Raw genomic sequence first — 56,336 nt, 5'->3', positions numbered from 1 at the left:
GTTCGGTGCACCTCGATGATGGCGAAGCTGCCTTTGAAGTGAGTTCTGACCCGTCCCGGCCATTTCTGGTGCACACAGCCGGAACCACGGTGCGCGTGGTCGGCACGCATTTCGTGGTCCGGCGGCACGGCGATGGGGTGCTGGTTACCGTGGCCGAAGGTGAAGTCGCCATCGAACGTGGCGCAGACTCTCTCCAAGCCAACGCCCTGATGGCGGTACAGATCGGCTCGGGCAGCGTACCCAGCGTCCGCCATCTGGACGAAGCAGCCCTGTCGCGCCAGCTGTCCTGGCAGACAGGCAGATTACTGTTCGATGGAGAGACACTGGCGGAGGCCATCACCGAGATGAACCGGTATTCGCCGGTACGTATCGAACTGGCCGCAACCGGCCTTGCCAGCGAACGCTTCGTGGGTGCCTTCCGAGCCGGCGATACACGCACATTTGCGGAAACAGTGGCCACCGCCTACGAGTTGCGGGTTGTTGAAAACAATGGCGTTCTCAGGCTCACACGTCGCTGACCTGGCCCGCCAGCAGGCAGGCCGTTTCCACCAGTCGATGGTGAAGTTCAAGCCGTGGCCGCAACACCTCACTGGAGCTTCGCTTCTGGCAGCCGTGATGGCAGGTGCAGCCAGCGCCGCCCAACCCGCCCCGTTTGACATACGCGAAGCGTATGCACCCGCAGCCGTTCTACAGTTCGCCGAACAATCCGGCCTTCAGGTGTTCGCGCCGTCCACCCTGCTCAGGGGCGTACGCGTAAGCGCCGTCGAGGGCGTTTACGATCCCGTGGACGCACTCGCCGTCATGCTGGAGGGCACGGGGCTGGAAGCTGTGCCCGCAACGGGCGGTGCTATCGTTATCCGGCAGGTAGCACGACCCGGCGAACCCCCTCCACCGGCCGCCGGCGAGACCGGGGAGCTGCCACCTCCGGCGCGAGAGCCGCCACCTGCCGCGCCGCCTCCACCGGACCGGATCGTCATCACCGGGTCACGTCTCCTGCGTCATGGAAGCGCTATCGTTCAACCGTCCTACACGACGAGCCGCGCAGAACTCGGCGAGCAAGGCGCGTTCAACGCTGCAGACGCCCTCGAAAGCCTTCCAGGATTCGGCGTGTCGGGTTCCAGCGCGGTGGGCGTGCAATCAACTTTCGGCGTCGGCCAGCGTTTTGTGAATTTCTTCGGCCTGGGGTCTCAGCGTACCCTGACCCTGGTCAATGGCCGGCGCTTCGTGTCTTCCGGCACAGCGTCTAGCGTCGGCGCCGCCTCCCCCGGCCAGCAGGTGGATTTCAACCTGCTGCCTCTTGCCCTGATCGAGCGTATCGAGACCGTCGCGATAGGAGGAGCGCCCGCCTATGGGGCCGATGCGGTCGCAGGCACCGTCAACATTATCCTGCGCGATGATTTTGAAGGCACGGCTCTTGAGGCCCGGCACAGCCAGTCTGGTCATGGCGGCCTGTCCCGCCAGGCGGTACGCGGCCTCTGGGGCCGCGCTCTCGCGCAAGGACGCAGCCATATCATCGCAAGCTTCGAGTACGACACCAATTCAGGCATGCTGGAAAGCGGGCACCGCCGCTTCTCTCGCCGTCCGTTTCTCGTGCGCAGCGGCGATGGATCAGGCTGGACCATCTTCGAAGACATGGTGCTATCGGGCATAACCGACGGAGGTCTGCCACTGCCGCCAGGCGATACGCCGGCCGGTTGGCGTACGGCGGCTTTTCCAGACGGCTTCTACATATTCGACAATGCCGGAGACCCGGTACAATTCCTCCCGGACGGCACGCTCGGCCGTTACCAGCTGGGCAGTGGAGGCGGAACCGAGCCGGCATTTGTCGATGGCGGAGACGGGCTGCGTATTCCCGATTACATGACGCTCGTGGCACCGGGCCAGCGGATGCTCGCCAGCGTGCTCGCCCGTCACGAGCTGACATCGTCCGTCACCGGGTTCGTGGAGCTGGCCGCCGCGCGGTCAGAGGGTGAGGAGCCCCGCGAGCTGCTGGCCATCAATTCGGTATTGCTGCCCGAGCAGGGTGGTCCGCTGCGCATGCATATCGACAATCCGTTCCTGCATCCGCAAGCGCGCGAAATCATTGTGGCCAACGGGCTTACCGAATTCTACCTGTCGCGCAATCTCAGCGATCTGCTTGACCATATGCCGGGCGAGACCCGTATCACGCTGGGACGGGCGGTTGCCGGGCTTGAAGGCCGTTCAAGCTGGCGCGGGCATCCGGTGCGCTGGGAGGTTTCGGCCAATTTCGGACGCACCAGCAATGTCTCACGCATTCCCGTCATTAATGAGGACAATTTCCACGCAGCGATCCAGGCGGTGGCTGATCCGGTGTCCGGCGACATTGTCTGCGCGCCTCCTGCCCCGGCCGGTTGCGTACCGCTGGACCTGTTCGGAGAGGGGCGTGCCAGTGCGGAGGCCCTGCTCTTCGTCACGGGAGCGGGTTATGCAAACAGCGTCAACGAGCAGGCCGCGCTGGCAGGCAGTGTCTCGGGCGAGCTGGGTGGACCGGCAGCTGGTCCGCTGGGCTACAGTTTCGGCGTGGAGCACCGGCGTGAACGCGCTGCGTTCAATCCCGATACGCTACTGGCCGAGGGGAGCGCCAGATTGCCAGCCTACAGCCCGATCCGCGGAAGCTTCTCGACCAGTGAAGCTTTTGGCGAACTGCTGATCCCGCTGGTGAGCAGCGACCAGAACCTGCCCTTGTTGGCGGAGGCTTCCCTGGAAGGCGCTGTCCGGCTGATGAACAGCTCAATCGCCGGAAACGATGTGGCCTGGACCTTCGGCGGTCAGCTGCGCCCCCGTCTGGGCGCAAGCGCAACGCCGATATCACTGCGCGCCGTTGTTACCCGCTCGGTCAGGGCACCCAGCATTACCGAACTCTTCCTGCCGGAATCTCCCATGCGCGGAACGGCGATAGACCCATGTGACCGGAGCAATTTCGCGGTCGGCCCCAATCCCGATGTCCGGACGGCCAATTGCCAGCAGGCACTGGAACAGCTTGGCGCACCGCCGCCTGAAAACTTCAGTTCGGATATCATGTCGTTCGGCGTGACGGGCCGGATCGCGGGCAATCCCGGCCTGCGCAATGAGCGCGCCGACAGCTGGTCAGCCGGGATGGCATGGGAAGGAGAGCAGGTTCGCGTCAGCGCCGACTGGGTCAATATCCGCCTGGCTGACGGCATTGCCAGCCTGTCGGCCAGCCAGCTCATGGCCGCCTGCTATGACAGCCCGCATTTCCCCGACGAACCGGCATGTACAAGCTTCACACGGGCCAGCGGCGCCAATGCCGGGCAGATAACCGATTACCAGACCGGCTATTTCAACGTGTCCAGACTTGATTACTCCGCCCTTGTTATCGGTGCCCGCATGCAGTTTGACGCGCCAGACGTGACCGGTGCGCAGACCCTTTCCGTCAATCTCGATGCACTTCAGGTCGGCAGCTACCGTATTCAAAGCACCAGCTTTTCTGCTCCCTCAGACCTCACTGGCACCGTCGGCGCCCCGCATACGAAGCTCTCTGCGGGTGTGCTGGTGGAATGGCCGCGCGCGCAGGCCGAGATCAGAACACAATGGGTCAGCGCAGGACGCATCAACAACGCCGCGGAAAATCGCGATCTCCCCGGAAACGATATCGCCAGCTATGTCACCGTACATGGTTCCCTGAACGTCCATCTGACCAGTTCGGTCCGGGTACAGCTCAATATCGATAATATGCTCGACGCTCCACCGCCCTACGCAACGCTGCTGGCTGCCACACCTTCATCACGGCGCGCCTATGATGTGGTCGGCCGACGCTTCTCACTCGGTTTGACGGCAACTTTCTGAGCCAGAGACGAGATGGACCGGTTCGTATGGCACCGTCAGCACGGATCGAGGTGAACCGCCCTGCCCCTGCGGAGCGCGGCGGGCTTCCTCCGAAAGGGCGGCCCAATCGGCTACGCGTCACGCCCGAAGCCAGATTGGTTCTGGTCCCTAGATTCCGTCGCCGCTGAAGGCCTTTTCCACCACGAAGCTGCCGGGGCGAGCGTTGGAGCCTTCGGTGAAGCCCAGCTCCTGGAAAATGGTTTTCAGCTCTTCGAGCATGGCCAGCGATCCGCAGATCATTACCCGGTCATGTTCGGGATCAAAGCGCGCCTGCTGGATGGATTTGAAGAACAGGCCGGACTGGATGAGATCGGTAATCCGCCCGGTCTGCGGGCCATCCTCGCGGGTCACGGACGAGAAATAGACCAGCTTTTCCGGTGCGCTCTCGCCTACCAACGGATCATCCTTCAACCCCTCCACCAGCTCTTGCGAATAGGCAAGCTCGGCTGCCGTGCGGCAGGTATGGGTGAGGATCACCTGATCATAGCGCGCATAGACATCGGGCTCGCGCACAATGCTGGCAAAGGGCGCTACGCCGGTTCCAGTGGAGAGCAGGAAGAGGCGCTTGCCGGGCAGTAGCGCGTCGAGCACCAGCGTGCCGGTCGGTTTTCTGCCCACCAGCACCCGGTCACCGGGCCGGATATGCTTCAGGCGCGAGGTCAGCGCCCCGTCCTCCACCTTGATGGAATAAAACTCCAGCGCATCATCCCAGCTCGGACCAGCGAGCGAATAGGCGCGCAAGGTCGGCTTGCCTTCACCTGCCAGCCCGATCATCACGAACTCGCCGGTGCGAAAGCGAAAGCTCTGCGGGCGCGCGGTACGGAAGGAGAACAGCGTATCGGTGTAGTGGCGCACCTCCAGCACTTCGCAATCGAAGAAGGCACCGGCCTCGATAACGGGCGCAAGGGTTTCAGCCGCGGCGGGAAGAGCGGTCATGGCAGGTCCTCGTTTTCGATCAGATGGCGTTGCGCGCGCTATCGCCCCTGTCCGTCCAGGGCGGGACGGGCAGGCTGCGCGCAGCGAGATAGTCGGGATTGAACAGCCGGCCCGCATAGCGCGCACCGGAATCGCAAAGCAGGGTGATAATCGTCTTGCCCGGCCCCAGCGTGCGGGCCAGGCGGATTGCCCCGGCAATGTTCACGCCCGCCGAACCGCCCAGCGACAGCCCCTCATTTTCTACCAGATCAAAAAGGATGGGCAGAAATTCGGTGTCCTCGATGCGGTAGGCGTGGTCAGGCTTGAAGCCCTGCAACTGGCCGGTAATGCGCCCCACACCGATGCCTTCGGTGATCGACGATCCCTCACCTTTAAGCTCGCCATGGGTGAAATGATTGTAGAGCGCGCTGCCCGACGGATCGGCAAGGCCAATAGCGATGTTAGGCTTTTTCGCGCGCAGCGTGCGGGCAATCCCGGAGAGGGAGCCGCCTGTGCCAACCGCGCAGATGAAGCCGTCAATCGCGCCGCCGGTCTGGTTCCAGATTTCCTCGCCCGTGGTCGCTGCATGGAAGGCGGCATTGGCGGGATTATCGAACTGGTTCGCCCAGAACGCGCCTTGCGGTGTCGCGGAAAGTTCTTCGGCCAGCCGGCGGGAGACGTGGACGAAATGGTGCTCGCTGGAGAACGGTGCCGGGTCGACCTCGATGATCTGCGCGCCCGCCGCGATGAGGGCATCCTTCTTCGCCTGACTCTGCGTGCGCGGCATGACGATCAATATCTTGTAGCCGAGCGCGCGGCCCACAATGGCCAGCCCGATGCCCGTATTGCCCGCCGTGCCTTCTACAATGGTGCCGCCGGGTTTGAGCGCGCCGGATTTTTCAGCCGCGCGCACCAGCCCCAGCGCGGTGCGGTCCTTCACCGAACCGCCCGGATTGAGGAACTCGGCCTTGCCCAGTATCTCGCAGCCCGTGGCGCGTGAGGCTGCCTCAAGCCGGATCAGCGGCGTATTGCCGATAAGGTCGATGATATGGCCTGTCATGCGCGTCCCGCTTATCCGATAAGGCGCACGGCCCGCTTGCGCGCCGCGTCCGCCCGCGCTGTGCGGACCGGATCGAAGATACCACACTCGCTGCGATCCGAGCCGGGCCAGCGCCCGTCACGTGCATGTGCGCCTGATGAGGGCGCGGTGCAAGGCCAGCAGCCCACAGAGGTGTAGCCCTGTGTGGCTAACGGATGGGCGGGCAGTTTCATCTCGCGGTAGAGAGCTGCAATGCCGGCCGGGTCCAGCCCGGCAACCGGATTGATCTTCACCCGCTCGCCATCAAACTCGAAGGGCTGCAGGGCTTGCCTCCCGCCGCCATGGGCACGCTTGCGTCCGGTAATGACCGCGTCGAACCCTTCCAGCCCGGCATTGAGCGGGCGCACCTTCCTCAGATCGCAGCAGGCTTCGCCATCGCGTTCAAACAGCTTGCCATCATTGTCCTGCGCGCGCGCCTCCGACGGATCAGGCGTGAGGATGCGCACATCCTGAAGGCCCAGATGCGCCACCAGCTGGTCGCGATAGCTGAGCGTCTGAGGAAAATGGCGCTGTGTGTCGAGGAAGACCACCGGCACCGTGCGGTCCACCTGGGCCAGCAGGGCCAGCCCCAGCGCCGCCTCGATCCCGAAGGATGAGAGCATGGCGATCCGCCCCTCAAACACCTCCAGCGCTACCGCGATAATGGTTTCCGGCGCGGCATCGCCATATTGCTGGTTCAGCGCCTCAACTTGCGCCTTGCGGGCGGCAAGCGCGCGGGCGCGATAGGCGGGCAGCCGGTCATTGGCACCCTTGGCAAGGCCCGGCTGATAGGCATGGGTGAAGCTGGCCCTGGCCCAGCGCGGCGAGCCGTCATCCGGCGCGATCACGTCAAACCCGGTGCGGGTGAGATAGTCCTTCTGATCGGGCAGGATATCGCCAGTTGCGCGCAGCTCGCCGGTAAATCCGCTCTCGCGGATCAGCGCGGCCAGCGAATAGCCGCGCCCGTCCCTGAAGGCGGGAAAGCGGATATCGATGGCCTGTGCGCTGCGCGCTGCCTCCAGCGCCGCATCCGGCGTGGTGGCGGTATCGATCTCCACGCGGGCCAGCCGGGGCGTTGTTGCGGTATCATTGCCCATAGACGGCCTCCTTGAAGGGTTCAAACCCGATACGGGCCAGTGTGTGCGTAAAGGTTTCGCCATCCGCGCGTTCGCGGCGGAAGACACCGACGCAAGCAGCGACCGCCTCCACGGCCTCATCCGGCGCCAGGCCGGGGCCGAGTATCTTGCCGATGGCCGCGCCATTATCGGCCACGCCGCCCAGCGTCAGCTGGTAGACCTCATCGCCCTTCTTATCGACGCCCAACAAGCCGATATTGGCGATGTGGTGATGGCCGCAGGCGTTGATGCAGCCGGAAATCTTGATGGTGAGGTCTTGCGTATCCTCATCCAGACCCCGGTCGATCAGGGCGGCTGACAGGGCCTGCGCCACCGGAATGGAGCGCGCATTGGCCAGGCTGCAATAGTCCAGCCCCGGGCAGGTCACGATATCGCTGGCAAGCCCTGCATTGGCGGTGGAAAGCCCGGCTTCGCGCAGGCCCTCATAGATGGCAGGCAGATGCGCCGCGACGGCGTGCGGGATGACGAGATTCTGCTCCTTGGTGACGCGGATTTCGCCGTCCGCGTAGCGCTCGGCGAGGCTGGCCACCGCATCCATCTGGTCTGCGGTCGCATCGCCCGGCGCGCCCGCGCGGGGTTTGAGCGAAATCACTACGATGGCCCGGCCCGCCACTTTGTGCGGCTTCACATTGACGGCCCGCCAGCGCGTAAAGCCCGGCGCATCGCTCACCCCTTCGAGGCGGTCCACCGGGGAAGGCTCGGGGAAGAAGCTGGTAATGCGCGCAGCTTCCTCGGCGGGCACGGCCAGGTCACGCCCGCGCAGCTGGCGGTACATCGCCTCCACCTCATCGGTGAAAGCCTCCGCGCCCATGGTCTCCACGAGGATCTTGATGCGCGCCTTGTAGATATTGTCGCGCTGACCGGCGAGATTGTAGACGCGCATGATGGCGGTCAGATAAGCCAGCAGCTCGCCCTTGGGCAGGAAGTCACGCAGCTTCACCGCCACGCGCGGCGTGCGGCCCTGACCGCCGCCGGCATGCACCTCGAACCCGGTCTCGCCCGCCTCGTTCTTCACCAGTTTCAGGCCGATATCGTGCACGCCAATGGCGGCGCGGTCGGCGTCAGAGCCAGTCACGGCGATCTTGAACTTGCGCGGCAGGAAGGTGAATTCGGGGTGGAAGGTGGACCATTGCCGGATCAGCTCGCACCAGGGGCGCGGGTCTTCCACCTCATCCTGCGCCGCACCGGCAAACGGGTCGGTGGTGGTGTTGCGGATGCAATTGCCCGATGTCTGGATGGCGTGCATCTCCACATCGGCAAGCTGCTCTAATATCTCAGGAATATCGACCAGCGCAGGCCAGTTATACTGGATGTTCTGGCGCGTGGTGAAATGGCCATAACCCTTGTCATAGTGGCGCGCGATATGGGCCAGAACCCGCATCTGGCGCGCATCCAGCGTGCCATAGGGGATGGCCACGCGCAGCATGTAGGCGTGCAGTTGCAGATAGACCCCGTTCATCAGCCGCAAGGGCTTGAACTGGTCTTCGGTGAGCGCACCGGAGAGACGCGCGCTGACCTGCTCGCGGAACTCCTCCACGCGCTCTGAAACGATCGACCGGTCAATCTCATCGTAGCGATACATCGGCCTAGCGCTCCCCGGCGTAAAGCAGGCTGGTGCCGGTGGTGGGGCCTTTCAGCCGGATCGCCTCGCGCACATGCTTGCGCCCGCCCGGCTGCTCACCGTCCAGCTCGATGAGGTAAGGGGCGACCACGGTGAGGATATCGCGCAGCGCCGCGTTCAGCGCCGGTTCGGCGGCCGTGTCATCGCCAAAGCGTTCCGCCTCGATCAGGGAAGGTGTCCAGATGCCGTCCGCGCGGCGATAGACGACATGGCCATCGGTCAGGCGGTTTGCTGTGATCGCCCTCATGCCGCCGCCTCCAGCTCTGCCTGACGGGCAAGGCCAGATATCATTTCCGGCGCACGCGCCACCACCTCGCCAATAACGATCACGGCCGGACCCTTGATCTCGTGCGCGTCAATCAGGGCGGGCAGACCGGCCAGCGTGCCGGACACGCGGCGCTCTCCGGGCAGCGAGCCGTTCTCGATGACAGCCACGGGGGTGTCAGCGCCGCGCCCCGCCTCGATCAGCTTCGCGCTTAAAACGGGAGCAGTGGCCACGCCCATATAGACAACGAGGGTATGGCGTGCGCTGGCGAGGCTGCGATAATCCAGCTCCGGCCCGTCCGCCTTGGGCTGACCGGTGACGAAGGTGACAGCCTGTGCCGCCTCGCGGTGGGTGAGGGGGATTTGAGCCGATGCCGCGCAGGCGAGCGCGGCTGAAATGCCCGGCACCACCTCGACCTCGATACCCGCAGCGCGCACCGCTTCGGCTTCCTCGCCGCCACGGCCAAAGATGAAGCTGTCCCCGCCCTTCAGGCGCACGACGCGCAGACCCTTGCGGGCCTCCTCGATGAGGATGTCGCCAATACGCTCCTGCGGTACGGAGTGATGGCCCCGGCGCTTGCCCACATCGATGCGGCGCGCATCCCGGCGCGCGCGTTGCAATATCGCTTCAGGCACAAGCCGGTCATGCACGATCACATCGGCGTCGCGCAGCACGCGTACGGCTTTGAGCGTCAGGAGTTCAGGATCGCCTGGGCCCGCGCCAACAAGAAACACCCGGCCCGGCTCGGCCTTGCCATCACGGAAACGGTCGAGCGTACGGATCAGGGCGCGCGACGTGCCGGGGCCATCGCCTGCATCGGCGCGTGCTGCCGCTTCACCGCGCAGGGCGCTTTCCCAGAAGCGGCGGCGGTCATCCACCGTTGGCAACGCCTCACGCACCGTATCACGCAAGGCGTTGGCACTGCGGGCGAGAATACCCACACCGGGCGCGACCAGCCCTTCCAGAGCCGAACGGATATCACGCACCAGAACGGGCGCGGCCCCGCCGGTGGAGAGCGCGATCGTTACCGGCCCCCGGTCCACGATGGCGGGCGTGTAGAAATCGCACAACGGCAGATTGTCGACCACATTGACCAGAGCGCCCGCCCGGCGCGCGCGCGCGGCAAGACGGGCCGCGCGGGCCTCATCGTCCAGCGCAATGAACACGAACCGCGCGCCAGAAAAAGCGCCCGGCGGCACGAACCTGCCCGGGAGGATGCGGGCTCCGGTTTCTCCATCAATAGCCGGGGGGGGATTGATGGTCTTGACCGCCGGGCGCCAGACCAGCTCGCTAGGCGCGCTGGCAAACAGGCGTAATTTGGCACGGGCCGCCTCGCCATCACCGATGACGATGACGCGGGCACCCTTCAGGGGAATGGCTGGCAGGAACTGGTCCATAAGGCGTGGTCCTTCAGATCTGAGCGACCAACCTAATGCGCTATGGATTATTTTCTCAAATGAGTTATTCTGCCATTATTAGATAGATTTTCTTTGCAATGGATCGTCATGGCCGCCCTGCCCCCTCTCAATGCGCTGCGCGCTTTCGAGGCCGCTGCCCGGCGCGGCAGCTTTGCCGCTGCTGCCGGTGAGCTCAATGTCACCCCGGCCGCCATTGGCCAGCAGGTGCGCCAGCTAGAAGCGCTGATCGGCTCTGCCCTGTTCGAGCGCGAGGGACGCACCTTGCGCCTGACCGAGCGGGGCGGCGCGGCGCTGGACCGGCTGAGCCGGGCATTCGAGCTGATGGGCGAGGCGAGCGCCGCCATGCGCGAGAGCAAGCGGGCCGCGCGGATCATTCTGGCCGCCCCGCCCGATCTGTCGAGCTTGTGGCTGGCCCCGCGTCTGGGCGCACGCGCCTTTGCCTGCGGCCTGGAGCTCATCACCAATGATCCGCTGGCAGCTCTGGATATGGGCGCTGATCTGGCCATTGTGCGCAGCGCGGGCGCACCGGCCGGGCGGGACGCGCAATTATTGCTGCGCGAGACGCTCAGCCCGCTCGCTGCACCGGCGCTGGCGCGCCAGATACGCACGCCCGGCGATCTTGAAACCCTGCCCCTCATTGCCGACACCAGCGCGCCGCTCGGCTGGACAGACTGGCTGGCACGCCGGGGCGCTTACGGCATCGTGCCCGAACCCGGCTTCATCGCAGACAGGGCAGGCCCGGCACTGGCGCTGGCCGCGTCTGGTGCGGGTATTGTGCTGGGCCGCAAGCTGCTGGCAGCCAATGCGGTAAGTGATGGCCGTCTGGTCAGCGTCTTTGCCGATGGCGACATGCCCGGCGGAGAAAGCTACTGGCTTGCCTTTGCGCGCGGGCGCAGGCGGTCAGAGGCGGCCAGCGTGCTCGCCGCGTGGATTCGCGCCGAAATGGCCAGCTTCACCGACGCAGCCGACGAACTGTAGCGGCACCGCTTTGCTGCTCGCGCACAGTCGCCCCATTGCGCCGGGCGCTGGCATCGTTAAACCGCCCCCATGCTTACGATCTCAAACCTCGATTACCGTATCGGCGCGCGCTCCTTGTTCGAGAATGCGTCCGCGCAGATTTCCGGCGGCTGGAAGGTCGGTCTGGTCGGCCGCAATGGCACCGGCAAGTCCACCCTGCTCAAACTGATCCGCGAAGAGATCGAGCACCCCTCACCGGACACCTCCATCCGCCTGAACAAGGGCGCGCGGCTGGGCTGGGTGGCGCAGGAAGTGCAGCCCTCCGACGAGACGATCCTGGAGGTGGTGCTGGCCACCGACACAGAGCGCCATGCCCTGATGCAGGAGGCCGAGACCGCGCAGGATCCGGACCGGATCAGCGAAATCCATATGCGCCTGGCCGATATCGACGCGTGGTCGGCAGAGTCCCGCGCCGCCGAGGTGCTGATGGGGCTGGGCTTCACCGATGCCGATCTCTACCGGGCGACGCGCGAGTTTTCCGGCGGCTGGCGCATGCGCGCGGCCATCGCAGGCGTGCTGTTCTCCGAGCCGGACCTTCTCCTGCTGGACGAGCCGACCAACTATCTGGACCTCGAAGGCGCGGCCTGGCTGGAGACCTATCTGAAGAAATATCCCCATACCGTGCTGCTCGTCTCGCACGACCGGGAAATGCTCAATCGCTGCGTCACCCACACCATGGCGCTGGAACACAAGCAGCTTTCCATCTCGCCGGGCGGGTACGATGCCTGGCTGAAACTGCGTGCCGCCAGAACCGCCCTGCTGGAAAGCCAGCGCGCCAAGCAGGAGGCCGACCGCGCCCATCTGCAATCCTTCATCGACCGCTTCGGCGCCAAGGCGTCCAAGGCCAGTCAGGCGCAGTCGCGCGTGAAAATGCTACAGAGAATGCAGGAGATCACGGTGCCGCTCGAGGAGCGCACGGTCCCCTTCTCCTTTCCCACCTCCACCGACAAGCTTGCCGCGCCCCTGCTGCAGCTGCGCGGGGCATCGGTCGGCTATGGCGAGGATGCGGTGATCCTCTCTGGCGTTGATCTGCGCCTCGACCCGGATGACCGTATCGCCATCGTCGGTGCCAACGGTCAGGGCAAGACGACGCTCGTCAAATCCATCGCCCAGCGCCTGCCGCTGATCGCAGGCGACCGGACCGTGCCGCGCGCCTTGCGCATCGGCTATTTCTCGCAAGACCAGATGGACGAGCTACGCACTGGCGAAACCGTTCTGGACCATGTGCGCGACGCGCTGCCCGAAGGCACGCCGCCGGCCAGACAGCGCGCCGTGGCCGCCGCAATGGGCTTCGCCCACGAGAAGGTCGGCACCAATATCGAGAAGCTGTCAGGCGGCGAGAAAGTGCGTCTTCTCCTCGGCCTCATGGCGATGGAGAAGCCGCATATCCTGATCCTGGACGAGCCGACCTCCCACCTGGATATCGACAGCCGTGAAGCGCTGATCTACGCGCTCAATGACTATAATGGCGCGGTGATCCTCATCACCCACGATGTCTATCTGGCCGAAGGCACCGCCGATCAGCTCTGGCTGGTCAAGAATGGCCGGGCGACGCGCTATGACGGCGATCTCAATAACTATCGCAAGCTGGTCCTGCAGGCCGATCGGGCCAACGCGGCGTAACTGCTCAGCCTTGCGCGGCGGCATGGGCGCTCGCCCACGCCCACTGGAAATTATACCCGCCAAGCCAGCCGGTGACATCGACGCACTCGCCGATGAAATAGAGGCCCGGCACGATCCGGCTCTCCATCGTTTTCGAGGACAGCTCATCGGTATTGATGCCGCCAGCGGTCACTTCCGCCGTACGCCAGCCTTCGGTACCGGCGGGCCGGACGGTCCAGCGCGACAGGCTTTCCACCAGCGCCTCTATGGCCGCGTGGGACATGTCGGCCATGCGCGGCATGTCCGGAATATCGCCGCGCTCGCTAAGCAGCGCCACCAGCCGGTTGGGCAGCAGGGTTTCCATCGCGCTGGCGAGTGACCGCTTGGGATGCTCCGCCTTGAAGGCGGTCAGTGCAGGGACGGCGTTCAGCCCCGCCAGCAGGTCAATCACCACCGGCTCGCCTGGCTGCCAGTAGGACGAAATCTGCAGAATGGCCGGGCCAGACAGCCCCCGGTGCGTGAACAGCATGGCTTCGTCAAACGCGGCCCGGTCATTGGATGCGCGCACCGGGCAGGCCACGCCGGAAATGGAGGCAAAATCCTCCTTGTCGCGTCCCTCAAACACGAAGGGCACCAGCGCCGCGCGCGGCTCGATCACGCTATGGCCGAACTGGCGCGCAATGTCATAGGCAAAGCCGGTCGCGCCCATTTTGGGAATGGACAGACCGCCACTGGCAATGATCAGCCGCGCCGCCTCCACAACACCGCCCGATGTGCTGACCCGGAAGCCTGCATCAGTGCGGGTAACGCTGTTGACCGATGTAGCCAGGCGCAGCTCACCGCCCGTCTCGCGCAGCTCCGTCAGCAGCATGTCGATTATCGCGCCAGAGCGGCCATCGCAGAAGAGCTGGCCCAGCGTCTTCTCGTGCCAGCTGATATCGTGGCGGGCGAGACGGTCCAGAAAGTCCTGCGGCGTGAAACGCGCCAGCGCCGATTTGGCAAAATGCGGATTGGCGCTGATGAAGTTTTCGGGCCGCGTATGGATATTGGTGAAATTGCACCGCCCGCCGCCGGAGATACGCACCTTCTCGGCGGGCTTGGCCGCATGATCGATGACCAGCACGCGCAAACCGGCCTCACCAGCGCGCGCGCCATAGAACAGGCCCGCCGCACCGGCCCCGATAACCAGCGCGTCATAGTGTGTGTCTGCGTGCGCGGTGAGTGTCATGGCACGCGCCTACTCGGCGTCGTGCTGCCGGTCCGGGGCTGCACTGGCGAACGCATCGAGCGCCAGACACGCCGCTTCTGCGGCCAGAAGGCGCGGAAAGGCATCAACGTCCACACCAAAGCGGCGCGCATTACCCAGCTGCGGCACCAGGCACACATCGGCCAGTGTCGGCGTATCGCCAAAGCAGAACGGTCCCGGTTCTTTGGCGGCCATGATCTCCAGCGCCGCCAGCCCGTCGGCAATCACCTCGCCTGCCCATTTCGGACCGGCATTGTCATCACCGGCCAGCGCCGAAACCTTTTTCAGGATGCGCAAATTCTGCAGCGGGTGAATCTCGCACGCTATCGCCAACGCAAAGGCGCGCACCTGCGCCGCCCTCACCGGATCGGCCGGCACCATGAGCGGCTGCGGCTTTACTGCATCCAGATATTCGATGATGGCCAGCGACTGGGTCAGAACAATTCCGTCATCGGTCTCCAGCGCGGGTACCAGCCCTTGCGGGTTGAGCTTCAGATAGCTTTCAGAGCGCTGCTCGCCCTTGCGCAGATGGTGGGAGACCTGCCTTGCCTCAATGCCTTTCAAGGCCAGCACGATGCGAATGCGCCAGGCGGCGGAGGAGCGAAAATATCCGTGCAAGATCATGGGGTTTTCCAGTATTCCTAATGGCCGGACGGCGCGCCGACTGTCACGTTCAGCGGTGCAAGCCCGTCAATCGCCACCTCTATCACATCGCCCGGCACCACTGCGCCAACGCCTGCAGGCGTGCCGGTATAGATGAGGTCGCCCGGCTCTACCCGGTACAGGCTGGAGAGATAGGCGATCACGTCGGCCACCGGCCAGATCATGTCTGACAGGTCCGCGTCCTGACGCACCGCGCCATTCACCGAAAGGCTGATACGGCCCTTTGCCGGGTCAAAGCCGTCACTGGCTGGCCTTATCAGGCCCAGCGGCTTGGACTGCTCGACATTCTTGGCGACATCCCACGGGCGGCCATGGGCCTTGGCATCGGCCTGCAGATCGCGCCGGGTCATGTCCAGCCCGGCTGCATAGCCATAGACATGATCCATCGCGCCCTCAGCGGAGATATTGCGCCCGCCCTTGCCGATGGCGACGACCAGCTCGGCCTCATAGTGATAATTGCTGGTCTTTTGCGGATAGGCGATTGCGCCGCCGGTCACGACCGTTTCGGCCCAGGCGGTGAAGAAGAAGGGCGGCTCGCGATCCGGGTCGGCGCCCATCTCGCGCGCATGGTCGGCATAATTGCGCCCCACACAGAACAGGCGCCGCACGGGAAACTGCTTGCCGTCAGCAGCAGGCGCAAGCACGGGCGGCAGTGGTTCGAAAACAAGGGTCACGCTGATACTCCCGGAAGGGCGGCGCGGGTTCGCGCGAAAGGGTTGCGGCAACGAACAGCAGCCCACCCGAAAGCGCAAGGGGGGCGGTCCGATCCGCCAGCCGTTTTCGCAGTCTTGGAACATCATCCGGACCCATGGCGTTGCCCGGAGGCAAGCCAATCACAGGAGACCGTTATGAGTGTCGCCCGCGTAACCGAAATTTCTGCAACATCGACGAAGAGTTTTGATGACGCGGCGGTTCAGGGAATCGCCCGCGCGTCGAAGACGCTGCGCAATATCAAGAGCGCGTGGATCAAGGAAAAACACGTGAGTGTGGATGACGGCAAAATCTCCGCATTCCGCGTGAACATGGCCGTCACCTTCCTGCTGGATGAGAGCTGATCAGGCTGCTGCGTGCGCCTCGCCATCGCCTTCGCGGTCATGGCGCAGCGGCGACAGCCCGGCCACCACGCAGAAGGAGCGGATATCCTCACCGCGATCCTGCCGGACCACGCACGGATATATTCCGGTAAAGGCAAAGCCTGCCCGCTCCAGCAGCGCGGCGAGATAGTCCTGCCCGTGCGCAAAGCGGCGGCTTTCGCGCAAGACCACATCGCCCTCACCGGCCTCGACCGTGAAGGCCAGCATGCCGCCCTCATTGAGCGCGGCGCGGCACCACGCAATGACGCCTTCGAGCGCCCCGACATAGGCGAACACGTCAGCGGCCACGATGAGGTCATAGCGCTCGGGGGCCAGGTCCAGACGGGCAATGTCGCGCTTGTGCAAGGCGTCATAAACGCCCTTGGCACCGGCCTTGGCCAACATGCGCGCTGAAATATCGATCCCCTCCAGCCGTGTGCAATACGCCCGCAGGGTTTCGCCCATCAGGCCCGTCCCGCAGCCCAGATCGAGCGCGTCGCGGGCGTGCGCAAAGCCATTGGCGATGAGGCGCTGCAGGAGGATTTGCGGCCCGCGATAGTGAAGGCCGTCAACCAGCGCGGCCTCAAAACGCGGCGCATACTGGTCAAACAGGGACTCCACAAAGGCCGGCGGCATGGACTCCGCCAGCGGCTCCGCGCGCGCCAGATCGCGTTTCAGGCTGGCGCCCACCGGATCGGCCGGGTCGATCTCAAGCGCGCGCTCCCAGGCGGTGATGGCCGCTTCAATCCGTCCTGCCCTCTCCTGAAACTCACCCAGACGGAACCAGCCCGCCGCCCAGCGCGGTGCCAGTTCCAGCGCACCCGCCAGCAATTCGATAGCGGCCTCTATATCACCGCGCTCGCCAAGCTGGTCTGCATAATCCGCGCGCCGGTCCACAATCGGATCGCCGGAAGAAAACCGCATAGCGGTCATGTGCCATCGCTCTTCAGAAGGGTCCGCTCATTTACCCGCATGGGGTCACGCGGCGGACGGGCGCTGCATGCAGCCCGCATGGGCTGCTGCATCGCCTTCGCCATTACGGGGACAGTGGCACGCTGTCAATCACTCGCGCTTAAAGAATACCGGGCAGGTTGAGGCCATGCTCGCGCGCGCAATCGGCGGCGATGTCATAGCCCGCATCGGCGTGACGCATCACGCCCGTTGCCGGATCGTTCCACAGAACACGCTCCAAACGCCGGTCGGCGTCCGCGCTGCCATCACAGCAGATGACCATGCCCGAATGCTGGGAGAAGCCCATGCCGACCCCGCCGCCATGATGCAGGCTCACCCATGTGGCCCCGGACGCGGTGTTGAGAAGCGCATTGAGAAGCGGCCAGTCGGAGACGGCGTCTGACCCGTCCTTCATCGCCTCGGTTTCCCGGTTGGGCGAGGCGACAGAGCCGCTATCGAGATGGTCGCGCCCGATGACGACCGGCGCTTTCAGCTCGCCACTGCGCACCATCTCGTTGAAGGCAAGGCCCGCCTTGTGGCGGTCGCCGAGGCCAATCCAGCAGATGCGCGCTGGCAGGCCCTGAAACGCGATACGTTCGGCGGCCATGTCCAGCCAGCGGTGAAGATGCGTGTTCTCGGAGAACAGCTCCTTCATCTTCGCGTCGGTCTTGCGGATGTCTTCGGGATCACCGGAAAGCGCGCACCAGCGGAACGGGCCGATACCCCGGCAGAAGAGCGGGCGGATGTAGGCAGGCACGAAACCGGGGAAGGCGAAGGCGTTCTCCAGCCCCTCCTCCAGCGCGACCTGGCGGATATTATTGCCGTAATCGAGCGTCGGCACGCCTGCCTCATGGAAGGCGACCATGGCCGCGACATGGGTTTTCATGCTGGCACGGGCCGCGCGCTCGACTTCCCTGGGATCGCTTTCCTGCTTTGACCGCCAGTCCGCCACGCTCCAGCCCTGCGGCAGATAGCCGTGCAGCGGATCATGGGCGCTGGTCTGGTCGGTGACGATATCGGGCCGGATGTCACCCGCTTCCATGCGGCGTACAAGTTCGGGGAAGATGTCTGCCGCATTGCCCAGCAGACCGACCGATTTGGCCTCTCCGGCTGCGGTCCAGCGGGCGATCTTTTCCAGCGCCTCATCCAGGTCATGCGCTTTTTCGTCCAAATATTTGGTACGTATACGAAAATCGATGCGCGTCTCGTCGCATTCAACGGCCAGACACGACGCGCCGGCAAAGACTGCCGCGAGCGGCTGCGCCCCGCCCATCCCGCCAAGACCGGCGGTGAGTATCCATTTGCCGGTGAGATCACCGCCATAATGCTGGCGGCCAGCCTCTGCGAAGGTCTCATACGTGCCCTGCACGATACCCTGCGTGCCGATATAGATCCACGAGCCGGCCGTCATCTGGCCGTACATCATCAGGCCCTGCTTATCGAGCGCGTTGAAATGCTCCCAATTCGCCCAGTGCGGCACGAGATTGGAGTTGGCGATCAGCACGCGCGGCGCATCGGCGTGGGTACGGAACACCCCCACCGGCTTGCCCGACTGCACCAGCAGGGTCTCGTCCTCATTGAGCTCTTTAAGCGCCGCGACAATGCCGTCAAACGCTTCCCAGTTGCGCGCGGCCCGGCCGATCCCGCCATAGACGACCAGCTCGTGCGGGTTCTCGGCCACATCCGGGTGGAGATTGTTCATCAGCATGCGAAGCGGCGCTTCGGTCATCCAGCTTTTCGCGTTCAGCGTGGTGCCGGTGGGCGGATAGATGTCGCGCGCATTGCGCCGTGTGCCGGTCATGATGTCACCTTCAGATCGGGCGCCAGCTCTTCCAGCCGGTGCAGGATTTCGGAGAGAATTGCGCGCAGGCTCGCGGCCTTCGCGTCGTCATAGGCAAAGGGCGCGGCTTCGCTTTGCAGATAGGCTGACTGGGCCAGCTCCATCTGGATGGCGTGGACGCCGCTCGCTGGCTTTCCATAGTGGCGCGTCGTCCAGCCGCCCTTGAAGCGCCCGTTGAGGACATGGCTGTAGCGCTCTGATTTGCTGGCGATTTTCATCACTGCTTCAGACAGAGAGTCATCACAGCTCGTCCCGTCTGCCGTGCCGATGCAGAGATCGGGTAGGGTGCCATCGAACAGGAACGGAATACGCGAGCGGATGGAGTGCGCATCGTAGAGAATGGCGACGCCATGGCGCGTTTTGGCGGCCTCCAGTGCCGCTGCGACCGCCGCATGGTAGGGCGCATGAAAGGCCGCCACGCGCGCGGCGATCTCGTCCGTTGTGGGCGGCTCGGTCCAGATCGGCTCGCCGTCAAAATCGGTATTGGCGACAAGCCCGGTCGTGTTCTGGCCGGGATAGAGGCTCGCCCCGTCCGGCGGCCGGTTCGGGTCAACGACATAGCGGTGGAAGTTCGCCACCACCATGGCCGCGCCGGGAAGCAGCCCGTCATAGAGCCGGTCCACATGCCAGTCCGTATCAGCGAGCATAGCCCCGCGCGCGTTCAGCCGCGCACGCACCTCTTCGGGCAGCCAGGTGCCGGCATGCGGCACGGCGATGACGACCGGGCTGATCCCCTCCTTGACGCTGACAGGGTTCATGGCGCGATCTCCAGCCCGGCAGCCTGAATGAGCGCACCGGAGCGCACCAGCTCTGCGGCGCGCTCAATATCGCCCGCCATATAGCGGTCAGCTTCCAGCACCGGCACGTCCGCGCGCAGCGCCTCAATCGCCGCGAGAAGCTTAGGCGATGTCTGCAGCGGCGCACGGAAGGCGATCCCTTGCGCGGCGCTCATCGCTTCGACAGCGAGGATGCGGGCAAGGTTCGCATTCATCCGCATCAGGCGTACGGCGGCGTGGGCCGCCATCGACACATGATCTTCCTGATTGGCGGAGGTGGGCGTGGAATCCGTCGAGCACGGATTGGCCAGATGCTTGTTCTCGCTCATCAGCGCGGCGGTCGTGACCTCGGCGATCATGTAGCCGGAATTGAGGCCCGGCGCGGGGGTGAGGAAGGGCGGCAGATCGTGATTGAGGTTCGGATCGACCAGAAGCGCGATGCGCCGCTGGGCGATTGCGCCGACTTCCGCAATCGCCAGCGCGATCATGTCGGCGGCGAAGGCCACCGGCTCTGCGTGGAAATTGCCGCCTGAAACAATGGCATCATCCAGCACCAGCGGATTATCGGTGACGGCATTGGCTTCGATTTCAAGCGTCGCGCCCGCCTGGCGAAGCAGATCCAGCGCCGCACCTGCCACCTGCGGCTGGCAGCGTATGCAGTACGGGTCCTGCACGCGCACATCATCCTCGCGGTGGCTGTCACGTATCTGCGAGCCGTCCATCAGCGCGCGCATGCGTTCCGCCACCTCTATCTGCCCGCGATGCCCCCGCAGGGCATGGATCTGCGGGTGCAGGGGCGCGGTGGAGCCCATCGCCGCATCGGTGGAGAGGCAGGAGGTGAGCACGGCATTCGCCGTCATCCGCAGAGCGTCAAACAGCCCTGCCAGCGCCATGGCGGTGGAGAATTGCGTGCCGTTGATGAGGGCAAGGCCCTCCTTGGCTTCCAGCACGATGGGTTTCAGCCCCGCCGCGCTGAGTGCTTTCGCGCCGGGCAGGCGTTTGCCGGCATGGAGGGCTTCGCCCTCCCCGATCATCACCGCAGCCATGTGCGCGAGCGGAGCGAGATCACCGGACGCACCCACCGAGCCCTGCAAGGGGATGACGGGGGTGACACCGCGCTCCAGCATGGCTTCGATGAGGGCAATCAACTCCCAGCGCACGCCGGATGCGCCGCGCCCGAGACTCAAGAGCTTCAGCGCCATCATCAGGCGGACTGTGGCCGCATCAGTCTCCTCGCCGACACCGCAGCAATGGGAGAGGATGAGATTGCGCTGCAGCGTGCGGGTATCGCCCGCAGCGATCTTCACATGGGCGAGCTTTCCAAAGCCGGTATTGACGCCATAGACGGCCGCCCCGCCCTGCGCAGCGTCCGCCACGCGGGCGGCAGAGGCTTCCACGCCCTCGCGCGCGGATGGATCAAGACGGGCGGGCAGGCCCTCGCGCCAGATGCGTTCGAGATCAGCGAGGCGGACCGAGCCGGGAATGAGGGTCAGCATGGGCGGCCTCCGAAAATGCGTTGGTGGAGCGGATTGAAGCCGATGCGGCCGGCGAGCTCTGCCGGAATTTCAGCATCCCAGATGGCAAGGTCCGCGCGCTTGCCCGGCGCGATCACGCCCCGGTCATCAAGCCCCAGCGCCTTCGCGGCGTTCAGCGTCACGCCCCGTAGCGCCTCATCAGGCGTCAGGCGGAAGAGCGTGCAGCCCATATTCATGGTCAGGAGCAGTGAGGTCAGGGGCGAGGAGCCGGGATTGCAGTCCGTCGCCAGCGCCATGGGCACGCCATGCTGGCGCAGGGCTGCGATGGGGGGCAGTTTCGTTTCGCGCAGGAAGTAGAACGCACCGGGCAGCAGCACGGCGACCATGCCGGCCTTCGCCATGGCTCTCGCATCGTCCTCATCGGCGTATTCCAGATGATCTGCCGACAGTGCGCCATAGCGCGCGGCGAGCTGCGTGCCGCCCTGCTGGGACAGCTGTTCGGCATGCAGCTTGACCGGCAGGCCGAGCGCCCTGCTTTCAGCGAATACACGCTCGATCTGGTCCGCGCTGAAGGCGATATTCTCGCAGAACCCGTCCACCGCATCGGCAAGCCCCTCGGCGTGCGCGGCGCGAAGCGCTGGCAGACACACCTCATCGAGATAGGCGTCCGCCCGCCCCTTGTACTCGATGGGAATAGCGTGCGCGCCAAGGAAGCTGGTACGGATGGTGACGGGGCGCTCCCGCTCCAGCGCGCGCGCCACGCGCAGCATGGCCAGCTCCGTCTCGATATCGAGGCCATAGCCGGACTTTATCTCCACCGTCGAAACCCCTTCTGCCAGCAGCGCATCAAGGCGCGGCAGGGCTTCGGCGAGAAGTTGCGCTTCGCTAGCCGCGCGCGTGGCAGTGACGGTGGAGACGATGCCGCCCCCGGCCCGCGCAATTTCCTCATAGCTCGCGCCCTCAAGGCGCAGCTCGAACTCGCGCGTGCGGTTGCCGCCGTGGACGAGGTGGGTGTGGCAGTCGATCAGCGCAGGCGTCACCAGACGCCCTTCCAGATCACGCGAAGGCACCCTGGAATATGCGCCCGGCAGATCGCTCTGAAGCCCTGCCCACGCAATGCGTTCGCCCTCGATGACGATGGCGCCGGGGCCGTTCACCGGCTCTGCCGTCATGGCCAACCTTGCGCCTGTCAGCACCTGGGTGCGGGCGTGTTCCACCTTGATTCCTCCTGCAAGCCGGCCCATTAAGTATAGACTTATTATGCGAGTCAACGGAGCGGGCATGAGCGCTATTCACGCGGGCGAAGCACTTCTGGAAACCGGCTGGACGCGCGATGTGCGCGTGGTGCTGGAAGGCGGCCGCATTACCTCAATAGAGACAGGCGCCAGCCCTCAGAGCGGCGATTACCGCACCGGCATGCTGCTGCCCGCACCGGCAAACCTGCACTCCCACGCCTTTCAGCGTGCCATGGCGGGCCTGACCGAGCGGCGCGGCGCCGACCCGTCGGACAATTTCTGGACCTGGCGCAAGGCGATGTACGCCTTCCTCGATGCCCTCACCCCCGATGATGTGGAGGCGATTGCTGCCTTCGTGCAGATGGAAATGCTGGAGGCCGGCTACGCCACCAATGTGGAGTTTCACTATCTCCATCACGGCCCCGATGGCGCGGCCTATGCCAATCTGGGCGAGATGAGTCAGCGCATCGCCGCAGCCGCCAGCCAGACCGGTGTGGGCCTCACCCTGCTGCCTGTGCTCTACCAGCAGGGCGGATGCGACGGCCGCCCGCTGGGCGCAGGCCAGATCCGTTTTGGCAATGATATCAGCCGGTTTGAACGCCTTGTTGCGTCAGCCAGCGAAGCGTTGAAGCCCCTGCCCGCCGATACAAGGCTCGGCATTTCGGCGCATTCGCTGCGCGCAGTCAGCCGCGAGGGGCTGGCCGCCTGCATCGCCATGAAACCGAGTGCGCCGCTGCACATGCATCTGGCCGAGCAGACCGGCGAGGTGGATGAAGTGCTGGAGGCTTACGGCGCACGGCCCACCGAGTGGCTGCTGGCCAATGCCGAGGTTGATGCGCGCTGGTGCCTCATCCACTGCACACAGATGACAGACGAAGAGACGCGCGCGCTGGCCCGCACTGGCACGGTAGCGGGGCTGTGCCCGATCACCGAAAGCAATCTGGGTGATGGCATTTTCAACGGCACGACATGGCTGGAGGCCGGTGGCCGGTTCGGCGTCGGCTCGGACAGCAATGTGCGCATCTCCCTGTCTGAGGAATTGCGCCAGCTGGAATACTCCCAGCGCCTGCGCGACCGCAGCCGGGCGGCGCTTGCCACACGCGAAAAATCCGCCGGGCGGGTATTGCTGGAAGGCGTCGCCAGAGGCGGCGCGCAGGCCGCGGGGCGCGAGGCGGGCGTCATCGCTGCGGGCAGACTGGCTGACCTCGTGGCGCTCGATACTGGCCATATCACGCTGGAAGGGCGCTCTGGCGATCTCACCATCGACAGCTGGGTGTTCGCGGGCGATGACGCCATGGTCAGCGATGTCTGGGCCGCAGGCCGCCATCAGGTTCGCGAAGGACGGCATATCGACCACGACGCGATTACCGAGCGTTACCGCGCCACGATCCGGCGTCTGGGAACGCGCCTGTGACCGCCAGCGCCTATGCGTGGCAAAGCGTGCGGGCAGAAGCCTTGCGGCGCATCCGCACGCGCGAATGGCCGCCGGGCGCGATGATCCCCAAAGAGGCCGAGATTGCGCAGGAGCTAGGCTGTGCGCGCGCCACGGTGAATCGGGCGCTGCGTGATCTGGCAGAAGCCGGCTATCTCGACCGGCGGCGCAAGGGCGGCACGCGCGTCACCGAAACGCCGGTGCGCCGCGCGGTCTTTGACATTGCCATTGTCCGCCATGAGGTGGAGCAGTCTGGCGCCAGCTATGGCTACACGCTGCTGGAAGACCGCACAGAGCGCCTGCCCGATCACCTAGCCGCCACGCTGGACCAGCCGCGCGGCACGCGCTGGCGGCGCGTCATTGCCCTGCACAGCGCGGGCAAGCGGCCCTTCTGCCTGGAGGATCGCTGGCTAAACCCGGATATGGTGCCAAAGGAACGCGCAGACTTCGCTGCCTCCAGCGCCAATGAATGGCTGGTACGCAATGTGCCGTTTACGGGCGGGGAGCTCAGCTTTCAGGCCCGCAAAGCCGATACCGCCCTCGCCTCCCGGCTGGGCTGCGCGCGGGGCAGCGCCGTCTTTGGCGTGGAGCGCATCACGCGTACCGATGATGCCGCCGTCACGGCCGTTACGCTGACCTATGCGCCGGGCTATCGCCTCACCACGACGCTAGGCTGAGAGCCGCTCGGTAATCGCGCGGCCCATGCCTTCAGTGCCGACAAGGCGCGTATCCTCACCGCCGAGCAGATCGCCTGTGCGGTAACCGGCGTCGAGCACATCGCTCACCGCCTTTTCGGTCAGGTCGGCCAGGTCCGGCCTGCCCAGCTGGTAGCGCAGTGCCATGGCAAGGCTGAGGATGGCCGCGCACGGATTGGCGATGCCCTTGCCCGCAATGTCCGGCGCGGAGCCGTGGATCGGCTCATAGAGCCCCGGCATGCCGGGCTCCCCCAGAGCGGCAGAGGGCAGCATTCCCAGCGAGCCGGTCAGCATGGCCGCCGCATCGGAGAGAATGTCGCCAAACAGATTATCGGTCAGGATCACGTCAAACTGGCGCGGATCGCGTACCAGCTGCATCGCGCAGTTATCGGCATACATGTGGGACAGCGCCACATCGCCATAATCGCGCGCATGCAGGGCGGTAACGGTCTCGCGCCAGAGCAGGCCGGATTCCATCACATTGGCTTTTTCCACCGAGCACACCCGCCCTTCGCGCTGGCGGGCCAGATCAAAGGCCATGCGCGCCACGCGCTCGATCTCGGGCGTGGTATAGCTTTGCGTGTTGAAGCCGCGTTTCGTGCCGTCGGGCAGTGTTTCGATGCCGCGCGGCTCGCCAAAATAGACCCCGCCGATCAGCTCGCGCACGAAAAGAATGTCGAGGCCGTCGATCACGTCGCGTTTAAGCGTGGAGGCATCCGCCAGCGCCGGGAAGCACAATGCCGGGCGCAGATTGGCGTAGAGGCCCAGACCTTTGCGCAGATTGAGAAGCCCCTGTTCGGGACGCAATTCGTAAGACACGCTTTGCCATTTCGCCCCGCCCACCGCGCCCATCAGCACCGCGTCGCTGGCTTTGGCCATTTCCAGGACATGTGGTGCCAGCGGCGTGCCGTGACGGTCCAGCGAAGCCCCGCCTATGTCACCGTTCTCCACGCTCAGGCCAAGCCCGTGACGGGCGTTGAGCGCGTCAATAACGCGCCGGACTTCCGCCAGCACTTCCGGGCCAATCCCGTCGCCGGGCAGTAATAGCAACTTCATCAGAATCCCGCCTTGCCGTCATATCGGGCAAACCTGCGCGACACGGAAGGTTTTCGCAAGCGCAGCACGTGCGGTTCAGCCGTCCTCGTCCTCGTCGCCGTCGTCGGCCTCCTCGCCGTCGTCGGCGTCCTCGTCACCGGCACTCTCTTCATCATCACCGCCGCTACCCGGCTGGCTGGATTCCATGGCCCCTTCCCTGCGGCGAGCCTCCAGCGCATCCAGCTCGCGCAGCGCCGATGTTCCCTCAAACATGCGCCGGAAAACGCCCGGAGCCAGCGCCGACAGCGGATTGGCGCTGACGCGCGTGGCGTTGAACTGCCCCTCAGCGGTAAAGGTCACGCCTACAATGCCCTCGCCCCGGCGCGAGGTGAGCAACTCGCCAACAAGAGGCAGATTGCCCAGTATCGAGTTGATCCCGTAGGAGGGCAGTATCGTTCCTGAGAGGTTCAGGCGCTCGCCAGCCGTATCGACCACCCCGGTCCAGGTCAGGCCCAGCGACGGCCCTGCAACGCGGCCCTGGCGCATTTCCAGCAGGCCGTCGGCAAAGGCGTAATCGACCTCAAGGCGTTCAAAATCGACACCCTGCCCGGAAAGCAGGCTGCCCAGCCCTTCCAGCGAACCGGCTGCCAGGATGCGTGCCAGCAGCGGCATCTGCTCCAGCCGGAATCCGTTTGCCAGCAGGCGGCCCTGCACACCGCCCGGCATGCCAGCCGGTGGCAGCACGCCCTCCAGCTCCATCGTTCCGCCTGTGATCGTGCCAAACCCGCCCAGCGTCGAGAGAACCGCGCCGGCATCGGCGCTCTGCGCGGACAGCAGGCGCATACCATCAGGCTGAGGCGCGACCGAGAGCGATACCGGCCCCCTTGGCAGGGCTGCCTGCAGGTTGAGCCGCTGCAGGCCCTGCTCATCAGCTTCCAGCGCCAGGCCAACCGCGCCATAACGCACGTCTCCCGCCTGAACCGTCTCCACATCGGCCAGCAGCGATACGGCCCCTGCGCCCTCTCCGCTGAACAGCGTGCCGGACATCAGATTGGAGATCAGGTCGCTGGCATCAAGGAAACGCCCGGTGATGCGGATATCCAGCGCGCCATTACTGCCTTCAGGCCGGTCAGCGCTTATCGACAGATCAGAGCGTCCCCCGATTATCACCCGTTCAAACCCGGCGCTGAGCAGCAATCCGTCAGCCGCCAGACTGGCCTGCCCGCGGATATCAACATCCTCGCCCAGCACGGCCAGCCGGCTGATATCCAGTCCGCCGCTGGCCGAGCGCACCGCTACCATTTCCAGTGCGGCGGGCATGCCGCGCGGCTTGGTCCACAAATTCTCCGGCAGCTCCAGAGCGGCGTCGGTAAGGTCGCCCATCACCACATAGCGGGAGAAATCGAAGCCATTACCGGCAAAGGTCGCATCCAGGCCGATCTGGCCATCAATGATGCCGCGCGCCGGTATGCCTGCCAGATCAAGATCGCGCGCATCAGCCTCTGAGACGATGCGTACGCGTGTACCCAGCTCACCTTCGGGCGTCTGGAAGCGCTCGTGCCATTCCAGACGCGCCATTGAGCGCCCGATACGCACATCCCCGCTGGCTTCAAGCCCGGCGCTGTCGGCGTGGAAGCTGATATCGCCATCGGTGAAGCGGACCTCGCCAAGGCCGCTGGGACCGGCGGCACCGGCAAACCGGCCAGACACATCAAACCCGATATCCTCGTAAGGCACGTCACGCAGCATCGGGCGGACGATTTCAAAGCGCACCGCGCCATCGCCTTCAAGCGTGAGCGGATCCAGCCCGTAATCGCTGGCAAGGTTCAGCGGCGGCTGGTCCAGCAGGGCCACCAGGCCAGAGAGTGACCCGCGCCCCTCGCCGCCAAACCGGGCAGGAGCGCCGCGCGGATTGAACCGTGGTATCTCCACAAAAAGCGTGTCGATCTCCAGCGCGTCGATCCGCGCCGAGCGCCCCGTCAGGCTGAGGCCGTTGCCGCGCAGCACGGCCGACCCGGAAAGCCCCGTCAACGGTGTCATGGTGGAGATGTAGCGGGCCGTGGCGCCGGAATAGTCAAACGTCACCGACAGGTCATCATCGTCCAGCACGCCGGCATTGAAGGCTTCGGCGGGTATGTTGATGTCGGCGCGCACATTGCGTGCCTCGCCAGCCAGCACATTGGCCTCGACCCAGTCGCGTCCGCCCAGCGCAAACTCCACCGGCCACAGGGCCAGCACCGCCTCCTTGCGCACCACGCCCTCGGCATCACCCTCAAGCCGGATGGCGGGGCGGCGGCCTTCAGCCGTTTCATCAAGCCCCAGCCGCGCTGAAAACCGTGCCACGATGTCCAGAAGCTCCGCCTCGGCGCTGTCGATGACGAGCTCCAGAGACTGGGTATCCATGCGGCCTGCAAACTCGCCGCGCGACCATTCGACCGGGCCTTGGAGCGTGTTCGGCAGAACCAGCGCGCCCTCCCCCAGCGACAGCTCGAAGCGCGCGCGCGACGGCAGCACGCTGTCATATCCGGCGAACCCGAAAAGCCGGCCTGAGGCGTTTAGCGTCAGCAGATCACTGTCAAAGGCTAGCTGGCGCAAATCCAGCTCGCCTTCCGCCGCATCCAGCGATGCACTGACATGGCCAGACCGGATATCAATCGGACCATCAGCGCTGCGGAAAAGACCCTCACCGGCATCAAGGTTCAGCTCAACGGCCCTGAGACCGCCCGCACGGCTGGCATCGAGCACGAGATCGAAATCCAGCGGCAGATCGAGCGCGGCCAGCCGGGACCAGCTGCCGTGAAGATTGCCGAGCGTGGAGGGAACGAGACCCTGAGCGGAGACGGCGAGAAATATGGTCTCGAAACTGGAACCTGTCTCCAGCTCGATGGCGACCGGCACAGCGCCGCCCGGTGCCAGAAGGCCCGCCCGCGAGGACACCCGCAAGGCACGCCCATCGCGCTCGACAACCAGCTCTGCCCCGGAAAACCGCGCCGAAAGTCCGCTGATCGCGTCGTCGACACGTAGTTCAGCGCCGCTGACACGCGCGCTCTGCAGCCGGCCCAGAATGGCAGGTGCTGCGCCATCATCGCCCGCTTCACCAGCCTGCGCAGTACGCCCGCCGATAGAGGCGCTTACCACGCCGGAGGCATCGCGCCGGACGGTGAACACGCCGCCAACCGCGCTGATCTCCACCGGGCGGATACGCCCTATCACCAGCTGGTCCAGCGCCAGCGCCAGCTCCACACGCTCTGCAGTGGCCAGCACATCACCCCCTGCCCCGGCAACCTCAAGCTCGCGCATATCAACGACCAGGGCGCGGGTGTCGGGCGCAAAGCGGACGCTGGCGCGGCCATAGCGGGCCTCTTCGCCGCCCAGAGCGGTAGCAATCGCCGGGCGCAGCCCCGTTGCCAGCGCGTCCACATCCACCGGCCCGCTGGCCAGACGCCACAAAAGCGCCGCTGCCGCGAAGATGACGAGCGCCATCAGGACGGCGACAGCCTCCAGCGTGTAGATCAGGAAAAGTCGGGCGCTTCGGACTAGCACGGGCACCTGTATGTCAGCAGACTACTGGACGGACGCGTCCGGGCACCCACATTTGCCCTGACATTCATTACCACCCCATCCAGCCATCCAAGGAGCAGATCATTGAGCACCCTCAAGCCCGGCGACACGGCCCCCGATTTCTCGATGCCGACCGACAGCGCAGGCACGGTCTCGTTGTCTGACTTCAAGGGCAAGAGCGTGGTTCTCTTTTTCTACCCGAAGGACGACACTCCGGGATGCACAAAGGAAGCAATCGGGTTTAGCGATAAAATTGACGAGTTCGAGGCGGCAGGTGCAGTTGTGGTCGGTGTATCGAAAGATAGCACGGCCAAGCATGGCAAGTTCCGCGCCAAGCATGAACTGTCCGTTATCCTTGCCTCCGACGCCGACGGCGACGTGACCGAACGCTATGGCGTCTGGCGGGAAAAGCAGATGTACGGCAAGACCTATTGGGGCATTGAGCGCTCCACCTTCCTGATCGGCCCGGATGGCACGCTGAAAGCCGTCTGGCGCAAGGTGAAGGTGCCCGGCCATGTCGAAGAAGTGCTGGACACGGTGAAGTCCGGCTCGTGACGCAATCGCTTCAGGATGCGGCCGTTTCCGTCCTGCTGACGCCAGACCCGGCAGCCAAGGCGGCGCGCGCACGCGAGATCGCGTCGGCCTGGCGGAGCGGCGCGCTTATCCATGCCCCGGCCTGGCGCGGCACCCTCCCTGAGCGTCCGGCGCGGCCGGAGCGTCCGCATCTGGTTCCCCCTGCACGCGTGCCGCGCCGCCGCCTGAACAGCGAAGCCGGACGCGCAGCCCTGCTGCATGCGGTCGCCCATATCGAGTTCAACGCCATCGATCTGGCCTTTGACATGGCGGTGCGCTTTGGCGGCGCGCCTGAGCTGGACGATGCGGCCCGGAGCGCCTTCCTGACCGACTGGATCAGCGTCGGCGATGACGAGGCGCGCCATTTCGCGATGGTCAGTGACCGGCTTTCAGAGCTTGGCATGGCCTATGGTGATCTGGACGCCCATGATGGTCTGTGGTCTGCGGCCATGGCGACGTCGGACGATATAGCGGCGCGCCTTGCCATTGCGCCTCTGGTGCTGGAAGCGCGCGGGCTGGATGTGACGCCCGGCATGATCGAACGCCTGCAATCGGCCGGTGATCATGCCAGCGCTGACATCCTGACGGTGATCTATAACGAGGAAATCGGCCATGTCGCGGCCGGGCGGCGCTGGCTGGACCATGTCTGTGCGCAGCGCGGACAGAACCCGCGCGAGGCATTCCACCGTCTTGTGCGGGAACGATTCCCCGGCGGATTGAAACTGCCAGTGAACGCTCTGGCGCGCACCGAAGCGGGACTCGAACCGGACTTCTACGAAGCGCTGCTTCCGTAATGAGTCGTTAAGGCGTTGAATTAAAAAAGATTTAATCGCGCCTAACGCAGATACGGCCCGAAGGTTGCATCCGATTGCATCGAACTGGTTGAAAATCGTCACATTACTGTGCGAGTGTTTCGCCTTCGAGGCGGGATTTCAACGAAAAACCGGGCGGGAGCGCATGGTGAAACGTCTTCTCGCCGGCCCATGGGAGCTGATCAAGCAACGCTTCCCGGACCGGCAGATATACCATCGCAGTGATGGTCAGGTGCGATACTTCGCCGTGACCACCGAGATGCAGGTGGGTGCGCTGGCAGCCGCATGCGGCTTGGCCATTTGGCTCACCATCTCCACTGTAAACATGATCCTGGAGAGCCGGACGGACATGATCCGCTCGGCCAGGTTCAACGAAACCATCACCGCCTATCAGGCTCAGCTTGAAGAAGCGCGCGCCGCTGAAGCCGCGGCTATCGCCTTCCTGGAATCGCGCAGCGATGCGTTTGACCGCACGGCCGGCGAGTTCCAGGTCCGCCACGACACGGTCCGCCGCCTGCTGGATTTTGCGGAAGACCTGCAGATTGGCGAACGCCAGCTCAGCCCCAGCCTTGATAATGGCCGCATCCTGATGGCTGCCAGCCCGGCCGACACCGCGCCGCGTGAATCCCTTATCCGCACAGCGGCCTATACCGGCGATGGCAGCCCTGCCGAAGAACGTGTGGCGGGCCTGATGACAGATCAGGAAGCTGCGCTGACGCAGGCTGAAGAGTCTGCAGAATCCCGCCTTGAAAACCTGCGCGCCGTTTTGCGGCTGACCGGTTTGCGGCTTGAGGAAGTGGTGCGTGAGGGGCGGTCCGGCGATGGCGGCACGGGCGGTCCGTTCGTTGCACTGGACAGCTCGGCGCTGATGGGGGAAGGACTGGACCTGTCCGACCCCTTCAATGCGCGCGTGGCGCGTATCGCATCGCGGCTTGTGGAGCTGGAAGAGCTTGAGCGGGCCCTGTCGGCGACGCCGCTCAACCTGCCGGTTGACGGCCCTTACCGTGACACCAGCCCCTACGGCTCACGCATTGACCCGTTCACCCGCCGTCCGGCCTTTCACACGGGACGTGATTTTGCCGGTGCACGCGGCACGCCGATCACTGCAGGCGCAGCAGGCAGTGTCGTTTACGCAGGCTGGCGCTCGGGCTATGGTAGGACCGTGGAGATCGATCACGGCTACGGGTTCAGGACGCGCTATGCGCACCTGCACACCATTGATGTCCGCCGCGGTGACGTTGTGGAAGCGGGTCAGCGCCTTGGGGGAATGGGCACAACCGGGCGGTCAACGGCGACGCATCTTCACTACGAAGTCTGGTTCAGGGGTAACCACCTGGATCCCGAGCGTTTCTTGAGAGCAGGACATTATGTTCAATAAAAAGGACTCCCCCGCCCCGGAAACGGGAAGCCCGCCGCCCCCAGCCAAAAGGTCCGCCATGAAATCGAAAGCTCCCTCCATTCTCAGCGCTGATCTGACGATCACGGGCTCCATCTCCTCCGAAGGCGAGGTTCAGCTCGATGGCGTCGTCGAAGGCGACGTGCGCGCCGGATCGCTCAGCATTGGAGAGGAAGCGACGGTTAAGGGCGAAGTGGTCGCCGAGAGCGTCGTTGTTCGCGGCCGCGTGGAAGGCTCGGTCCGGGCCCGCCAGGTGCAGCTGGCCGCAACCGCGCGCATTGAAGGCGACATTATTCACGCCACGCTGGCAGTAGAAAGCGGCGCCTATTTCGACGGCCATTGCCGCCGTTCGTCCGATCCGCTTTCGGACAAGAAATCAGCCACATCTGACTCCATTTCGCAGGACAAGCCCAAAGCGGCCGCGTCCATGCCGCCTGCCCCGCCGAGCTCGGCATCTGCCGCTTCGGCTCCGCGCCCGGCAGCCGCAGCCAATAGCGATCCGTTCGCCTCCAAGGCGTAACACGGGCGTTCAGTACCTGAATGACAAAAGGGCGGTCCATACGGGCCGCCCTTTTTCGTTGTCCGCAAAGGATGTAGCCGGACGCCCTAGCTGGAGGCCGCCTCTTCCCCGCCGACGCGTGCAGCGAGGGCCGCGGCCATGAAGGCATCGAGATCACCGTCCAGCACGCCTTGCGTATCGGAGGTCTCCACGCTGGTGCGCAAATCCTTGACCATCTGATAGGGCTGCAGGACGTAGGAGCGTATCTGGTGGCCCCAGCCGATATCGGTCTTGGCGTCGGCTTCCGCCTGGGCTGCCGCCTCGCGTTTTTGCAGCTCCAGCTCATACAGGCGCGCGCGCAGCATGTTCCACGCGGTTTCGCGGTTCTTGTGCTGGGAGCGGTCAGCCTGACACTGCACCACGATGCCTGTTGGCTCGTGGGTCAGGCGGATCGCGCTATCGGTCTTGTTGACGTGCTGGCCGCCCGCCCCTGAAGCCCGGAAGGTATCGGTGCGCACATCCTTGTCGAGTATCTCGATTTCGATCGTGTCGTCGATCAGCGGATAGACCCAGACACTGGCAAAGCTGGTATGGCGGCGCCCTGAGCTGTCAAAGGGCGAGATACGCACCAGACGGTGCACCCCGGCTTCGGTTTTCAGCCAGCCATAGGCGTTTTCGCCCTTGATTAGCAGGGTAGCCGATTTCAGCCCGGCTTCCTCGCCCGACTGCTCCTCGATCACCTCCACCTTGTAGCCGGACGCATTGGCCCAGCGCGTGTACATGCGCGTCAGCATGGCGGCCCAGTCCTGCGCCTCGGTGCCACCCGCGCCGGGATGTATCTCGACATAGCAGTCATTGGCGTCGGCCTCGCCCGACAGCAGGGCTTCCAGCTCCGCCCGGCCCGCGCGTTCTTTCAGCGCCTTGAGGGCGGTTACGGCCTCGCCATAAAGGTCTTCATCGCCTTCGCCATCGGCCAGTTCGGCCAGCTCCAGCGTATCGGCAAGTTCAGCTTCGATCTCGCGCACATTGGTCATCTGCCGGTCGAGCGTATTGCGCTCGCGCATCAGGCTCTGCGCCCGGGCCGCGTCATTCCAGAAATCCGGTGCCTCGGCGCGTGCGTTCAGCTCGTCGAGGCGTGCTTCAGCCTGATCCCAGTCAAAGACGCCTCCTTAGCAGTTCCACTGACTGCTCGATGGAGGTTTTTAAGGACGCAATATCGGCGCGCATGGGAGGAAACCTGTAATGCTGCAAAAAAGGAAAAGTGCCTGAAGACGGGCTGACTGGCGCATAGCCAAGCTGGCCACGCCAGACAAGGCCCGCTGCTGTACCGGCTAGTAGATTCCGTCCAGCGTGTCGACCACCTCACCGGATTCGCCGTTCTCGCCATCGCCGTCACGCAGACGGCCAGTGCCAAAGCTGAGCGTCTCTTCCTCGCGGCTGGCCCCGCGCACCGGCTCGGTCCCCGGACGGAATGCCTCCAGGATCACGCCTGGACGGCCCAGCACGGACGGCTCACCGGAGCGTGCATTGATCGGCACCAGGCGCACCCCTTCAGGCACGCGGAACGGCGCGACCGGATAGTCTTCCAGAATGGGCGCAAACGTGTCGCGCGCAATCGGCGCGGCGGCGCGTCCGCCCGCTTCGCCCGAACCCAGCGGCACCGGCGTATCAAAGCCGACATAGACGCCGACCACCAGGTCTGGCGTAAAGCCGACAAACCAGGCATCGCGGAACTCGTTCGTGGTGCCGGTCTTGCCGGCCACCGGGCGGCCAAGCGCGTTGAGCGCGCTGCCGGTACCGCGCCGCACCGCGCCTTCCAGCATGGAGACGACCTGATAGGCGGTCACCGGGTCAACGACTTCTTCGCCCAGTTCGGCCAGCTCAGGCTCGGCAAGCCCGTCTGTCCATTGCTCGACATCGCATTGCACGCATTCGCGCTCGTCGTGCACGAAAATGGTACGGCCGGTACGGTCCTGCACCCGGTCGATCACGGTTGGCGTCACACGCCGTCCGCCATTGACCAGCGCGCCATAGGCGCTCATCAGCCGCCATAGCGTGGTCTCGCCTGCACCCAGTGACATGGCGAGGACCGGATCCATGCGGTCGTAAATCCCGAAGCGTTCGGCATATTCGGCAATGGGCTGCATGCCGGTATCCTGCGCCAGCCGCACCGTCATCACGTTACGCGACAGCTCCAGCCCCAGACGCATTGTGGAGGGTCCGTAGAACCGGTCGGAATAATTGGACGGGCGGTAGAAGCGGTGATCCCCGCCACCCGTGGCCGCGAAGGGCGCATCCAGAATAATGCTGGCGGGCGTGAAGCCATTGTCCAGCGCGGTGGCATAGACAAAGGGTTTGAACGAAGAGCCGGGCTGGCGGCGCGCCTGCGTGGCGCGGTTGAACTGGCTGTGCTGGAAGGAATAACCGCCAATCATGGCCAGCACCCGGCCGGTATAGGGATCTAGCGCCATCACCGCGCCATTGACCTCCGGCACCTGGCGCAGGGCGTATTCCTCACCCTCTTCAGACAGGCGCTCGACAAGCACCACATCGCCCAGCTCGAGCACGTCGGACGGGCGTTGAATGGCCGGGCCAAGCACCGGGAAATTAGTGGTCGACGAGCGTGACGGGCGGCGCGCCCAGCGCAGTTCGGATAGCGGGATGTTGCCACGTGCGCGGTCGACCGTGCCGATCAGCACGTCACCATCGCGCACTTCCAGCACGACGCCATGCGTCCACCCCTCGTCCAGATCGCGCGGCACCTCGACTTCGGCCAGTTGTTCCGGCCAGGCGTCAAAGTCTTCCAGCGTGGTGAGCGGGCCGCGATAGCCATAGCGCCGGTCATATTCCAGCAGGCCGGCACGCAGTGCCGAGCGGGCGGCCAGCTGGGCGCGGGTGTCGAGCGAGGTACGCACCGACAGACCGCCGGAGTAAAGCTGCTCCTCGCCATACATGTTGAAGAGCTCGCGGCGTACTTCCTCGACGAAATACTCCGCCGCCAGATAGGTCTCGCCCTGCAGCCGCCTGACCGTTTCGAGCGGCTGGGCCTGCGCTTCGCGCATCTCTGCTTCCGTGATGAAGCCGTTCACGTGCATGCGCGCGAGTACGTAGTTGCGGCGGCCGATGGCCGCTTCGGGGCGCCGGGTCGGATGGTAGTTGTTCGGCGCCTTGGGCAGGGCTGCCAGATACGCGATCTCATGCAATTCCAGCTCGTCCAGCGAGCTGTCGAAATAGTTCAGCGCCGCCGCCGCCACGCCATAGGCGCGATTGCCGAGGAAAATCTCGTTGAGATACAGCTCAAGTATGCGGTCCTTGGTGAAGGCGCGCTCCATGCGCATGGCCAGCACCATTTCCTGCACCTTGCGCGCTACACGCTGCTCGGAGGAGAGCAGGAAGTTCTTGGCCACCTGCTGGGTGATGGTCGAACCGCCCTCAAGACGGCGGCCATTGATAATATTGCCGATATTGGACACAGCCGCGCGCACCAGCCCCATCAGGTCGATGCCGCTATGATTGTAGAAATTGGCGTCCTCTGCCGCGAGGAAAGCGTTCAGGACCTGAGGCGGGATCGCGTCTATCGGCACGAAGACGCGGCGCTCAAACGCATATTCGGCGATCAGCAGCCCGTCGCCGGCATGCATGCGGCTCATGATCGGCGGCTCATACTCGGCCAGCTGTGCGTAATCAGGCAGGTCTTCGGTGACCCGCGCGACATAGATGGACACCGCGACCAGAGCCACGATGCCGACAACCGCAATGGTCGAGCCTGCCCAGAGAGCCAGCTTGCCGAAGTTTTTCACGCTGAAGACTGCCATCTATTTCGCCTGTCCAGTCGATGCTGCCTGCCTGTCCGGCAGGGCTGCAGACCATGCCCCTCACTGCGGCGGCATTATGGCCTGATGAGGCCGATCCGTCCAAGCCGGTTTCAGGCCGGAAGGTCAGCGCAGCGCCGGGCCGCCTGCATTGCCAGCAGCTGCGGTGCGGACCGGGCCGGTATTATTGCAGACCGCGAAATAGGCATCGATGGAGTCTGCCACCGCCGTCATCAGCCGCTGGCGATAGGCCGGAGTGTTCAGATTACGCGAGTCGTCCGGGTTGGTCATAAAGCCCATCTCGAACAGGACGGCGGGGATCTGGGAATCCAGCAGCACCCAGAAGCCGCGCTCCAGCGGCTCGCGGCGGAAGAGCGGCGTGATCGCCGAAGAGGTCTCCAGAATGGAAGCCGCAAAGATAAGCGACTGGTTGCGCTTTTCCTGCAGCGACATTTCCAGCAGCAGATCGTTGACCTGCTCGGTGCGCGAGGCGCTGGTCTGCAGCCACTCACCGTCCTGACGCGCGCGGTTGCGCGCGCGGTTGGTGCCTGAATCCGACAGGGTGTAGACAGCCGCGCCGCGCGGGCCCGTCGCGCCGTTGGGCGCGGCATCGGCGTGCAGCGAAATGAAGATATCTGCCTGCGCCCGGCGGGCGACCTGGATACGCTCATCCAGCTCGAGGAAAATGTCGCGGTCACGCGTCATGATAACTTCATAGCGGCCACGGGCATTGAGAATGTCGCGCAGCGCGAGCCCGGCAGCCAGCGCCAGATGGGATTCCGACACCCCGCCAAACCGGCCCGGCGCACCCGGATCACGTCCGCCATGGCCCGGATCGATGACGATGCGCGGGCGCTCACAGCGCGGCGGCACGTAAGACACCTGCACACGCTCAGCCAGATACTGCGTGATGGTGTGATCGGTGACATCAAAGCCGGAGCTGGCCGTCATCACCGCCGCCGGTGCCGGTTCGATGTCAATCACGATACGATAGCCGCCCTCGCCCGGCGGGAGGGCGAAGCTCTCGCGCACCTGCGCGCTCTCGGTCAGATCGAAAATCAGGCGCGGCGTCTGCGCAGCGGGGTCGAAGCGGAACCGTCCGGCGAGCCCGTGGCCCTGCCCCTGCCGGCCATCGAGACCGCTGACCGCCCAGCCTGCGCCCGGAATATCAACGATCAGGCGCGGCGACACCTCACCAGAGGTGAAGGCGCGAAACCCCATCTCGGTGCGGGTCTCGATCACGATGCGGGTATGGGTGTCGTGCACGCCAAAGCGCACGGCGGTAATGGAATCTGCATGGGCAAAGCCGCTGGCCACCATGACGAGCAGTGCCGCCATGCATGCCTTCAGACCTGATAGTCCATTGATAACCGCCACCGTCATCACCCTCTGTAGCACACCCTCAGCCGGCCTGCTTGAACGCAGGTCTCATACAGAGAATAGCCCGCCCCGGTTTCGATTCGGTTACCAGCGCGTAACGATAATTGCTGGCTAGCACGGATAAGCTTGCTTTTCATCCCGGAGCGAATGGTGCATGGTGTGCTTCGGTGTTGATAACGCTGTCAGCCAGTCCGGCAATTGCTGGCGCCTGACACGCTTCACTACCTCGCCCCGCGCGACCGGGAGCCTGGCGATACGTCGCTGGCTCGCGCAGCGGATCAACGGGGCAGCAAAGATTTACCGGGCAGACGCCGCGGACCGCTTATCCGGTTCTGCGCGCACGCGCCCCAGACCAGTCAAAGCGGCCTGCTCCGCGTGTTTCCCCTGCCTTTCAGGGGGTGCCGGACAGGCCGACAAGGAACCTTGAACATGCGCCAGGCGCGTGCTTTCCCTTCGACCCCTTCAGAAGCGACGCCGCCCTTGCGCTCCCAACTCAGCGCCCAGCTCTCTGCTCTGGCCCTCACAGGCCGGATGATTCGTGCTGGCGCGCGCACCGGAGCTCGCCTTTATGTCCCGCAAAATGCTGATCGACGCCTCCCACCCGGAAGAAACCCGGGTGGTCATTGTGGATTCCAACCGCGTTGAAGATTTCGACTTTGAGTCGGCTTCACGCAGCCCCATTCGTGGCAATATCTATCTCGCCCAGGTCACCCGCGTAGAACCCTCGCTTCAGGCCGCCTTTGTCGAATATGGCGGCAACAAGCACGGCTTTCTGGCCTTTAACGAGATCCATCCCGACTACTACCAGATCCCGTTCGAGGATCGTCAGGCCCTGCGCGAGGCCGAAGCCGAGCTGACCGCCGACACGGACAGTGATGGCGGCGACGATGCCGATGATGACGAGGATCTGATGGAGGAGATTGCCCGCAAACGGCGCAATCTGCTTCGCAAATACAAGATCCAGGAAGTCATCAAGCGCCGTCAGGTCATGCTGGTGCAGGTCTCCAAGGAGGAGCGCGGCAATAAGGGCGCGGCGCTGACCACCTATCTGTCGCTGGCCGGACGCTATTGCGTGCTGATGCCCAATACCGACCGTGGGGGCGGCATTTCGCGCAAGATCACCAGCGCGACCGACCGCAAGCGCCTGAAAAGCGCCGTCCAGTCGCTCGATCTGCCGCGCGGCATGGGCCTCATCATCCGCACGGCGGGTGCGGCGCGCACCAAGCTGGAGATCAAGCGAGACTATGACTATCTGATCCGCCTGTGGGAGACGATCCGCGAGACCACGCTGAAATCCGTCGCGCCCTCGCTGATTTACGAGGAAGGCAACCTGGTCAAGCGCGCGATCCGCGACCTTTACGACAAGGATATCGAGCACGTCCTGGTCGAGGGCGAGGAAGCCTACAAGGAAGCCAAGGGCTTCATGCGCATGCTGATGCCGAGCCATGCCACCAAGGTGCAGCCCTATACCGATGACATGCCGCTCTTCCTGCGCCACGGGACCGAAAGCCAGCTTGAGGCGATCTACTCGCCCGTCGCGCAGCTGAAGTCTGGTGGCTATCTGGTCATCAACCCGACAGAGGCGCTGGTCGCCATCGATGTGAACTCGGGCAAGTCGACCAAAGAGCGCAATATCGAGCAGACCGCGCTGCGCACCAATCTGGAAGCGGCCGAGGAAGCCGCGCGCCAGATGCGCCTGCGTGACCTTGCCGGCCTCATCATCATCGATTTCATCGATATGGAGGACAACAAGAATATCCGCGCCGTCGAAAAGAAGATGAAAGAGGTGCTCGCCAAGGACCGCGCGCGCATCCAGATGGCGAAAATTTCCCAGTTCGGCCTGATGGAAATCTCCCGCCAGCGCCGCCGTACCAGCCTGGTTGAAGGCTCTACCGAGCCCTGCCCGCACTGCAATGGCATTGGCTATCTGCGCAGCGTGGAATCGAGCGCTCTGGCGGCTATCCGCAGCGTCGAGGAAGAGGGCCTGAAAGGTCGCGCCCTGAAGATCGCCCTGCATCTGCCCAACGAGGTGGCGCTCTACCTGCTCAACGAGAAGCGCGACTATCTGCGCGCGGTTGAGCAGCGCTTCGACATGCGCGTCTTGATCGCGACAGATATCGACCTGAAACGCGACGGATCGCGCATCGAGCGGCTGGAAGCGCGTAAAGACGGTGATCGCGGACCCTACGTGCCCAAGCCGCTGACTGTGGAATCTGCGGTGCTGACTCCTGAGGATGAGGCCGATCTGCGCGCCGCCCGCGAGGAAGTAACGCTCGAAGACGAGGAGGATAACGACGCAGCAGAGGGCGCCGAAACCGCTGCGCGCGCAGAAGGCCAGGGCGAGGAACGCCGGGGCCGCAAGCGCAGACGCCGGGGCGGACGCAATCGCGGTGATGGCGAAGCGCGTGGTGGTGCGCCCCAGCAGGCCGGTGACGCGCAGGAAAGTGATAGCGAGGAAACAGGCGAGGAGAACCGTTCAGGTGACCGTCCCGCGCCCTCCCACGCAGACGGCGATGATGAAGGCGGCCGCAAGCGCAGACGGCGTGGCCGCAGGGGCGGCAGAGGCCGCCGCCGGCGCGGTGAAGGCGAGGCACGCGACGATCAGGCCGCCGCATCCAGCTCAGACGAGAACAACGAGATTGCCGGCCTGTCGGTGATCGAGCCGGGCGAAAGCGAAGCCATCGGATCTGGTGAGGCACCTCCCGCACGCACGCGCCCGTCACGCCGCCGTAAGCAGGCTGTGGAAGAGGTGTCTGAGGCAGCTGAAAGCTCCGCTGAGGCAAGCGACGCGCCTGCCTCGTCCGGCGAGCCCGCCCCTGCCGAGGAAGCACCCAAGCCCAAGCGCACACGGCGCAAGAAGGCAGAACCCGCCGAAGCGGCACCTGCGCAAAGTGAAGCGGCCGTCGAGGCAGAGGCTCCGGCCAAGCCGAAGCGCACGCGTAAAGCTGCTGCGAAAAAGGCAGACGCTGAAACCGCCGAGGCTCCGGCTGAAAGCGCCAGCGAAGACGCGCCCGGGCAGAAGAAGGCACCTGCCCGCAAGCCGCGCGCAAAGAAGGCTGAACCGGCATCCGAAGCGCCGGCCACCGAAGCGGGCGAGGAGAGCGAAAACACCGGGCCGAAACGCGCGGGCTGGTGGCAACGTTCAGGCAAGCTGTTCGGGATGGGCTCCTGACATCAGGTTTATGCAGCCCGTCCGTGCAAATGCGCTGGCGGGCTGCACTTCTGCCATGAAAAGGCTATCGTTGGGGGTGATGCATAGCGGTGGAAGCCGTACCGGAGGTCATGTCTCCATGACGATTATTGCCCGCCTGAGAGATTGCTGCGCGTCGGCGACGGCCCTGGCCGCCAGCGCGGCGATGATACTGGGACCGGCCGCACCCGCCCATGCCCAGGGCATAAGCCTGATCCGCGACACCGAAATCGAAGCGGTCATGCAGGGCTATACAGATCCCTTGCTGGATGCGGCAGGGCTGGACCGTGATTCGGTGGGCTTCTATCTGGTCGGAAACAACGAATTCAACGCGTTTGTCACGCGCGGCCAGAACATCTTCATGCATACCGGCGCAATCGTGATTGCCGAATATCCCGGTGAAATCAAAGCCGTTATCGCGCACGAAATCGGCCATATCGAAGGCGCGCATCTGGTGCGCTTTGGCGATGGCACGCGCGGCGCCATGGCGACCATGATTGCCACGCTGGGGCTGGGCATTGTTGCCGCCATGGCCGGAGCCGGTGCCGGCGGGGCGGCCATTATCGCCTCCGCGCCGCAATTCGCGACGTTGGACATGCTGCGCTATACGCGCACCCAGGAAGCCGCCGCCGATCAGGCCGCCATTACCTTCATGGACCGCACAGGCCAGTCCTCACGCGGTCTGGTGACCACGTTTGAACGCTTCCGCTATCAGGAGGTGATGAGCGAGGCCCGGCGCTATGAGTATTTCCGCTCTCACCCCCTCTCGTCCCAGCGCATCGAAGCCATGCGGCGCCGGGTAGAGGCATCGCCCTATTACGATGTGGAAGACAGCCCGGAGGAAATCGCCGAGCTGCGGCGCATACAGGCCAAGATCATCGGCTTCACCGTGGCACCAGCCCAGGTGTTCCAGCGTTATCCTGAAAGCGATACCAGCATTGAGGGCCGGTATGCGCGCGCGGTGGCCTATTTCCGGCAGGGAAGGCTGGACCACGCGCGCGAGCGTCTGGCGCAGCTGATCGAGATGGAGCCGGAAAACCCGTTCTTCCACGAGCTGGAAGGCCAGATGCTCTACGAGAGCGGACGGATAGCGGACTCTGTCGCACCGCACCGGCGCGCGATTGATCTGATGCCCGATGCGCCGCTTTTGCGCGTGAATCTTGCGGCGTCGCTGATCGGAACCGGCGAATCCGATGCGCTGGATGAGGCGGTCTCCCATTTGCGCTTTGCACTGGCACGCGAGCAGCAGAATAGCTGGGCCTGGTTCCAGCTGGCGCTGGCCCATGAGGCGCGCGGAGAGACGGCGATGGCGCAGCTTGCAACGGCGGAACGGTTTTTCTCGGTAGGCAATTCGATGCAGGCCTACATCTTCGCCAATCGCGCCCGCGACGAGCTGGACAGCGGCACCCCGGCCTGGGTGCGCGCCAGCGAACTGATAGCGGTTGCAGAACCCACACCGCAGGAAATCCGCGAGTGGAACAGGGCTGAGCGCAACCGGCACCAGCCTCTGGCAAGCCCGGCATCCCACTAACATTCAGGGACTATCACATGCGTTTTCTGACTGGCCTTCTGGCCGCCTGCTTTCTTGCTGCCTGCTCGCCCGCCAATGGCGATACCGACGACACCGATACAGCCGCCATCGAGCAAATCGTGCACCGCTATATCGTGGAAAATCCGGAGGTGATCGAGGAAGCCATCGTGGAGTTGCAGCGCCGGGCGCGCGCACGCGAACAGGCTCAGCTGATGGCCGGTGCGCAGCAGTTTCGTGACGCTATCTTCGAGGATGCGAGAGACCCGGTGGCCGGCCCGGACAATGCCGAGCTGACCATTGTTGAGTTCTTCGATTATCGCTGCCCGTACTGCGTGCAGGTGAATGACTGGCTGGAAGGCGTGATGGAGCGCCATGAGGGGCGCATACGGGTCGTTTACAAGGAGCTGCCGCTGCTGGGACAGGCTTCAGAGGAGGCCGCCCGCGCCGCGCTGGCGGTCTGGAGCCTGTCGCCCGACACCTACCGCGATTTTCACAATGCGCTTATGCAGGCCGGCTCACCGATGAATGCCGAACGCATCGAGCTTATCGCCGCCGAACACGGCATCGAGCCGGACGCGCTGCGCGAAGCCATGGCTTCGCCGGAAATCGAGGAACATCTCGACAGCGTGTATCAGCTGGCCCGTTCGATAGGGGTCAGCGGCACGCCGTTTTTCGTGATCGGCGGCGACATCATACCCGGCGCCGATATCGGACGGCTGAACCGGATCGTGGCCGCCGCGCTGGAGAACTAGCGCGGCACGCGGGCCGTCAGGGAGCCATATTGATCCGCCCTTCGGCATCAATCGTCCAGTGGGGATTGAAGGCCACTTCCCAGGCATGGCCGTCCGGGTCGGCGAAATAGCCCGAATACCCGCCCCAATCGGCCTTGTGCGCGGCTTTGAGCAGGCTGCCACCGCTCGCCACGGCATGATCGATAATGGCATCGACCTCCGCTTCGCTGCGGGTGTTGTGCGCGAGCGCGATATGGCCATGACCGGCATTCTCTCGCGCCATGTCGGCATCGAGATCGTGCTTGCCGAAGAGCGCCAGCACCAGCCCGCCCATCGGCAGGAAGACAATCTGCTCGTTCTGGAACGCGGTCTTGAATCCCATCGCCTCATAGAAGGCTTTGGAGCGCGCGATATCCGCCACGCCCAGCGTGACGAGAGACAGGCGCGGTTCCATCATGTGCGGATTTCCTTGTTCCGGTGCCTTTGGAGCATCGGAACATTATGGGAACATGTCAAGGGTGTAGCCCTCGTCCTTCGAGACGCACTGCGTGCTCCTCAGGATGAGGGCTTCCCGCACGCTTTTCCCTCATCCTGAGGGTGAGCGTAGCGAACGTCTCGAAGGACGAGGGAAAAGCAACCTCTATGGCATGGGTGGCCCGGATAAACCGGGCCATGACAGCCGGAAGTGAGAAGACCTAAATCAGTCCCGCCAGCGGGCTGGACGGGTCGGCATAGCGCTTCTTTGGCATCCGGCCGGCCAGATAGGATTCGCGGCCCGCAATGACGGCATGCTTCATGGCGCTGGCCATGCGTACCGGATCCTTAGCCTCCGCAATGGCGGTATTCATCAGCACGCCATCACAGCCCAGTTCCATCGCGATAGTGGCGTCCGACGCCGTGCCGACGCCCGCATCGACGATCACCGGCACCTTGGCCGCTTCGATGATCAGGCGGATATTGACGGGGTTCTGGATGCCGAGCCCTGAACCAATCGGCGCGCCGAGCGGCATGATCGCGCAGGCACCGGCATCTTCCAGCTTGCGGGCATAAACCGGATCGTCCGAACAATAGACCATCACGTCGAAGCCATCTTCGATGAGCAGCTTCGTGGCGCGCAGCGTCTCCTCCATCTCCGGATAGAGATGCTTGGGGTCTGACAGCACTTCCAGCTTCACGAGATTCCAGCCGCCCGCCTCGCGCGCCAGGCGCAGCGTGCGCACGGCATCTTCGCCGGTAAAGCACCCGGCCGTGTTGGGCAGGAAGGTGTATGTCTTCGGATCGATATGATCGACCAGCATGGGCTGGCTGGGATCGGAGAGGTTCACCCGGCGCAGCGCAACGGTGATGATCTCCGCGCCGGAGGCTTTGAGCGCCTCGGCGTTCTGGGCGTAGCTCTTGTACTTGCCCGTACCGATGATGAGGCGCGACTGGAACGTCCGCCCGGCCACCGTGAACGGACGGTCTTCAGGCAGGGTGGAGGCGGTGTCGGGGGAGGTTTTTTCGGTCATGGCCGCTTATCTAGCGCTCTATCGGGATGGCGTCACCCTACCCTCCCCCTACGAACTGGACGATTTCCAGCCGGTCGCCATCACGAACTTCAATCTCGCCGTAGGCCGAGCGTGGGGCAATCTCCAGATTGCGCTCCACAGCGACTTTGCGCGGATCGAGCCCCAGATGGGTCAGCATCGCCGACAGCGACAGACCGGCGGGCAGGTCGCGCTGTTCGCCATTTACCGTCACGGCGATGGTGGCTGTCTCGGCATTGGCGATCATGGGCTGTTACTCCTTAAAATGCCGGTAGTTCTTGTTTATCGCGCCTGAGGCGTCGTAGAAACGACATATGGCGCTGGCGGCGCTGTTTTGCACCGCCTGAACGCATGAGACGGACCAGCCGGGGGACACACATCAGGTGGCCAGACCAGTTTTCATCCTGAACGGGCCCAATCTCAACCTGCTCGGCACGCGCGAGCCGGAGATTTACGGCTCTGCCACGCTGTCGGACATCGAGGCCGCGTGCGCCGAGCATGCCAGCATGCTGGGCCTGACCATCGATTTTCGCCAGACCAACCATGAAGGCGTGCTGATCGACCATGTACAGGACGCCGGGCGCGACGCATCCGCCCTCATCATCAACCCTGCTGGCTATGGCCATACATCTATTGCGCTGCACGATGCCTTGAAGGCGATTGCCATTCCGGCCATAGAGATACATCTGTCCCAACCGGCTGCGCGCGAGGCGTTCCGCCATCACTCCTATGTTTCCAGCGCCGTTTCCGGCACAATCAGCGGGTTCGGCGCCCGCAGCTACATCCTTGGCATAGAGGCCGCACACGCGCTGATCGCCGCGTCCGGCCCGAAGACAAAAGCATAAAGGTTCCCTAAATGGCTTCCACGCCCACAAAGACCGGCATTGACCCGAAACTGATCCGCCAGCTGGCCGATATCCTAAACGATACCGAGCTGACCGAGATCGAGGTCGCGCAAGGTGAGCTGCATATCCGCGTCGCGCGCGAAGTCCCGGCGCCTGTCTATACACAGGCCGCGCCCGCAGTTGCTGCTCCGGCGGCGGCTCCTGCCGCGCCGCCCGCACCTGTCGCCGCTGCGCCGTCTGCCGATCCGGCACCGGCCGCTGCCAAGGCCGCCAACGCGGTCAACTCGCCCATGGTCGGCACGGTCTATCTGCGTCCCAACCCGGATGCCGATAATTTCGTCAAACCCGGCCAGAGCGTGAAGGAAGGCGACACCATATTGCTGATCGAGGCGATGAAGACCTTCAACCCGATCACCGCGCCACGCTCGGGCAAGATCGGTGAATTGCTGGTCAGCGATGCCCAGCCTGTCGAATACGGCGAGCCGCTCTTCACCCTCATCTAGGAGCGGCCCGATGTTTGAGAAAATCCTGATCGCGAACCGGGGCGAGATTGCCCTGCGCGTGCACCGCGCCTGCCAGGAAATGGGCATCCGCACCGTGGCGGTCCATTCCGAGGCCGATGCCGAGGCCATGCACGTCAAGCTGGCCGATGAGAGCGTGTGCCTTGGCCCGCCCCCGGCGGCCCGCTCCTATCTGCATATCCCGGCCATCATCGCCGCTGCCGAGATTACCGGCGCGCAGGCCATCCACCCCGGCTATGGCTTTCTTTCCGAGAATGCCCGCTTTGCCGAGATCGTGGAGGCCCATGGCCTGACCTTTATCGGTCCCAAACCGGAAACCATCCGCCTGATGGGTGACAAGATCACCGCCAAGAAAGCCGCCGTGGAAGCGGGCATTCCCGTGGTGCCGGGCTCTGACGGCGCGATCTCGGACATGACCGAGGCGCGTAAAGTCGCCAAGGAAGTCGGCTTCCCGGTCCTCATCAAGGCGGCTGCCGGTGGCGGCGGGCGCGGCATGAAGGTCGCCGAGACCGAAGACAAGCTGGAAAGCGCGCTGCAAACCGCCTCTACCGAGGCGCAGGCCGCCTTCGGCGACGGCGCGGTCTATATCGAGCGCTATCTCGGCAAGCCGCGCCATATCGAGATACAGGTGATGGCCGATGAGCACGGCAATGTGCTGCATCTGGCCGAGCGGGACTGCTCGCTGCAGCGCCGCCACCAGAAAGTCCTTGAGGAAGCCCCTTCAGTGGCCCTCACCCCTGAGGAACGCTCACGCATTGGCGAGATAGTGCGCAAGGCGGTCGGCGCAATCGGCTATCGCGGCGCCGGTACGGTGGAATTTCTCTACGAGAATGGCGAGTTCTTCTTCATCGAGATGAATACCCGCCTGCAGGTGGAGCATCCCGTTACCGAGCTCATCACCGGCATCGACCTGGTGCGCGAGCAGATCCGTGTGGCCGCAGGCGAGAAGCTGGAGCTCACCCAGGACGATATCAAGGTCAATGGCTGGTCCATAGAGTGCCGGATCAATGCGGAAAACCCCTACACCTTCACGCCCTCGCCGGGCAAGGTAACGGAATTCCACGCGCCCGGCGGCCCCGGCGTGCGCCTCGATTCCGGCCTCTACGCCGGTTATTCCATCCCGCCCTATTATGACAGCCTGATCGGCAAGCTGATCGTGCATGGCCGCGACCGGCACGAGGCGATCATGCGCCTGAAACGCGCGCTCAAAGAGATGGTCATTGGCGGTATCGAAACCACGATCCCGCTCCATCTCGATCTGCTGGACGAACCGGACTTCATCAGCGGTGATTACCATATCCGCTGGCTGGAGAGCTGGCTGGCAGAGCGCAACGCGAAGGCTTAGGCCCTTGCGCGGGTTTGGCGCAGAAGAGCTGCTGGACTGCTATGCGCGCGGCGTCTTCCCGATGGCCGAGGACCGGGACGATCCGCGCGTCTTCCTGCTTGATCCTGACGAGCGCGGCGTCATCGCGCTCGATCAGTTTCATATTCCGCGCAGCCTGGCCAAGCTGGTGCGCAAGGACCGCTTCCACGTCACCGTGAACCGCTGTTTTGCGATCGTGGTCGACCATTGCGCCGCGCCCGCGCGGGGCCGGGAAAACACCTGGATCAATGATCCGATCCGCAATCTCTATGGCGAGCTGCACGAGCGCGGCCACGCCCATTCGCTGGAATGCTGGCATGAGGGCGAGCTGGTGGGCGGGCTCTACGGCGTGAGTCTGGGCGGCGCGTTCTTCGGCGAGAGCATGTTCTCGCGTATGACCGACGCGTCAAAAGTGGCGCTGGTCCACCTCGTCGCCCGTCTTAAAGCGGGCGGTTACACCCTGCTGGACACGCAGTTCATCACCGAACATCTGCAGCGCTTTGGCGCGCAGACCATCACGCGCAACGCCTATCACCGGCTGCTGCGCGATGCGCTGAAAGAAGATGGCAATTTCTTTGCGATGCCGGAGGGCCTGAGCGGCACTCAGCTCCTGCAGTCGATCACCCAGACATCATAGACGGGATGATCGAGCGCGTTGAGCGCGGGGTTGGAGGCAAACATCCAGCCTGAGAACAGGCGCTCGCCTTCAGCGCCAATGCCAAACCCGTCCGTGCGCTGGTCGTTGATCTCCAGAAACACGAAAACCTCCGGCGGCTCCTCCGGCGGGCGGCGGCGGCAATAGCGCACGGTGATGTCCAGCGCGCCGAATGTGTAGCTGTCGCCGACATTCACCTCGAAATCGCGCGTGCGCGCCGTCACCTTGTCGAGGCCGCGCAAGACCGCAATGGTGCCGGGTCGGGAGCTGAGCTCATCGGCGCGCCGCGTGGCACGCTGTTCCTGCTGCTGCTCCAGCGGCGCGGTCAAATCGCTGTCCGGTTCCTCGATATCCTCTGCCCACTCCTCCAGCGAGCCGGGCTCATCGCCTTCCTGGGCAAGCGCCGCAGAGGCAAGGAGCAGGCTGGCGAGCGCAAACGCGCAGATGGGCAAAAGACGGATCAGCAATGTCATCGTTGAAAAACTCCCCTCGCCTCATACTCACCAGCGCAATGCGGCAGCACAAGGGCGAATCTCCGGGACCAGTGGCCAGAACCCGCAGCGCCTAGCTGTCGCCGCCGCCACGCCCGCCCGACACGAAGCCGCCGATCAGTTCAAACAGGTCTACTGCGCCTTGGGTGAAGACGATCTCGCCGCCTTCGGCGATCATGTCATCATCGCCGCCCGCCTCGATCTCCACATAGGCCCCGCCCAGCAGGCCGGAGGCGGTGATCTTGGCGGTGGAATCGGCCGGGATCAGCACATCACGGCGCAGACGAAGCCTGACTTGCGCAAAATAGGTTTCGGTATCGAGATCAATCGCCGTCACCGAGCCGACCGGCACGCCGGACACGCGCACTTCTGCGCCGCGCGTCAGAGCGCCGATCTCGGAGAAACGCGCCGTCAGTTCATACCCGCCAGCGGACGGGTCAGAGTCGAGCCGTCCTTGCGCAAACACAAGGAACGCCGCCGCGACAACCAGCACGACGACGCCAACCAGTGTTTCGAGGACCGCTCCGCCGCGCATCAATCGCCTAGCCTTCCGGGTTCCAGCTTTCATAGTCCGCCGTCGAGCGCGCACGCGGGCGCGGATCGGCCAGCGAACCGGCCGGGCGGTAGGCATAGAGTGTGCCGGTCATGTTCGGCTTGTGGTCCAGCTCCCATTCGCGGCGCGGCAAAGGCGCATCGACAGGGGCCTCGGCAAAGGTGTGGTGCAGCCAGCCATGCCAGTCTGCCGGCACGCGCGAGGCATCGGCATAGCCATTATAGATCACCCAGCGGCGCGGCACGCCGTCGGCGCCGGAACCGCTCTTGCGCTCCTGGTAGTAGCGATTGCCGTAATCATCCTCGCCAACGAGCTTGCCGCCACGGCTAATCGTCCACAGCGCGCCCAGCGTCGCGCCATTCCACCAGGCAAACAGTCGTCCAATGAAGTCGAGCATGGCAGGTCCGCCCCTCGCGAAACATCAAATCAGGTGTGACGGTATATGCCTATCAAGCGCGCCTGCGTCCAGTGCGCGGGGCTGCATCCTCAAGGCGTGCGCAGGATTTTCTCCATCGCCTTGCCGCGCGCCAGCTCGTCCACCAGCTTGTCGAGATAGCGGATCTCGCGCATCAGCGGATGCTCCACCTCCTCCACGCGCACCCCGCACACGACGCCCTTCACCAGCTCACGCGCCGGATTCATGGAAGGGGCCTTGGCAAAGAAGATCTCGAAATCGGTCTTGTCATCAAGCACCGCGCGCAACCCCGGCGCGTCATAGCCCGTGAGCCAGAAGATGATCGCATCGACCTCTTCTTTCGTGCGCCCCTTGCGCTCCGCCTTATTGACGTAGTGCGGGTAAACGCTCGCAAAACTGGTGGTGAATATCCGGTGGTTTTCCATGTAGCTTTCCCTCGACCGTTCTACTCAGAGGGCTTTTCATAGCGAAGTTTGGATCGCTCCACTTTTACGCCGTCAATTTTGGTAACTTTCTGAACCCCGCTTTTGGGAACAGGAGGTATGACAAGATCATATCGGAAATACATAATATATTCTGGATCACTCTCATTCACTCCCCCAAAACTAAACGCAGCCTCCACCCAAGCTGGAATTTCGCCGTCCGGTTTGTAAAATCGGATTTTCCCCGATGTTATTGTCTGCGACGTTGACGGTCGCATCGGCGTTGAACAACCTGAATTAGGTCGGCCGATAGGTTGGTTCTTACCGCCGATCTCGAAAGTCCAAAGCTTGAATCCGATCTTTAAGTTTCGAGGAGAGCGATTCCTAATCGTGGTCGTCAAATGAATATCCACGCCATCAGAATGATACTCAATGCGCGCTGAGGCTCCCACTGGAATTAGATCGTATTCTTCCGCGTCGATCAGCGGGAGGGTCCGAGCGTTTTGCGAGGTGTTTTTGCTCACAAAAGGGCCAACGGTCTTTTTCCTGTTGGCCTGCGCTTTGGCTTTTCTCTTTTGCACGAAGGCAATCACTGCTGGCGCAGACATCAGATAGCTAGCATACAGCAAGCTATACAAAAGCAGCACCACGCCCAGCCAAAAAAGCGTGACCTTCAGCTCATAAGACATGGCATCTGGGGCGAACGTTCCGACCACGAACGTCGCCAGTCCAAATGTAAGCGAAAAGGAAAGGGGCAGTTTCACGGAGAACATCCACGGAAACTGCACCAGCGGAGAGTGATTGTGGAGTCCCTATGACGCACCTCCAGCCTTAGCGTGCTTGTGGCGGCACTAGTATCTCCGACGTTTTTCGACAGGGGATAACTATTTTCTGAAATAGCTGCAGGCCCCACCCCGTCCTTCGACTCACCTCCCCCGGAGGCGGTATCATTTGTAATGAGTGATTCGCGTCCGCTGCCCGAAAGCCTTCGGGCGCGGCGGGAAGGGCTGCCGCCCGCAGGGCGGCAAACAGGGAAGTGTCCGCGCCATGACGATCCAACACCGCCTGACCAAAGAAGGTGCCGATCCGCTGGCGGGGCTGGAGTTTGCCGACCATCTGGCGGGCAATGCTGACCCGGACGCGCTCACCCCCCATGCGGTGAAAATCAGCGCGCCTGCAGGCTGGCCCGAAAGCGCGGTGACGGCGCTGGGGCTTCTTACCGGGGCGGACGTTTCAGGGGGCATGCTGGACGGGCGCAAGGCGCTGGAAAGCACCGCCGCGTCGCTGGCCGCTCTGGCGGGCGTGAAACCTGACAGTATCGAGGCGGCAGAAATCCTCGCGAGCCTCGCCGCGCGCGAAGCCTGCCCTGCCCCGCATCTATGGCGCGGCGAGACGGAAGCCGACATGCCGCTGGAAACGCTGGCCAGCGGCCCGTTCGAGGCCGGCGCGCTGATCAGCATGATCAACACCGCCGCGATGGCGGGCGCGGCCAGCGATGTCGGCGCGCGCATCGTGCGCGACCGGCTGGAAGCGGTGGCGCTCGCCTGCATCAATTGTGATGGCAGCGAGGGCGAGTGCTTTGACCCGCGCCATAACCGCGCCCTTGCCCGCTCTGTGCGCGCCGCACGGCGCGACGGTGTGCCGGACGCGATGATCGAGCGCGCGATTGCCCGCGCCCGCCAGGGCATCGACACGATCGAGGATGGCGCGGGCTTCGTGCCCGACATGCCGGTCAATCCGGTGATCGAGATCGGCGCGAACCTGCTGACCGACACCGATCAGGGCGCGCGCGCTTTCTTGCGTGATCTCGCCGCGACGATCTGGACCCATGGCCAGCCCGCCTTGCGCTTTGACGATGCGGTTCTGCCCGAACCCGCCATCGTGCTCGACCTCTCTGCCTTTGCAGGCGATGACGCTGCGCTGGAACACGCCGCGGCGCTGTGGGGCCTCGTGGCGGACAAGGCCGAAGGCAGCCTGCTGCTCGCCGGGCTAGGCGCGGCGCTCGCGCTGGAAGGGCTTGCCTATGACAGCGATGAGGGCCGCGCCCGCGCCGCTGCGCTGGCGAGCCTCGTTCGTGAGACAAGTGCGGCTCCGGTCATCACCGGCCCCGTGCCCGCCGAAATCGCGGGCCATCTGGCGCTCGCCACGCACGGTATCGACCCGGCGGGCATCGCCAGCAACTCGCCCGCCGCGCGCAGCTTTGCGCAAACCCTGCTGGCGAAGCTGGATACAGACACGGCGACGGCCGCCCTCGCCCACGCCTTTGGCGCAGGCACGTTGTCGGGCCTTAATCCCGGCTGGCTGGGCGCGCTGAAAGAGGCGGGGCTGGACGCGAATGCTCTTGCCCGCATCGAGACGATGATCGCCGACGGCGCGCCGGTGCGCCACGCCTTCAACCGCTGGACGGTGGGCGACGAGATCGCCCAGCGCTGCGGGCTGAACCCGGAGCGGCTGGAGCAGGCCGGCACGCGCCTCCTGGAAGCGTTTGGCGTCTCCGCGCTGGAGATAGAGGCGGCAGAGCGCTGGGTGCATGGCACGGGCGAGCTGCACACCTGTGAGGCCCTGCCAGAGGCGTTTAGAGCCGCGCTGGCGCCCGTCACGCCCGAGGCCCGCCTTGCCATGGCCGCGGCGCTGGAAGGCGCTCTGGAGGCCCCTGCAGGCCTTGATCTGGTCCTGCCGGGCCACGCCACGATTGATGATGTTTCCGCGCTCATTCTTTCGGCCGCGCGTGAGGGCCTTAAAGCGATCCGCATCCGCCGCGAGGGCGAGGCGCTCTACGATCTGCTGGCCACGATCGAGTTTGACAGCGCCGACCGGGGCGAGCGCCCGGTCTTCACCGAGGAGCGCATTGTCGAGCGCGTGGTGGAGCGTCCGGTGGAGCGCGCGGCCAGCCGCCGCAAGCTGCCTGACCGCCGCAAAGGCTATATCCAGAAATCCACCGTGGGTGGCCACAAGGTCTATCTGCACACCGGCGAGTTTGAGGATGGCGAGCTCGGCGAGATCTTCATCGACATGCATAAGGAGGGCGCGGCCTTCCGCTCCCTGATGAACAATTTCGCCATCTCCATCTCCATCGGCCTGCAATACGGCGTGCCGCTGGAAGAATATGTCGACGCCTATGTGTTCACGCGGTTCGAGCCCGCCGGCCCGGTGGAAGGCAACGATTCCATCAAGCACGCGACCTCCATCCTCGACTATCTCTTCCGGGAGCTGGGCGTGTCGTATCTCGGCCGCGAGGACCTTGCCCAGACCGATGCGCGCAAATCCGATCCGGGCGGCATCGGTAATGGTGTGGCGAGCGAGAAGGTCATCACCGGTGAGGAGGCTTCACGCCTGATCTCCAAGGGCTTTTCACGCGGGCAGCTGCCCGACAATGTGGTAATGCTGGGCAGCCAGCCGCGCAAACCCAGCCCTGCGCCCGCCAGCGGATCAGGGCGCAAGGGCGATGCCTCGCCCGCTACCCTCCCCGAACCGGTCTATTCGGGCGAGCCTTGCCCCAAATGCGGACATTTCACGCTGGTTGAAGCGGGTACCGAGCTGAACTGCGAAGCCTGCGACTGGTCCGGCGCCCTGCCGGAGGGGTGATCCCCCTCAAACCGGCAGTTCGGTCGTGTTCTTGATCGCTTCCATCGCAAAGCTGGCGCTGACATCGGACAATGGCGCGATGGCGATCAGTTTCTTGTAGAACGCATCATAATCGGCAATCTCCGGCAGGGCGATCTTGATGAGATAGTCCACCTCACCGCTCATCCGGTAGAACTCGATGACTTCCGGCAGGCGCGCGACGCCTCTGGAGAAGCGTTCCAGCCAGTCGGCATCATGGCGGCTGGTTTTCACGAAGATGAAAAGCGTGGCGCGCAGGCCCAGCCCTTCCTGATCGATGAGGGCAACGCGCCCCCGGATCAGACCCGCCGCCTCCATGCGTTTGATGCGCCGGTTGACAGGCGTCGCGCTGAGGCCCACCGCATCGGCCAGCTCCTGCACGGTCTGGTCCGCATTGGCCTGCAACAGGCGCAAAATCTTCCGGTCGTGGTCGTCAAGCTGCATAGGCGCGGCCTTTCATGGTGATTTTCACTACTATACGCGAGAATACGCGCTGAAATAGGTCAAAAACACTCAGCAAGCCGTGATTTCCTGACAGCAAGAGGAGGAATCATGGCTGCGACAGACATTTCAGGCACCCGTAACGTGGACACGCTGCGCGAAGGGCTGTCCGCCCGGCATGGCATGATCCGTACGCCGTTCGGGGAGCGCCCGCTTGTCTATGCAGACTATACCGCCTCCGGCCGCCCGCACCGCGCGGTGGAAGACCAGATAGTTGCGCTCCATACCCTCCTCGCCAATCCGCATACTGAAGACAGTGCCACGGGCCGGGCCTCCAATGCCTGGCTGAAAGCGGCCGAAACCACCATCAAGCGCGCGGTGAATGCGTCGGAAGACGACGCGCTCATCCCGTGCGGCGCAGGCGCCACCGCCGCCATCCACAAGCTGCAGGAAATCCTCGGGATTGCCTGCCCACCCGCGAGCCTTGCCCGCATGGGCGATGCTGTCAGCGCCGCTCTGGGGCCAGAGGCGAAAGCGGCGCTGGACGCCCATCTTGCCGCCACGCGCCCCGTGGTCTTTGTCGGCCCCTACGAGCACCATTCAAACGAGCTGAGCTGGCGCGAAAGCATGGCCGAAGTGGTGCGGGTGAAGCTCTGCCGCGATGGCGGGATAGACTTTGCGGCGCTGGAAACCCTTCTGAAAGCCCCGCAATGGCAGGGCCGTATGCGCATTGGTGCGTTCTCGGCGGCCTCCAACGTCACCGGTATCATCACAGATGTGCGCCGTCTGGCGAAGCTCCTGCACGCGCATGACGCCATTCTGGCGCTCGATTGCGCGGCCAGCGCGCCCTACACGGCAATCGACATGCACCCCGCAGATGACCCCGATGCCGCCATCGATGCGGTGTCGTTCTCGCCGCACAAATTCGTCGGCGGGCCGGGATCATGCGGCGTGCTGGTGTTCAACACCGCGCTCTATCGCAATGACCTGCCCCCCACCTGCTGCGCGGGCGGCACGGTGCGCTATGTGTGGGATGGCGGGCATGACTTCCTCGATGATGTGGAAGCGCGCGAAAAGGCCGGCACACCGGGCCTGCCCCAGCTGGTACGCGCCGCACTGGCGCTGGAGCTGCGCGATGCGCTGGGGCTGGAACGCCTGCACGCAATCGAGCAGGACTATCTTAGACGCGCTTTCACGGCGTGGCAGGACTGTCCCGGCGTCGAGATTTTAGGCCCGCAAGACCCGTCCCGGCGGCTCGCCATCGTGTCGTTCAACTTGCGTGATCCGCGCGGCGGCTGGCTGCATCCGCGCTTCGTAACGACATTGCTGAGCGATCTGTTCGGTATTCAGGCACGGGCGGGTTGTGCCTGCGCCGGGCCGTACGCGCACGATCTGCTGGGTCTGGGCGAGGACGAGGCGATGGCCTATCGGCAGGCCGTCCTCTCCGGTCATGCGGGCCTGAGGCCGGGCTGGAGCCGGGTCAGCCTGCACTGGGCAATGGACGAGGCCGAGATCGGCTATCTCATTGACGCCATCGCCTTCCTGTCGGCTGAAGGCTGGAAGTTCCTCGACCTTTACAGCTTTGACGTATCCAGCGGCGCGTGGAGCTGGCGCGGGGCGGCACGCACGGATGCACGCGAGGCGCTCTGCGGCGAACGCAGTGATGATCGCAGCGCGCTGTTTGCCGCCCTGCTGGACGAAGCTGCTACGCGCGCCTGCGCCCTCTCGCCCTGCCCGGATGCCCGGCCCAGACTGCCTGAAGCGGTGGAGTCCTTGCGCCAGTTCTCCCTGCCGGTGGAGTAGGTTTCTCTTTCGTCGTCATCCCCACGCAGGCGGGGATCCATGCCTGAGAGTTTGCTTTTCCCTCGTCCTTCGAGACGTTCGCTTCGCTCACCCTCAGGATGAGGGAAAAGCGCACCTAAAGCCCTCATCCTGAGGGGCTTCGTCAGAAGCCGTCTCGAAGGACGAGGGCTTTAGACAGGGCCATGACAATGATGGGCCGCAGGGAAAGCCCCTACCCCTCATCCATGCCGAAATCGAAATTCGGGGCGGAGTGGGTGAGCGCACCGACCGAGATCACGTCGACGCCCGTCTCAGCAATCGCGCGGATGGTGGAAAGGGTGACGCCGCCGGACGCCTCCAAGGTGACCTTGCCCTTGGCGGCTTTCACGGCAGCCTTCATGTCATCCAGCGGGAAATTGTCGAGCAGCACGCTCTCTGCGCCCGCTGCCAGCGCGTCATCGAGCTGGTCCAGCCGGTCAATCTCGACGGCCACCCGTGTCATATGCCCGGCATGGGCTTTCGCGCGCCGGACAGCCTCGCCGACGCTGCCCGCAACCGCCACGTGATTGTCCTTAATGAGGATAGCATCATCGAGCCCGAAGCGATGGCTCGCCCCGCCGCCAGCGCGTACCGCGCTGAGTTCCAGCGCGCGAAGGGTCGGCGTGGTCTTGCGGGTGTGGGCGATTGTCACGCCGGTGCCCTTCACCGCCTCGACATACAGCCTCGTCAGCGTGGCGATACCGCTAAGGCGCCCGAGGAAGTTCAATGCTGTACGCTCGGCGATCAGGATGGCGCGGACAGAACCTTCCACCGCCAGCACCACATCGCCTGCGGCCAACCTGTCGCCATCCTTCGCGCGCCAAAAGGTCTTCAGCGTGGGGTCGCACTGGCGGA

48 protein-coding genes and 1 pseudogene (2 of these 49 cut by a window edge) are annotated in these 56,336 nt (G+C 64.4%); 20 read left to right on the top strand and 29 right to left on the bottom strand.

Annotated features, from left to right (window positions below):
* Positions 1-518, top strand: the 3' portion of a protein-coding gene (locus tag ACQ5ID_RS06625) for a FecR family protein (protein WP_429911665.1). 472 nt of this gene lie to the left of the window's left edge; only the last 518 of its 990 coding nucleotides appear in the window; its start codon lies beyond the left edge, outside the window; its stop codon occupies positions 516-518.
* Positions 490-3,828, top strand: coding sequence for a TonB-dependent receptor domain-containing protein (locus ACQ5ID_RS06620; protein WP_429911664.1), 3,339 nt, complete (start codon positions 490-492; stop codon positions 3,826-3,828). Before ACQ5ID_RS06625 ends, ACQ5ID_RS06620 begins: the two co-directional genes overlap by 29 nt.
* 147 nt (positions 3,829-3,975) lie before the next feature.
* On the opposite strand, the gene ACQ5ID_RS06615 is transcribed toward ACQ5ID_RS06620, so the two are convergent.
* Genes ACQ5ID_RS06615 through cysG form a run of 6 tightly spaced genes read right to left on the bottom strand, consistent with a single transcriptional unit; the run spans position 3,976 to position 10,279 of the window.
* Positions 3,976-4,803: a ferredoxin--NADP reductase gene (locus ACQ5ID_RS06615; protein WP_429911663.1), complete on the bottom strand. Its 828-nt coding sequence runs from the start codon at positions 4,801-4,803 to the stop codon at positions 3,976-3,978.
* Positions 4,804-4,822: 19 nt separating this feature from the next.
* On the bottom strand, positions 4,823-5,842 hold the full coding sequence (locus tag ACQ5ID_RS06610) for a cysteine synthase A (protein ID WP_429911662.1): 1,020 nt from the start codon (positions 5,840-5,842) through the stop codon (positions 4,823-4,825).
* Positions 5,843-5,853: 11 nt separating this feature from the next.
* On the bottom strand, positions 5,854-6,957 hold the full coding sequence (locus tag ACQ5ID_RS06605; protein ID WP_429911661.1) for a phosphoadenylyl-sulfate reductase: 1,104 nt from the start codon (positions 6,955-6,957) through the stop codon (positions 5,854-5,856).
* Entirely contained in the window at positions 6,947-8,578 is a 1,632-nt protein-coding gene (locus ACQ5ID_RS06600) for a nitrite/sulfite reductase (protein ID WP_429911660.1), read from the bottom strand. The genes ACQ5ID_RS06605 and ACQ5ID_RS06600 overlap by 11 nt, the downstream gene beginning before the upstream one ends.
* Before the next feature lie 4 nt (positions 8,579-8,582).
* Positions 8,583-8,864, bottom strand: a complete 282-nt coding sequence (locus ACQ5ID_RS06595; RefSeq protein ID WP_429911659.1) for a DUF2849 domain-containing protein — start codon at positions 8,862-8,864, stop codon at positions 8,583-8,585.
* A complete protein-coding gene (gene cysG, locus ACQ5ID_RS06590; protein ID WP_429911658.1) occupies positions 8,861-10,279 on the bottom strand; it encodes a siroheme synthase CysG in 1,419 nt (472 codons plus the stop codon). Before cysG ends, ACQ5ID_RS06595 begins: the two co-directional genes overlap by 4 nt.
* 108 nt (positions 10,280-10,387) lie before the next feature.
* On the opposite strand from cysG, the gene ACQ5ID_RS06585 reads away from it, so the two are divergent.
* Both ACQ5ID_RS06585 and ACQ5ID_RS06580 read left to right on the top strand, forming a co-directional pair.
* The gene (locus ACQ5ID_RS06585; protein WP_429911657.1) at positions 10,388-11,278 is read left to right on the top strand and encodes a LysR substrate-binding domain-containing protein; all 891 of its coding nucleotides are present in this window, start codon (positions 10,388-10,390) and stop codon (positions 11,276-11,278) included.
* A 69-nt stretch (positions 11,279-11,347) separates the two neighbouring features.
* On the top strand, positions 11,348-12,940 hold the full coding sequence (locus ACQ5ID_RS06580; protein WP_429911656.1) for an ABC-F family ATP-binding cassette domain-containing protein: 1,593 nt from the start codon (positions 11,348-11,350) through the stop codon (positions 12,938-12,940).
* Positions 12,941-12,944: 4 nt separating this feature from the next.
* On the opposite strand, the gene ACQ5ID_RS06575 is transcribed toward ACQ5ID_RS06580, so the two are convergent.
* From ACQ5ID_RS06575 to ACQ5ID_RS06565, 3 genes are read right to left on the bottom strand one after another with little or no spacing between them, the layout of a single operon-like run.
* Positions 12,945-14,147, bottom strand: a complete 1,203-nt coding sequence (locus tag ACQ5ID_RS06575; protein ID WP_429911655.1) for an NAD(P)/FAD-dependent oxidoreductase — start codon at positions 14,145-14,147, stop codon at positions 12,945-12,947.
* Positions 14,148-14,156: 9 nt separating this feature from the next.
* Positions 14,157-14,789 (bottom strand): maleylacetoacetate isomerase, encoded by a 633-nt coding sequence (maiA, locus tag ACQ5ID_RS06570; protein ID WP_429911654.1) that lies wholly within the window; start codon positions 14,787-14,789, stop codon positions 14,157-14,159.
* A 17-nt stretch (positions 14,790-14,806) separates the two neighbouring features.
* A complete protein-coding gene (locus tag ACQ5ID_RS06565; protein ID WP_429911653.1) occupies positions 14,807-15,502 on the bottom strand; it encodes a fumarylacetoacetate hydrolase family protein in 696 nt (231 codons plus the stop codon).
* Between the two features lie 174 nt (positions 15,503-15,676).
* Here ACQ5ID_RS06565 and ACQ5ID_RS06560 point away from each other — a divergent pair, with 174 nt between their 5' ends.
* Positions 15,677-15,883 (top strand): dodecin family protein, encoded by a 207-nt coding sequence (locus tag ACQ5ID_RS06560; RefSeq protein ID WP_429911652.1) that lies wholly within the window; start codon positions 15,677-15,679, stop codon positions 15,881-15,883.
* Here ACQ5ID_RS06560 and ACQ5ID_RS06555 read toward each other — a convergent pair whose 3' ends face one another.
* From ACQ5ID_RS06555 to hutI, 5 genes are all read right to left on the bottom strand, one after another.
* Positions 15,884-16,834, bottom strand: coding sequence for a methyltransferase domain-containing protein (locus ACQ5ID_RS06555; RefSeq protein WP_429911651.1), 951 nt, complete (start codon positions 16,832-16,834; stop codon positions 15,884-15,886).
* A 139-nt stretch (positions 16,835-16,973) separates the two neighbouring features.
* Positions 16,974-18,653, bottom strand: a complete 1,680-nt coding sequence (gene hutU / locus ACQ5ID_RS06550) for a urocanate hydratase (RefSeq protein WP_429911650.1) — start codon at positions 18,651-18,653, stop codon at positions 16,974-16,976.
* The gene (gene hutG, locus ACQ5ID_RS06545) at positions 18,650-19,450 is read right to left on the bottom strand and encodes an N-formylglutamate deformylase (protein ID WP_429911649.1); all 801 of its coding nucleotides are present in this window, start codon (positions 19,448-19,450) and stop codon (positions 18,650-18,652) included. The genes hutU and hutG overlap by 4 nt, the downstream gene beginning before the upstream one ends.
* Positions 19,447-20,964: a histidine ammonia-lyase gene (gene hutH / locus ACQ5ID_RS06540; protein ID WP_429911648.1), complete on the bottom strand. Its 1,518-nt coding sequence runs from the start codon at positions 20,962-20,964 to the stop codon at positions 19,447-19,449. The genes hutG and hutH overlap by 4 nt, the downstream gene beginning before the upstream one ends.
* Positions 20,958-22,115: an imidazolonepropionase gene (gene hutI, locus ACQ5ID_RS06535; RefSeq protein WP_429911681.1), complete on the bottom strand. Its 1,158-nt coding sequence runs from the start codon at positions 22,113-22,115 to the stop codon at positions 20,958-20,960. The genes hutH and hutI overlap by 7 nt, the downstream gene beginning before the upstream one ends.
* 109 nt (positions 22,116-22,224) lie before the next feature.
* On the opposite strand from hutI, the gene ACQ5ID_RS06530 reads away from it, so the two are divergent.
* Both ACQ5ID_RS06530 and ACQ5ID_RS06525 read left to right on the top strand, forming a co-directional pair.
* Positions 22,225-23,592, top strand: coding sequence for a formimidoylglutamate deiminase (locus tag ACQ5ID_RS06530; RefSeq protein ID WP_429911647.1), 1,368 nt, complete (start codon positions 22,225-22,227; stop codon positions 23,590-23,592).
* A complete protein-coding gene (locus tag ACQ5ID_RS06525; RefSeq protein ID WP_429911646.1) occupies positions 23,589-24,287 on the top strand; it encodes a GntR family transcriptional regulator in 699 nt (232 codons plus the stop codon). The genes ACQ5ID_RS06530 and ACQ5ID_RS06525 overlap by 4 nt, the downstream gene beginning before the upstream one ends.
* On the opposite strand, the gene leuB is transcribed toward ACQ5ID_RS06525, so the two are convergent.
* Together leuB and ACQ5ID_RS06515 are read right to left on the bottom strand one after the other, a co-directional pair.
* On the bottom strand, positions 24,279-25,361 hold the full coding sequence (gene leuB / locus ACQ5ID_RS06520) for a 3-isopropylmalate dehydrogenase (protein WP_429911645.1): 1,083 nt from the start codon (positions 25,359-25,361) through the stop codon (positions 24,279-24,281). The genes ACQ5ID_RS06525 and leuB overlap by 9 nt on opposite strands.
* Before the next feature lie 75 nt (positions 25,362-25,436).
* The gene (locus tag ACQ5ID_RS06515; protein WP_429911644.1) at positions 25,437-28,883 is read right to left on the bottom strand and encodes an AsmA-like C-terminal region-containing protein; all 3,447 of its coding nucleotides are present in this window, start codon (positions 28,881-28,883) and stop codon (positions 25,437-25,439) included.
* A 102-nt stretch (positions 28,884-28,985) separates the two neighbouring features.
* On the opposite strand from ACQ5ID_RS06515, the gene bcp reads away from it, so the two are divergent.
* The 4 genes from bcp (at position 28,986) to ACQ5ID_RS06495 (ending at position 32,202) form a co-directional block, all read left to right on the top strand.
* Positions 28,986-29,456, top strand: a complete 471-nt coding sequence (gene bcp / locus ACQ5ID_RS06510; protein WP_429911643.1) for a thioredoxin-dependent thiol peroxidase — start codon at positions 28,986-28,988, stop codon at positions 29,454-29,456.
* Entirely contained in the window at positions 29,453-30,268 is an 816-nt protein-coding gene (locus ACQ5ID_RS06505) for a ferritin-like domain-containing protein (RefSeq protein ID WP_429911642.1), read from the top strand. Before bcp ends, ACQ5ID_RS06505 begins: the two co-directional genes overlap by 4 nt.
* A 163-nt stretch (positions 30,269-30,431) precedes the next feature.
* Positions 30,432-31,664: a M23 family metallopeptidase gene (locus ACQ5ID_RS06500; RefSeq protein WP_429911641.1), complete on the top strand. Its 1,233-nt coding sequence runs from the start codon at positions 30,432-30,434 to the stop codon at positions 31,662-31,664.
* A gap of 58 nt (positions 31,665-31,722) precedes the next feature.
* The gene (locus ACQ5ID_RS06495) at positions 31,723-32,202 is read left to right on the top strand and encodes a bactofilin family protein (RefSeq protein ID WP_429911640.1); all 480 of its coding nucleotides are present in this window, start codon (positions 31,723-31,725) and stop codon (positions 32,200-32,202) included.
* A gap of 86 nt (positions 32,203-32,288) precedes the next feature.
* Here ACQ5ID_RS06495 and prfB read toward each other — a convergent pair.
* The 3 genes from prfB to ACQ5ID_RS06480 all read right to left on the bottom strand — a co-directional run bounded on the left by prfB (position 32,289) and on the right by ACQ5ID_RS06480 (position 37,331).
* Positions 32,289-33,408 (bottom strand): peptide chain release factor 2 gene (prfB, locus tag ACQ5ID_RS06490; protein WP_429911639.1). Its coding sequence is split into 2 segments (ribosomal slippage): positions 32,289-33,338 and positions 33,340-33,408, totalling 1,119 coding nucleotides; the frame shifts between segments, so codons are not numbered across the junction.
* Between the two features lie 104 nt (positions 33,409-33,512).
* Positions 33,513-35,996, bottom strand: a complete 2,484-nt coding sequence (locus tag ACQ5ID_RS06485) for a penicillin-binding protein 1A (protein WP_429911638.1) — start codon at positions 35,994-35,996, stop codon at positions 33,513-33,515.
* 123 nt (positions 35,997-36,119) lie between these two features.
* The gene (locus ACQ5ID_RS06480) at positions 36,120-37,331 is read right to left on the bottom strand and encodes an N-acetylmuramoyl-L-alanine amidase (RefSeq protein WP_429911637.1); all 1,212 of its coding nucleotides are present in this window, start codon (positions 37,329-37,331) and stop codon (positions 36,120-36,122) included.
* Between the two features lie 610 nt (positions 37,332-37,941).
* On the opposite strand from ACQ5ID_RS06480, the gene ACQ5ID_RS06475 reads away from it, so the two are divergent.
* From ACQ5ID_RS06475 to ACQ5ID_RS06465, 3 genes are all read left to right on the top strand, one after another.
* Positions 37,942-40,545 carry an Rne/Rng family ribonuclease gene (locus tag ACQ5ID_RS06475; protein WP_429911636.1) on the top strand — a complete coding sequence of 868 codons (2,604 nt, stop codon included), beginning with the start codon at positions 37,942-37,944 and terminating at the stop codon, positions 40,543-40,545.
* Positions 40,546-40,663: 118 nt separating this feature from the next.
* On the top strand, positions 40,664-42,094 hold the full coding sequence (locus tag ACQ5ID_RS06470; RefSeq protein WP_429911635.1) for a M48 family metalloprotease: 1,431 nt from the start codon (positions 40,664-40,666) through the stop codon (positions 42,092-42,094).
* 17 nt (positions 42,095-42,111) lie between these two features.
* Complete coding sequence (locus tag ACQ5ID_RS06465) at positions 42,112-42,846, top strand: DsbA family protein (protein ID WP_429911634.1); 735 nt, start codon at positions 42,112-42,114, stop codon at positions 42,844-42,846.
* Between the two features lie 16 nt (positions 42,847-42,862).
* Here ACQ5ID_RS06465 and ACQ5ID_RS06460 read toward each other — a convergent pair whose 3' ends face one another.
* The 3 genes from ACQ5ID_RS06460 to thiS all read right to left on the bottom strand — a co-directional run bounded on the left by ACQ5ID_RS06460 (position 42,863) and on the right by thiS (position 44,598).
* A complete protein-coding gene (locus tag ACQ5ID_RS06460) occupies positions 42,863-43,282 on the bottom strand; it encodes a VOC family protein (protein ID WP_429911633.1) in 420 nt (139 codons plus the stop codon).
* A gap of 238 nt (positions 43,283-43,520) precedes the next feature.
* Positions 43,521-44,333, bottom strand: coding sequence for a thiazole synthase (locus ACQ5ID_RS06455; protein WP_429911632.1), 813 nt, complete (start codon positions 44,331-44,333; stop codon positions 43,521-43,523).
* A gap of 37 nt (positions 44,334-44,370) precedes the next feature.
* Positions 44,371-44,598: a sulfur carrier protein ThiS gene (gene thiS / locus ACQ5ID_RS06450; protein ID WP_429911631.1), complete on the bottom strand. Its 228-nt coding sequence runs from the start codon at positions 44,596-44,598 to the stop codon at positions 44,371-44,373.
* A gap of 136 nt (positions 44,599-44,734) precedes the next feature.
* Here thiS and ACQ5ID_RS06445 point away from each other — a divergent pair, with 136 nt between their 5' ends.
* From ACQ5ID_RS06445 to aat, 4 genes are all read left to right on the top strand, one after another.
* Complete coding sequence (locus ACQ5ID_RS06445; protein WP_429911630.1) at positions 44,735-45,196, top strand: type II 3-dehydroquinate dehydratase; 462 nt, start codon at positions 44,735-44,737, stop codon at positions 45,194-45,196.
* An 11-nt stretch (positions 45,197-45,207) separates the two neighbouring features.
* Positions 45,208-45,699, top strand: coding sequence for an acetyl-CoA carboxylase biotin carboxyl carrier protein (gene accB / locus ACQ5ID_RS06440; RefSeq protein ID WP_371394155.1), 492 nt, complete (start codon positions 45,208-45,210; stop codon positions 45,697-45,699).
* Positions 45,700-45,709: 10 nt separating this feature from the next.
* Positions 45,710-47,062 (top strand): acetyl-CoA carboxylase biotin carboxylase subunit, encoded by a 1,353-nt coding sequence (gene accC, locus ACQ5ID_RS06435; RefSeq protein ID WP_429911629.1) that lies wholly within the window; start codon positions 45,710-45,712, stop codon positions 47,060-47,062.
* Between the two features lie 61 nt (positions 47,063-47,123).
* The gene (gene aat, locus ACQ5ID_RS06430; protein WP_429911680.1) at positions 47,124-47,717 is read left to right on the top strand and encodes a leucyl/phenylalanyl-tRNA--protein transferase; all 594 of its coding nucleotides are present in this window, start codon (positions 47,124-47,126) and stop codon (positions 47,715-47,717) included.
* On the opposite strand, the gene ACQ5ID_RS06425 is transcribed toward aat, so the two are convergent.
* The 5 genes from ACQ5ID_RS06425 to ACQ5ID_RS06405 form a co-directional block, all read right to left on the bottom strand.
* Positions 47,684-48,208, bottom strand: coding sequence for a DUF2155 domain-containing protein (locus ACQ5ID_RS06425; protein ID WP_429911628.1), 525 nt, complete (start codon positions 48,206-48,208; stop codon positions 47,684-47,686). The two genes, aat and ACQ5ID_RS06425, sit on opposite strands and share 34 nt — an antisense overlap.
* 91 nt (positions 48,209-48,299) lie before the next feature.
* The gene (gene mlaD / locus ACQ5ID_RS06420) at positions 48,300-48,761 is read right to left on the bottom strand and encodes an outer membrane lipid asymmetry maintenance protein MlaD (protein ID WP_429911627.1); all 462 of its coding nucleotides are present in this window, start codon (positions 48,759-48,761) and stop codon (positions 48,300-48,302) included.
* 7 nt (positions 48,762-48,768) lie between these two features.
* On the bottom strand, positions 48,769-49,176 hold the full coding sequence (locus ACQ5ID_RS06415; protein WP_127567446.1) for an NADH:ubiquinone oxidoreductase subunit NDUFA12: 408 nt from the start codon (positions 49,174-49,176) through the stop codon (positions 48,769-48,771).
* Between the two features lie 89 nt (positions 49,177-49,265).
* Positions 49,266-49,619, bottom strand: coding sequence for a DUF2200 domain-containing protein (locus tag ACQ5ID_RS06410; protein ID WP_429911626.1), 354 nt, complete (start codon positions 49,617-49,619; stop codon positions 49,266-49,268).
* Between the two features lie 20 nt (positions 49,620-49,639).
* Entirely contained in the window at positions 49,640-50,380 is a 741-nt protein-coding gene (locus tag ACQ5ID_RS06405) for a hypothetical protein (protein WP_429911625.1), read from the bottom strand.
* A gap of 2,083 nt (positions 50,381-52,463) precedes the next feature.
* Between ACQ5ID_RS06405 and ACQ5ID_RS06400 the strand changes: the two are divergent.
* Positions 52,464-53,201: pseudogene (locus ACQ5ID_RS06400) on the top strand (hypothetical protein); the annotation flags it as partial.
* A 6-nt stretch (positions 53,202-53,207) separates the two neighbouring features.
* On the opposite strand, the gene ACQ5ID_RS06395 reads toward ACQ5ID_RS06400, so the two are convergent.
* Positions 53,208-53,663 carry an Lrp/AsnC family transcriptional regulator gene (locus ACQ5ID_RS06395; RefSeq protein ID WP_429911624.1) on the bottom strand — a complete coding sequence of 152 codons (456 nt, stop codon included), beginning with the start codon at positions 53,661-53,663 and terminating at the stop codon, positions 53,208-53,210.
* A 108-nt stretch (positions 53,664-53,771) separates the two neighbouring features.
* On the opposite strand from ACQ5ID_RS06395, the gene ACQ5ID_RS06390 reads away from it, so the two are divergent.
* On the top strand, positions 53,772-55,463 hold the full coding sequence (locus ACQ5ID_RS06390; RefSeq protein WP_429911623.1) for an aminotransferase class V-fold PLP-dependent enzyme: 1,692 nt from the start codon (positions 53,772-53,774) through the stop codon (positions 55,461-55,463).
* A gap of 211 nt (positions 55,464-55,674) precedes the next feature.
* Here the strand turns inward: ACQ5ID_RS06390 and nadC are convergent, their stop codons facing one another.
* Positions 55,675-56,336 carry the 3' portion of a carboxylating nicotinate-nucleotide diphosphorylase gene (gene nadC, locus ACQ5ID_RS06385; protein ID WP_429911622.1) on the bottom strand. 172 nt of this gene lie beyond the right edge of the window, so the window shows 662 of its 834 coding nt (coding positions 173-834); its start codon lies beyond the right edge, outside the window — the gene reads right to left on this strand; the stop codon is at positions 55,675-55,677.

It is taken from the genome of Glycocaulis sp. (assembly GCF_050485565.1).
Classification (GTDB): Bacteria; Pseudomonadota; Alphaproteobacteria; order Caulobacterales; family Maricaulaceae; genus Glycocaulis.
Note: the sequence above shows the minus strand (reverse complement) of the source record. Positions and strands in the feature narration are given on the sequence as shown.

What these genes read in the sequence shown, in the direction of transcription:
- ACQ5ID_RS06620 (WP_429911664.1), top strand. Translation starts at nt 490, where the DNA reads ATGGCGTTCTCAGGCTCACACGTCGCTGACCTGGCCCGCCAGCAGGCA.
- ACQ5ID_RS06615 (WP_429911663.1), bottom strand. Translation starts at nt 4,803, where the DNA reads ATGACCGCTCTTCCCGCCGCGGCTGAAACCCTTGCGCCCGTTATCGAG.
- ACQ5ID_RS06610 (WP_429911662.1), bottom strand. Translation starts at nt 5,842, where the DNA reads ATGACAGGCCATATCATCGACCTTATCGGCAATACGCCGCTGATCCGG.
- ACQ5ID_RS06605 (WP_429911661.1), bottom strand. Translation starts at nt 6,957, where the DNA reads ATGGGCAATGATACCGCAACAACGCCCCGGCTGGCCCGCGTGGAGATC.
- ACQ5ID_RS06600 (WP_429911660.1), bottom strand. Translation starts at nt 8,578, where the DNA reads ATGTATCGCTACGATGAGATTGACCGGTCGATCGTTTCAGAGCGCGTG.
- ACQ5ID_RS06595 (WP_429911659.1), bottom strand. Translation starts at nt 8,864, where the DNA reads ATGAGGGCGATCACAGCAAACCGCCTGACCGATGGCCATGTCGTCTAT.
- cysG (WP_429911658.1), bottom strand. Translation starts at nt 10,279, where the DNA reads ATGGACCAGTTCCTGCCAGCCATTCCCCTGAAGGGTGCCCGCGTCATC.
- ACQ5ID_RS06585 (WP_429911657.1), top strand. Translation starts at nt 10,388, where the DNA reads ATGGCCGCCCTGCCCCCTCTCAATGCGCTGCGCGCTTTCGAGGCCGCT.
- ACQ5ID_RS06580 (WP_429911656.1), top strand. Translation starts at nt 11,348, where the DNA reads ATGCTTACGATCTCAAACCTCGATTACCGTATCGGCGCGCGCTCCTTG.
- ACQ5ID_RS06575 (WP_429911655.1), bottom strand. Translation starts at nt 14,147, where the DNA reads ATGACACTCACCGCGCACGCAGACACACACTATGACGCGCTGGTTATC.
- maiA (WP_429911654.1), bottom strand. Translation starts at nt 14,789, where the DNA reads ATGATCTTGCACGGATATTTTCGCTCCTCCGCCGCCTGGCGCATTCGC.
- ACQ5ID_RS06560 (WP_429911652.1), top strand. Translation starts at nt 15,677, where the DNA reads ATGAGTGTCGCCCGCGTAACCGAAATTTCTGCAACATCGACGAAGAGT.
- ACQ5ID_RS06555 (WP_429911651.1), bottom strand. Translation starts at nt 16,834, where the DNA reads ATGACCGCTATGCGGTTTTCTTCCGGCGATCCGATTGTGGACCGGCGC.
- hutU (WP_429911650.1), bottom strand. Translation starts at nt 18,653, where the DNA reads ATGACCGGCACACGGCGCAATGCGCGCGACATCTATCCGCCCACCGGC.
- hutG (WP_429911649.1), bottom strand. Translation starts at nt 19,450, where the DNA reads ATGAACCCTGTCAGCGTCAAGGAGGGGATCAGCCCGGTCGTCATCGCC.
- hutH (WP_429911648.1), bottom strand. Translation starts at nt 20,964, where the DNA reads ATGCTGACCCTCATTCCCGGCTCGGTCCGCCTCGCTGATCTCGAACGC.
- hutI (WP_429911681.1), bottom strand. Translation starts at nt 22,115, where the DNA reads ATGACGGCAGAGCCGGTGAACGGCCCCGGCGCCATCGTCATCGAGGGC.
- ACQ5ID_RS06530 (WP_429911647.1), top strand. Translation starts at nt 22,225, where the DNA reads ATGAGCGCTATTCACGCGGGCGAAGCACTTCTGGAAACCGGCTGGACG.
- leuB (WP_429911645.1), bottom strand. Translation starts at nt 25,361, where the DNA reads ATGAAGTTGCTATTACTGCCCGGCGACGGGATTGGCCCGGAAGTGCTG.
- ACQ5ID_RS06500 (WP_429911641.1), top strand. Translation starts at nt 30,432, where the DNA reads ATGGTGAAACGTCTTCTCGCCGGCCCATGGGAGCTGATCAAGCAACGC.
- ACQ5ID_RS06495 (WP_429911640.1), top strand. Translation starts at nt 31,723, where the DNA reads ATGAAATCGAAAGCTCCCTCCATTCTCAGCGCTGATCTGACGATCACG.
- ACQ5ID_RS06485 (WP_429911638.1), bottom strand. Translation starts at nt 35,996, where the DNA reads ATGGCAGTCTTCAGCGTGAAAAACTTCGGCAAGCTGGCTCTCTGGGCA.
- ACQ5ID_RS06480 (WP_429911637.1), bottom strand. Translation starts at nt 37,331, where the DNA reads ATGGCGGCACTGCTCGTCATGGTGGCCAGCGGCTTTGCCCATGCAGAT.
- ACQ5ID_RS06475 (WP_429911636.1), top strand. Translation starts at nt 37,942, where the DNA reads ATGTCCCGCAAAATGCTGATCGACGCCTCCCACCCGGAAGAAACCCGG.
- ACQ5ID_RS06470 (WP_429911635.1), top strand. Translation starts at nt 40,664, where the DNA reads ATGACGATTATTGCCCGCCTGAGAGATTGCTGCGCGTCGGCGACGGCC.
- ACQ5ID_RS06465 (WP_429911634.1), top strand. Translation starts at nt 42,112, where the DNA reads ATGCGTTTTCTGACTGGCCTTCTGGCCGCCTGCTTTCTTGCTGCCTGC.
- ACQ5ID_RS06460 (WP_429911633.1), bottom strand. Translation starts at nt 43,282, where the DNA reads ATGATGGAACCGCGCCTGTCTCTCGTCACGCTGGGCGTGGCGGATATC.
- ACQ5ID_RS06455 (WP_429911632.1), bottom strand. Translation starts at nt 44,333, where the DNA reads ATGACCGAAAAAACCTCCCCCGACACCGCCTCCACCCTGCCTGAAGAC.
- thiS (WP_429911631.1), bottom strand. Translation starts at nt 44,598, where the DNA reads ATGATCGCCAATGCCGAGACAGCCACCATCGCCGTGACGGTAAATGGC.
- accB (WP_371394155.1), top strand. Translation starts at nt 45,208, where the DNA reads ATGGCTTCCACGCCCACAAAGACCGGCATTGACCCGAAACTGATCCGC.
- accC (WP_429911629.1), top strand. Translation starts at nt 45,710, where the DNA reads ATGTTTGAGAAAATCCTGATCGCGAACCGGGGCGAGATTGCCCTGCGC.
- aat (WP_429911680.1), top strand. Translation starts at nt 47,124, where the DNA reads ATGGCCGAGGACCGGGACGATCCGCGCGTCTTCCTGCTTGATCCTGAC.
- ACQ5ID_RS06425 (WP_429911628.1), bottom strand. Translation starts at nt 48,208, where the DNA reads ATGACATTGCTGATCCGTCTTTTGCCCATCTGCGCGTTTGCGCTCGCC.
- mlaD (WP_429911627.1), bottom strand. Translation starts at nt 48,761, where the DNA reads ATGCGCGGCGGAGCGGTCCTCGAAACACTGGTTGGCGTCGTCGTGCTG.
- ACQ5ID_RS06415 (WP_127567446.1), bottom strand. Translation starts at nt 49,176, where the DNA reads ATGCTCGACTTCATTGGACGACTGTTTGCCTGGTGGAATGGCGCGACG.
- ACQ5ID_RS06410 (WP_429911626.1), bottom strand. Translation starts at nt 49,619, where the DNA reads ATGGAAAACCACCGGATATTCACCACCAGTTTTGCGAGCGTTTACCCG.
- ACQ5ID_RS06395 (WP_429911624.1), bottom strand. Translation starts at nt 53,663, where the DNA reads ATGCAGCTTGACGACCACGACCGGAAGATTTTGCGCCTGTTGCAGGCC.
- ACQ5ID_RS06390 (WP_429911623.1), top strand. Translation starts at nt 53,772, where the DNA reads ATGGCTGCGACAGACATTTCAGGCACCCGTAACGTGGACACGCTGCGC.